Origin of the sequence: Flavobacterium omnivorum, assembly GCF_900099915.1 — a bacterium.
Lineage (GTDB): Bacteria > Bacteroidota > Bacteroidia > Flavobacteriales > Flavobacteriaceae > Flavobacterium > Flavobacterium omnivorum.
On sequence record NZ_FNDB01000003.1, the window covers coordinates 225,897 to 283,567 of the forward strand.

At 35.7% G+C, this 57,671-nt stretch carries 48 protein-coding genes, 1 tRNA gene and 2 pseudogenes (2 of these 51 cut by a window edge); 20 read left to right on the forward strand and 31 right to left on the reverse strand.

The window, feature by feature from the left end; genetic code table 11:
- The 5 genes from BLS90_RS04740 to BLS90_RS04765 form a co-directional block, all read right to left on the reverse strand.
- Positions 1-464 carry the 5' portion of a DUF58 domain-containing protein gene (locus tag BLS90_RS04740; RefSeq protein WP_091255826.1) on the reverse strand. 463 nt of this gene lie to the left of the window's left edge, so the window shows 464 of its 927 coding nt (coding positions 1-464); the start codon lies at positions 462-464; its stop codon lies off the left edge, out of view.
- 159 nt (positions 465-623) lie between these two features.
- The gene (gene trxA / locus BLS90_RS04745) at positions 624-941 is read right to left on the reverse strand and encodes a thioredoxin (protein WP_066083169.1); all 318 of its coding nucleotides are present in this window, start codon (positions 939-941) and stop codon (positions 624-626) included.
- A 377-nt stretch (positions 942-1,318) separates the two neighbouring features.
- A complete protein-coding gene (locus tag BLS90_RS04755; protein WP_091255832.1) occupies positions 1,319-2,182 on the reverse strand; it encodes an outer membrane beta-barrel protein in 864 nt (287 codons plus the stop codon).
- Between the two features lie 253 nt (positions 2,183-2,435).
- Positions 2,436-6,986 carry a DNA polymerase III subunit alpha gene (dnaE, locus tag BLS90_RS04760; RefSeq protein WP_091255835.1) on the reverse strand — a complete coding sequence of 1,517 codons (4,551 nt, stop codon included), beginning with the start codon at positions 6,984-6,986 and terminating at the stop codon, positions 2,436-2,438.
- A 332-nt stretch (positions 6,987-7,318) separates the two neighbouring features.
- A complete protein-coding gene (locus BLS90_RS04765) occupies positions 7,319-8,155 on the reverse strand; it encodes a putative inorganic carbon transporter subunit DabA (RefSeq protein ID WP_317039378.1) in 837 nt (278 codons plus the stop codon).
- Here BLS90_RS04765 and BLS90_RS04770 point away from each other — a divergent pair.
- The 5 genes and pseudogenes from BLS90_RS04770 to leuB form a co-directional block, all read left to right on the forward strand.
- A pseudogene (locus BLS90_RS04770) lies at positions 8,084-8,473 on the forward strand (transposase); the annotation flags it as partial. The gene BLS90_RS04765 and the pseudogene BLS90_RS04770 overlap by 72 nt on opposite strands.
- A 704-nt stretch (positions 8,474-9,177) precedes the next feature.
- Positions 9,178-10,572 (forward strand): 3-isopropylmalate dehydratase large subunit, encoded by a 1,395-nt coding sequence (gene leuC, locus BLS90_RS04775; RefSeq protein WP_091255838.1) that lies wholly within the window; start codon positions 9,178-9,180, stop codon positions 10,570-10,572.
- Between the two features lie 171 nt (positions 10,573-10,743).
- Positions 10,744-11,340, forward strand: a complete 597-nt coding sequence (leuD, locus tag BLS90_RS04780; RefSeq protein WP_091255840.1) for a 3-isopropylmalate dehydratase small subunit — start codon at positions 10,744-10,746, stop codon at positions 11,338-11,340.
- A 130-nt stretch (positions 11,341-11,470) separates the two neighbouring features.
- Complete coding sequence (locus tag BLS90_RS04785) at positions 11,471-13,045, forward strand: alpha-isopropylmalate synthase regulatory domain-containing protein (protein ID WP_091255843.1); 1,575 nt, start codon at positions 11,471-11,473, stop codon at positions 13,043-13,045.
- A 75-nt stretch (positions 13,046-13,120) separates the two neighbouring features.
- Positions 13,121-14,182: a 3-isopropylmalate dehydrogenase gene (gene leuB / locus BLS90_RS04790; protein ID WP_073353596.1), complete on the forward strand. Its 1,062-nt coding sequence runs from the start codon at positions 13,121-13,123 to the stop codon at positions 14,180-14,182.
- Between the two features lie 108 nt (positions 14,183-14,290).
- Here the strand turns inward: leuB and BLS90_RS04795 are convergent, their stop codons facing one another.
- Together BLS90_RS04795 and BLS90_RS04800 are read right to left on the reverse strand one after the other, a co-directional pair.
- A complete protein-coding gene (locus tag BLS90_RS04795) occupies positions 14,291-14,653 on the reverse strand; it encodes an RNA recognition motif domain-containing protein (protein ID WP_091255845.1) in 363 nt (120 codons plus the stop codon).
- Between the two features lie 153 nt (positions 14,654-14,806).
- Positions 14,807-15,286, reverse strand: coding sequence for a DUF6252 family protein (locus tag BLS90_RS04800; RefSeq protein ID WP_091255848.1), 480 nt, complete (start codon positions 15,284-15,286; stop codon positions 14,807-14,809).
- A 200-nt stretch (positions 15,287-15,486) separates the two neighbouring features.
- Here BLS90_RS04800 and BLS90_RS04805 point away from each other — a divergent pair, with 200 nt between their 5' ends.
- The 6 genes from BLS90_RS04805 to BLS90_RS04830 all read left to right on the forward strand — a co-directional run bounded on the left by BLS90_RS04805 (position 15,487) and on the right by BLS90_RS04830 (position 20,714).
- Complete coding sequence (locus BLS90_RS04805; protein ID WP_091255851.1) at positions 15,487-16,044, forward strand: 30S ribosomal protein S16; 558 nt, start codon at positions 15,487-15,489, stop codon at positions 16,042-16,044.
- Between the two features lie 14 nt (positions 16,045-16,058).
- A complete protein-coding gene (gene rimM / locus BLS90_RS04810; protein WP_091255853.1) occupies positions 16,059-16,583 on the forward strand; it encodes a ribosome maturation factor RimM in 525 nt (174 codons plus the stop codon).
- Between the two features lie 147 nt (positions 16,584-16,730).
- The gene (locus BLS90_RS04815; RefSeq protein ID WP_091255856.1) at positions 16,731-17,438 is read left to right on the forward strand and encodes a tRNA1(Val) (adenine(37)-N6)-methyltransferase; all 708 of its coding nucleotides are present in this window, start codon (positions 16,731-16,733) and stop codon (positions 17,436-17,438) included.
- Between the two features lie 178 nt (positions 17,439-17,616).
- Positions 17,617-18,795 carry an acyl-CoA dehydrogenase family protein gene (locus BLS90_RS04820; protein WP_091255858.1) on the forward strand — a complete coding sequence of 393 codons (1,179 nt, stop codon included), beginning with the start codon at positions 17,617-17,619 and terminating at the stop codon, positions 18,793-18,795.
- A 92-nt stretch (positions 18,796-18,887) separates the two neighbouring features.
- Positions 18,888-19,670 (forward strand): DUF3050 domain-containing protein, encoded by a 783-nt coding sequence (locus tag BLS90_RS04825; protein WP_091255861.1) that lies wholly within the window; start codon positions 18,888-18,890, stop codon positions 19,668-19,670.
- Positions 19,671-19,817: 147 nt separating this feature from the next.
- Positions 19,818-20,714, forward strand: a complete 897-nt coding sequence (locus BLS90_RS04830; RefSeq protein WP_091255864.1) for a serine/threonine protein phosphatase — start codon at positions 19,818-19,820, stop codon at positions 20,712-20,714.
- A 28-nt stretch (positions 20,715-20,742) separates the two neighbouring features.
- On the opposite strand, the gene BLS90_RS04835 is transcribed toward BLS90_RS04830, so the two are convergent.
- The 6 genes from BLS90_RS04835 to trmB form a co-directional block, all read right to left on the reverse strand.
- A complete protein-coding gene (locus BLS90_RS04835; protein WP_091255867.1) occupies positions 20,743-21,060 on the reverse strand; it encodes a 2Fe-2S iron-sulfur cluster-binding protein in 318 nt (105 codons plus the stop codon).
- A 211-nt stretch (positions 21,061-21,271) separates the two neighbouring features.
- Positions 21,272-21,511 carry a NifU family protein gene (locus BLS90_RS04840; RefSeq protein WP_073353585.1) on the reverse strand — a complete coding sequence of 80 codons (240 nt, stop codon included), beginning with the start codon at positions 21,509-21,511 and terminating at the stop codon, positions 21,272-21,274.
- Positions 21,512-21,611: 100 nt separating this feature from the next.
- Entirely contained in the window at positions 21,612-22,742 is a 1,131-nt protein-coding gene (locus tag BLS90_RS04845; RefSeq protein ID WP_091255869.1) for an Mrp/NBP35 family ATP-binding protein, read from the reverse strand.
- A gap of 201 nt (positions 22,743-22,943) precedes the next feature.
- Positions 22,944-23,273: an MGMT family protein gene (locus BLS90_RS04850; RefSeq protein WP_091255871.1), complete on the reverse strand. Its 330-nt coding sequence runs from the start codon at positions 23,271-23,273 to the stop codon at positions 22,944-22,946.
- A gap of 45 nt (positions 23,274-23,318) precedes the next feature.
- Positions 23,319-23,954 (reverse strand): LysE family transporter, encoded by a 636-nt coding sequence (locus tag BLS90_RS04855; RefSeq protein WP_091255874.1) that lies wholly within the window; start codon positions 23,952-23,954, stop codon positions 23,319-23,321.
- A gap of 42 nt (positions 23,955-23,996) precedes the next feature.
- Positions 23,997-24,674, reverse strand: a complete 678-nt coding sequence (gene trmB, locus BLS90_RS04860; protein ID WP_091255876.1) for a tRNA (guanosine(46)-N7)-methyltransferase TrmB — start codon at positions 24,672-24,674, stop codon at positions 23,997-23,999.
- A gap of 179 nt (positions 24,675-24,853) precedes the next feature.
- Here trmB and BLS90_RS04865 point away from each other — a divergent pair, with 179 nt between their 5' ends.
- The 3 genes and pseudogenes from BLS90_RS04865 (at position 24,854) to BLS90_RS16985 (ending at position 28,865) form a co-directional block, all read left to right on the forward strand.
- Entirely contained in the window at positions 24,854-26,458 is a 1,605-nt protein-coding gene (locus BLS90_RS04865) for a L,D-transpeptidase family protein (RefSeq protein ID WP_091255878.1), read from the forward strand.
- Between the two features lie 492 nt (positions 26,459-26,950).
- Positions 26,951-28,213: pseudogene (locus BLS90_RS16980) on the forward strand (hypothetical protein).
- Positions 28,179-28,865, forward strand: coding sequence for a M13-type metalloendopeptidase (locus BLS90_RS16985; protein WP_220083868.1), 687 nt, complete (start codon positions 28,179-28,181; stop codon positions 28,863-28,865). Before BLS90_RS16980 ends, BLS90_RS16985 begins: the two are co-directional and overlap by 35 nt.
- A gap of 88 nt (positions 28,866-28,953) precedes the next feature.
- Here BLS90_RS16985 and BLS90_RS04875 read toward each other — a convergent pair whose 3' ends face one another.
- On the reverse strand, positions 28,954-29,463 hold the full coding sequence (locus BLS90_RS04875) for a nuclear transport factor 2 family protein (RefSeq protein ID WP_091255881.1): 510 nt from the start codon (positions 29,461-29,463) through the stop codon (positions 28,954-28,956).
- Between the two features lie 13 nt (positions 29,464-29,476).
- Positions 29,477-31,933, reverse strand: coding sequence for an AsmA family protein (locus BLS90_RS04880; protein ID WP_091255883.1), 2,457 nt, complete (start codon positions 31,931-31,933; stop codon positions 29,477-29,479).
- On the opposite strand from BLS90_RS04880, the gene BLS90_RS16790 reads away from it, so the two are divergent.
- Positions 31,932-32,123: a hypothetical protein gene (locus tag BLS90_RS16790; RefSeq protein WP_091255886.1), complete on the forward strand. Its 192-nt coding sequence runs from the start codon at positions 31,932-31,934 to the stop codon at positions 32,121-32,123. The two genes, BLS90_RS04880 and BLS90_RS16790, sit on opposite strands and share 2 nt — an antisense overlap.
- 312 nt (positions 32,124-32,435) lie before the next feature.
- Positions 32,436-34,013: a L,D-transpeptidase family protein gene (locus BLS90_RS04890; RefSeq protein WP_091255888.1), complete on the forward strand. Its 1,578-nt coding sequence runs from the start codon at positions 32,436-32,438 to the stop codon at positions 34,011-34,013.
- 94 nt (positions 34,014-34,107) lie between these two features.
- Here the strand turns inward: BLS90_RS04890 and BLS90_RS04895 are convergent, their stop codons facing one another.
- Complete coding sequence (locus BLS90_RS04895; RefSeq protein WP_091255890.1) at positions 34,108-34,422, reverse strand: HPF/RaiA family ribosome-associated protein; 315 nt, start codon at positions 34,420-34,422, stop codon at positions 34,108-34,110.
- Positions 34,423-34,543: 121 nt separating this feature from the next.
- A complete protein-coding gene (locus BLS90_RS04900) occupies positions 34,544-34,885 on the reverse strand; it encodes a hypothetical protein (RefSeq protein ID WP_091255893.1) in 342 nt (113 codons plus the stop codon).
- Here BLS90_RS04900 and BLS90_RS04905 point away from each other — a divergent pair.
- A complete protein-coding gene (locus tag BLS90_RS04905) occupies positions 34,884-35,090 on the forward strand; it encodes a helix-turn-helix domain-containing protein (RefSeq protein ID WP_091255895.1) in 207 nt (68 codons plus the stop codon). The genes BLS90_RS04900 and BLS90_RS04905 overlap by 2 nt on opposite strands.
- The gene (locus BLS90_RS04910; protein ID WP_091255897.1) at positions 35,083-37,062 is read left to right on the forward strand and encodes a DUF2075 domain-containing protein; all 1,980 of its coding nucleotides are present in this window, start codon (positions 35,083-35,085) and stop codon (positions 37,060-37,062) included. The genes BLS90_RS04905 and BLS90_RS04910 overlap by 8 nt, the downstream gene beginning before the upstream one ends.
- Positions 37,063-37,311: 249 nt before the next feature.
- On the opposite strand, the gene BLS90_RS04915 is transcribed toward BLS90_RS04910, so the two are convergent.
- The 7 genes from BLS90_RS04915 to BLS90_RS04945 all read right to left on the reverse strand — a co-directional run bounded on the left by BLS90_RS04915 (position 37,312) and on the right by BLS90_RS04945 (position 47,676).
- On the reverse strand, positions 37,312-39,414 hold the full coding sequence (locus BLS90_RS04915; RefSeq protein ID WP_394331023.1) for a prolyl oligopeptidase family serine peptidase: 2,103 nt from the start codon (positions 39,412-39,414) through the stop codon (positions 37,312-37,314).
- Positions 39,415-39,974: 560 nt separating this feature from the next.
- Entirely contained in the window at positions 39,975-40,532 is a 558-nt protein-coding gene (locus BLS90_RS04920) for a type 1 periplasmic binding fold superfamily protein (RefSeq protein WP_091255901.1), read from the reverse strand.
- A 22-nt stretch (positions 40,533-40,554) separates the two neighbouring features.
- Positions 40,555-42,939, reverse strand: coding sequence for a TonB-dependent receptor (locus BLS90_RS04925; RefSeq protein WP_091255903.1), 2,385 nt, complete (start codon positions 42,937-42,939; stop codon positions 40,555-40,557).
- A 75-nt stretch (positions 42,940-43,014) separates the two neighbouring features.
- Positions 43,015-43,359: a hypothetical protein gene (locus BLS90_RS04930; protein WP_091255905.1), complete on the reverse strand. Its 345-nt coding sequence runs from the start codon at positions 43,357-43,359 to the stop codon at positions 43,015-43,017.
- Positions 43,360-43,514: 155 nt separating this feature from the next.
- Complete coding sequence (locus BLS90_RS04935) at positions 43,515-44,510, reverse strand: aspartate-semialdehyde dehydrogenase (protein ID WP_091255907.1); 996 nt, start codon at positions 44,508-44,510, stop codon at positions 43,515-43,517.
- 213 nt (positions 44,511-44,723) lie between these two features.
- Complete coding sequence (mscL, locus tag BLS90_RS04940; protein ID WP_091256081.1) at positions 44,724-45,140, reverse strand: large conductance mechanosensitive channel protein MscL; 417 nt, start codon at positions 45,138-45,140, stop codon at positions 44,724-44,726.
- A gap of 94 nt (positions 45,141-45,234) precedes the next feature.
- The gene (locus tag BLS90_RS04945) at positions 45,235-47,676 is read right to left on the reverse strand and encodes a bifunctional UDP-N-acetylmuramoyl-tripeptide:D-alanyl-D-alanine ligase/alanine racemase (RefSeq protein ID WP_091255909.1); all 2,442 of its coding nucleotides are present in this window, start codon (positions 47,674-47,676) and stop codon (positions 45,235-45,237) included.
- A gap of 224 nt (positions 47,677-47,900) precedes the next feature.
- Between BLS90_RS04945 and BLS90_RS04950 the strand changes: the two genes are divergently transcribed.
- Positions 47,901-48,506 (forward strand): hypothetical protein, encoded by a 606-nt coding sequence (locus tag BLS90_RS04950; protein WP_091255911.1) that lies wholly within the window; start codon positions 47,901-47,903, stop codon positions 48,504-48,506.
- Here BLS90_RS04950 and BLS90_RS04955 read toward each other — a convergent pair.
- The 5 genes from BLS90_RS04955 to BLS90_RS04975 form a co-directional block, all read right to left on the reverse strand.
- On the reverse strand, positions 48,501-49,202 hold the full coding sequence (locus tag BLS90_RS04955; RefSeq protein WP_091255914.1) for a porin family protein: 702 nt from the start codon (positions 49,200-49,202) through the stop codon (positions 48,501-48,503). The genes BLS90_RS04950 and BLS90_RS04955 overlap by 6 nt on opposite strands.
- 348 nt (positions 49,203-49,550) lie before the next feature.
- Positions 49,551-49,637, reverse strand: a tRNA-Ser gene (locus tag BLS90_RS04960).
- 56 nt (positions 49,638-49,693) lie between these two features.
- Positions 49,694-50,722, reverse strand: coding sequence for an asparaginase (locus BLS90_RS04965; RefSeq protein ID WP_091255916.1), 1,029 nt, complete (start codon positions 50,720-50,722; stop codon positions 49,694-49,696).
- Positions 50,712-51,848, reverse strand: a complete 1,137-nt coding sequence (locus tag BLS90_RS04970; protein ID WP_091255918.1) for a 1-acyl-sn-glycerol-3-phosphate acyltransferase — start codon at positions 51,846-51,848, stop codon at positions 50,712-50,714. The genes BLS90_RS04965 and BLS90_RS04970 overlap by 11 nt, the downstream gene beginning before the upstream one ends.
- A gap of 65 nt (positions 51,849-51,913) precedes the next feature.
- Positions 51,914-52,693: a TatD family hydrolase gene (locus BLS90_RS04975; RefSeq protein ID WP_091255921.1), complete on the reverse strand. Its 780-nt coding sequence runs from the start codon at positions 52,691-52,693 to the stop codon at positions 51,914-51,916.
- Between the two features lie 138 nt (positions 52,694-52,831).
- Here BLS90_RS04975 and BLS90_RS04980 point away from each other — a divergent pair, with 138 nt between their 5' ends.
- On the forward strand, positions 52,832-53,275 hold the full coding sequence (locus BLS90_RS04980) for a retropepsin-like aspartic protease (protein ID WP_091255923.1): 444 nt from the start codon (positions 52,832-52,834) through the stop codon (positions 53,273-53,275).
- 57 nt (positions 53,276-53,332) lie between these two features.
- Here the strand turns inward: BLS90_RS04980 and BLS90_RS04985 are convergent, their stop codons facing one another.
- Positions 53,333-56,221, reverse strand: a complete 2,889-nt coding sequence (locus BLS90_RS04985; RefSeq protein ID WP_091255925.1) for a T9SS type A sorting domain-containing protein — start codon at positions 56,219-56,221, stop codon at positions 53,333-53,335.
- A gap of 406 nt (positions 56,222-56,627) precedes the next feature.
- Positions 56,628-57,671, reverse strand: the 3' portion of a protein-coding gene (gene odhB / locus BLS90_RS04990) for a 2-oxoglutarate dehydrogenase complex dihydrolipoyllysine-residue succinyltransferase (RefSeq protein WP_091255928.1). 180 nt of this gene lie beyond the right edge of the window; only the last 1,044 of its 1,224 coding nucleotides appear in the window; its start codon lies beyond the right edge, outside the window; it ends in the stop codon at positions 56,628-56,630.

The following is a 57,671-nucleotide window of genomic DNA, read 5'->3' on the forward strand; positions in this document are numbered from 1 at the left end:
AAAATCATTCGATGATGGCGATCACTGCCTTTTTCAGGCGCGTAGTACTCGTAAGTATCCGAAAACACGCTTATGCCTACAGCGTCACGTTGTTTCTTCAGCAAGTTCATTAAAACCGCCGAAGCCAAGACCGAGAACCCTATCTTATTTTCAAAAAACGGCTGGCTTTTCGTTAATACCGGATAGTGCATCGATGACGAATTATCGATAATAATATGACAACGCAAATTTGTCTCTTCCTCAAACCGTTTGGTATACAAACGATCCGTTTTGGCAAACAACTTCCAATCAATGTGCTTGGTGCTTTCGCCAACATTGTACACTTTATGTTCAGCAAATTCTGCTGAAAAGCCATGAAATGGGCTTTTGTGCATTCCTGAAATAAAACCTTCCACAACCTGATTTGCCAATAGCTCCAGATGCTGGAAACTAGAAATTTTCTCTATTTGCGATTCGATCTTCATCTACCAAATATATTAAAAGATTAAATGATTAAAAAATTACTCAAACAAAACTTAATCAAGAAGCTTAAATCAATTCCGCTTAAACAAAAAAAAGGTTTGACTTTCGCCAAACCTTCTCTCTGAACCCAAAAGGATTCTATATAAATCATAATCTACCGATTACAACAACGCGTCTAAACTATCTGCATACGTTTGCTTTGGAGCTACTCCTACTTGTTTACCTACAACTTCTCCATTATGAAAAACCAATACAGTCGGGATGTTTCTTACTCCATATTTAGCTGCAAATTCTTGATTTGCATCAACATCTACTTTCCCTATAACAACTTTTCCTTCGTATTCATTGCTTAATTCATCTATGATTGGACCTACCATTCTACATGGTCCACACCAAGCTGCCCAAAAATCTACCATTACCGGTTTGTCTGATTTCAAAACTACTTCTTCAAAAGTAGCATCTGTTATTGCTAATGCCATAATATTTAATTTAAAGTTTATCGTTTGATTATTTTAATGTTTCAAACTAGAATACAAATTTAGAAATTAAAAACAAATCAAACACTATTCACAAATTAGTTTTGACTATTAATCTATTGCCAATTTCTATCTATATTATCGGACAAATTATACCATTTGTTTTCTAATGCGATCTATCCTGATGAACAATGGGTTTCTTCTCCCTAAAAATTCAACACGCGCTATTCGCGCTAAAAAGTGCAAAAATTTCCATCTTAGTAGGTAAAGTCCTTTTTGTACTACAAGAAACTCAATTCAATAAGCAAAGTGTTTTTTTACAAAATGAAAAAAGCTACCTCTTCAGGCAGCTTTTCAATCTATACTTCAAAACTATTTTATTACAGACTGTATTTCATTCCAAGGGTTAATCCCAATCCACTAATTCCAACGTAAGAACTCAACTCATCTGTTGGCCTAGTACTATCAATCGTATTAAACTGTGAATTATTCGAATTACTATCCAAACGATCAGAATAATTAGAATGAATCTGTGCCGTGGTACGCGTATTTAATCGATCTGTTCCATTAACAGTAAACTCAGTAGTTTCTTTATCTTTTCCATGAACGGTAAAATTACGGTATTCTAATTCTGCAAAAGCAGAAAGGTTTTTAGCCAGTTTATAAGAAGTCCCCAATGCGGCTTGAAAACCTAAAGTAGGATTGGGTTTGATAACATCTTTGCTATACACATTTACACCGGGCGCAACAACTGCGTTTGTTTTAATGGTTAAATCACCATGCACAGGAACAATCACCCCTACTTTTGAATAAGTCTCAAATCCTTTCACTTCACCTAAAAATAACACAATAGCCGGAGCTAAATCAAAAGCTGTAATCTGACCCACAGATCTCAAGGTTACTAACCCGTCATCTATTCTTTTCACCATGGTCTTGTCATTACTATTGTAATAATTGATCCCCATTTCTACACCCAAACGATCTGTAAAACGATAACCCACTCCAGCTCCAGTTCTAAAACCTTCCCCAAAAGAACCTGTAATACTTTCTTCTGAAATTAAATTTCCACCCACAAAAACCTTGCTTAATGCTGCTTGTCCGCCTACAGTAGGAAATTCAGTTGCAGCAGTCTGCATAAAATAAGATCCGCCCAATTTAAAATACCAACTTTCCTTTTTTTCGGTTTGCCCTATCATCGTCATGGAACAAATCATAAACCCTAGTAAAAATAACTGCTTTTTCATAATTTCGTTTATTATCATTTATACAAAAATAACTCATTTTTACTTAAAATTTAATAACAAAGACAGTCAATTATATGTTAAAAATGATTAAAGTTTAATAGTCAAGCTATTGCAAACGTTTAGATATAAAAATAAAACTACACATCTGAAGCATAAATTGTAATGGAATTACTAGAACAAACACCTTACAAATAATTTTCAAAATCATCAGTTTTTAAGCTCTCAAAATTTTCATCTTATTAAAATTATGATTTTAATTTAATTTAAAGTTAATCTGCATTTTCTCTAACTCAACTAATAATTCATTTGAGATTTTAATTTTCAATTTCCTACTCGGCATAGTCAATTTAGTGACCACCTTTATCTCTTCAACTTCTTCCACTTTTGCTACAGCACTAGAACTCCCTGGAATTTCCAAAACTTCCATTTCAGGATCATCCTCACTAACATCAACAAAACTAACCTCATCATTTTCTAATTCAATGGGAGCGACAGTAACGAGTCTCTTTATTTTTTCCAATTCCATGATTTCAAAAGACACCGTATTATCTCCCTTATTCTCCTGAAAAAGACGACTTAGTCTATGAATAAAATCAGTTTCTAAATCCGATATATTAAGTAGCAAAATTAATTTCTTGGCAAAAGTTTCCAAAACATCTTGCAACTGCTTTACTTCTACAAATTGCAGTCTCGGCTCTCCTTTTTTTCCTGTATCTCGATCTGTCCAACCTTCTTTGACTAATACTTTCATGAATGTGAAATTATTTTGAATAAAAAAGTGACGAAACTTTAAATACTCCTCCCCAAAAATCCGGAATTCATAACTCTCATCGTAACCTTCTAAAGTAAACATCCCCCAACCCTTTCCGTTCTTGGCCACACGATGTTGAACATTATTGATAATTCCCCCAAAAGTTAAATTTTTACTCAGATGTAATTCCATATTTCTCAATGCATCTAATCTGGCATTACAAAAATATTTCATTTCAAATTTATAATCATCTAACGGATGTCCCGAAATATAAATACCAACCACCTCTTTCTCTTTGGCGAGCTTTTCCATTGTACTCCAATCTTCACAAGGTGGCACAATAGGTTCTGCAATTTGTACTTCGCTCGCATCCCCAAATAGGCTTACTTGCGACGAATTTTCGTTTTCCTGATACTTTGAGCCATACCGAATCGCTTTTTCATAAAACGTAATTCCATCCCCATCATCATGAAAATATTGCGCTCTCGTAGTTCCTAAAAACGAATCAAAACCTCCTGCTAAAGCTAAATTTTCAATTGCTTTCTTATTGGCCGCACGCAAATCAATTCGTTTGGCCAAATCAAAAATCGATTTGTATTTTCCGTCTTTTCTATTCTCTACAATCGTTGCCACAGCTCCAGAACCAACTCCTTTAATAGCTCCCATACCAAAACGAACGGCATAATCATCATTTACGGTAAACTTGTAAAAAGACTCATTAACATCTGGACCTAAAACTTGCAACCCCATACGTTTACATTCCTCCATAAAGAAAGAAACTTGTTTAATATCACTCATATTATTAGACAAAACCGCTGCCATATATTCTGCTGGATAATTGGCTTTCAAAAAAGCAGTTTGGTAGGCAATCCAAGCATAACAGGTAGAGTGTGACTTATTAAAAGCATATTCTGCAAAGGCTTCCCAGTCTTTCCAAATTTTTTCCAGTTTATCTTCGGCATGCCCTTTGGCCGCAGCCTGACTGATAAATTTAGGTTTCATTTTGTCCAAAACATCTTTCTGCTTTTTCCCCATCGCTTTACGCAAAACATCGGCATCCCCTTTGGAGAAATCTGCTAGTTTCTGGGATAAAAGCATCACTTGTTCTTGGTAAACGGTTATACCGTAGGTATCTTTTAGTAATTCTTCACAAGCATCCAAGTCATAAATAATCTCCTCTTCCCCATTTTTTCGCTTGACGAAACTAGGAATATAAGCTATTGGACCAGGACGATACAGTGCATTCATGGCAATCAAATCAGGGAAAACTGTCGGCTTCAATTCCTTCATATATTTCTGCATTCCAGCAGATTCATATTGAAAAATACCTACCGTTTCTCCACGCTGAAACAGCTCGTATGTCTTCAAGTCATCAATAGGAAAGGTATCCGGATCCAGATCAATACCCATTCTATATTTTACTAATTTAACCGTATCCTTGATTAAAGTCAGGGTTTTCAAACCCAAGAAGTCCATCTTTAGTAATCCGGCACTTTCTACTACCGAATTGTCAAATTGAGTCACATATAAATCGGAATCTTTGGCAGTTGCCACAGGTACAAAATCAGTAATATCACTTGGCGTAATAATCACTCCACAAGCGTGAATCCCTGTATTTCTTAGGTTTCCTTCTAAAACTTTAGCTTGCTGAATGGTTTCTCCACCCAAATCATCTTCATTAGCAAGACCTATTAATTCCTTAATTTTATCGTATTCTTCTGGACGAACTGCTTTCTTAATTACATCCTCTTTTTCATTTAAAAAACGAGCCAAATTCCACTTAGAAGGCATCATCCCCGGAATTAATTTCGCAATTTTATCGGCTTCAAATAGCGGTAAATCGAGTACACGAGCCGTATCTCGAATCGCTGATTTTGTCGCCATTTTTCCATACGTGATAATCTGCGCCACTTGTTTAGACCCGTATTTCCTAATCACATAATCCATGACACTGCTGCGTCCTTCATCATCAAAATCAATATCAATATCGGGTAATGACACCCGATCCGGATTTAAGAAACGTTCAAAAAGCAGGTTGTACATCAACGGGTCGATATTGGTAATTTTCAAACAATAAGCCACCACAGAGCCCGCTGCCGAACCCCTTCCTGGTCCTACCGATACTCCCATGCTTCTTGCTTCTGCAATAAGATCTTGTACAATTAGGAAATATCCAGGATAACCCGAATTAGAGATAGTCAGTAATTCAAAATCCAGCCGTTCTTGAATTTCCTCCGTAATTTCAGCATATCGCCTTCTGGCTCCTTCAAAAGTAAGATGCCTTAAATAGGCGTTTTCGCCCCGTACTCCGCCATCAACTGCGTCTTCGGGATTATTAAACTCCACCGGAATTTCAAATTTTGGAAGTAAAACTTCACGTGCCAGATCAAAGATTTCAATCTTATCGACAATTTCCGAAATATTCGAAATCGCTTCTGGTAAATTGTTGAAAAGTTGCTTCATTTCGTCTCCCGACTTGAAATAATACTCCTGATTGGGTAATCCGTATCGATAGCCTCGGCCACGACCAATTGGCGTAGTTTGCTTTTCACCATCACGCACACAAAGTAAAATATCGTGTGCATTCGAGTTTTCTTTGTCTATGTAAAAGGTATTATTAGTGGCTATTATCTTGACAGCATGTTTTCTTGCCAATGAAATTAAAGAAGCGTTTACGCGATTTTCATCTTCTTGATTGTGACGCATCACCTCAATATAAAAATCTTCCTGAAACTCATTTTTCCACCACATCAGTGCTTCCTCAGCTTGATTTTCACCTATGTTGAGGATCTTATTTGGAATTTCACCATACAAGTTTCCCGACAAAACAATAATATCTTCTTTGTATTGCTGAATAACATTCCTATCGATTCTGGGTACATAATAAAACCCTTCTGTGTAAGCAATCGAAGACATTTTAGCTAAATTATGATAGCCTTTTTTGGTCTTCGCCAAAAGCACGATTTGGTAACCATTATCCTTAACCGACTTATTTTTATGATCTTCGCAGACAAAAAATTCACAACCCACAATAGGTTTCATCGGAACTTCGGTAGGTTCTTCACCGTTTTCAATTGCCGCTTTATTTTTGGCTTCAGCCGCCTTATTATGGTATAAAATATCCCGAACAAAATGGAAAGCTCCCATTAAATTGGCATGATCCGTCATGGCAACCGCAGGCATTTTTTGTTGCGCTGCTGCTTTCACCAATGCTGCAATACTAATAGTAGATTGCAAAACTGAAAATTGAGTATGGTTGTGTAAATGAACAAAAGGCGTGTCCACAAGTACTTTTTTATTCTCAGAAAGTGCTGCCTTTGAAACCGCTGGATCTTGCTTCTCTCCAAATTGCTGACGAATTTTATCGGAAGCTTCCTTGAGATTGATATGTTTTAACCCTATGAGTTTTATCTCTGTTGGATTCTTACTTTTAAAATCTTGAAAATAGCTAGCAGGTACATCCAGCTCTTCTTTGGTAAAAACATCACGTCGAATTAACTCTAGAAAACAACGTGTAGTCGCCTCGACATCGGCGGTTGCATTATGGGCTTCACCAAAAGGTTTGTTGAAAAGATAAGAATGCAATTCTGTTAATGTAGGCAATTTGAATTTCCCTCCACGACCACCTGGCAATTTTAACAATGATGCGGTAACTTCGGTACAAGTGTCAAGAATAGGCATAGCACTCATTTGGCTCTCAACGCCCATTCTATAAAACTCACAGCCCATAATATTGATATCAAAACCTAGATTCTGACCCACAATAAATTTGGCTTTACCTAAAGCAATATTGAATTTTTCTAAAACTTCACTCAAAGAAATTCCATCGGCTTCCGCCAATTCTGTTGAAATACCGTGAATTCGTTCCGCATCATACGGAATATTGAAACCCTCAGGCTTGACCAAATAATCTTGATGCTCGACGAGTTTCCCCATATCATCGTGCAACTGCCAAGCGATTTGAATACAACGTGGCCAGTTGTCTGTATCAGAAATAGGAGCGCCCCAACGCTTTGGTAATCCTGTAGTTTCAGTATCGAATATTAAGTACATAATCCACTCCCCAGCCCTCCCCGAAGGAGAGGGAGCCAAAATCAAATGATTCCAACTGCGTATTTAACTGGATTTAAACACTTTAAAATTAATAAAAGTCACAAAAATTGAATTTCAAATTTAGTTTTTTTTAGGGTAAATATGGAGGTAAGTTATCAACAACCAAAAGAAATTTAAAACATAGTATAATAATTGAGCAAGCCACCATTAACGGCGTAAAGATAATATCGGAACGAAACCGATTGGTACTTTTCTTGCGAAAGCAAACAATTAAAAACAAAGAAGGCTACTTCAAATTACGAAACAGCTTTCTCTATGTGATAGCGTAGTATCTATAGAGTCATCATCTCCACCTCTTTTTTAGTGGCACTTTCTTGATTAGCGGTAACCCAACTGAACTTTTGTTGATAATGAATTATTGTATTGGCTTCTAATGGATCCATAACCATTAAATAAATCCATTTATTATCTAGAAGATTTTTAAGATGTTCATTTCTTGCAAGAACGGCGCTGACCCTTGATAGTGGCGCTTGTATTAGTACTGATAATCGTAAAGGCTGGTGATACATTTCTAGGTCAGACTCCATTACCGATTGCAGCGGAAGTCCCATTTTTAAATCTCCTCCATTACCTTGCACCACACCAAATTTACCAGTAATATTATGGGTGATTTTTGAACCTCCTCCAAAAACTTTATTATCCACCGTTGAAAAATAGTAGTGGTTGTTTAACCATTGCGTCACTACCATAGGACCTTGCATTATGGCTTTTAACGCTTTGCCATTTTCATCTGTTTCCCAGTCATAGGAATGTAGAAAGCATCGTCCGTCCAGATTATGATTTTTTGTTAATTCTCGCGGGCCAACAATAAATCCCGCATTTTTAGCCAAGCCCCATTCTGGTCTTGTTTCTCCCCAGTTATTCGCTTTTTTATGTGCCAAATCAACACTATTTTTAGTGACAGCAAGTCTTTCTTGAGTGGCCGTTTGTTGCGTCTTCACTAAATTCAATTTCAACTTTTGCAATTGCTCTCTGTGAGAATCAGGAACCTCTGCATCAAACAGTAAAATTTCATCCGTAGTCGTATTGTGTTCTGCTTTGTTTTCCCTGCAGGTAATATGGCTATACGAAAGGCTGTTCAAGGTAAAAAAAATGTTGGAAGAAATCAAGTAGACACCTACTATTTTGATGTGGAAAAATGCAAGAACTCCTCTTCAAAAGAAGGTTGCTTTAAAAAAGGGTCAAGAACAAAAACATACTTTGTATCAATAAAATCTGATTTACATCAAGAACAAATTGCCTTTCAAGAAACTGATTATTATAAAGAAAAAGCAAAACACCGATACAAAATAGAAGCGAAAAGCAGTGAGTTAAAAAATGTACATAGTTATAATAGAGCAATATCGTATGGCATTACCAATATGCAAATGCAAGGTGCTATAGCAATTTTCGCAATCAACTTAAAAAGAATGCTGAAATTAAAGTAGGAGATGTAATCTACATGCGCATTATGCAAAATGAACCAATATAAATCAAAAAATAGACGGTTACAGCCTAAAATAAAAAACAGTTATAAAAATAAAAACGCTTAAAACGGATATTTAAAATCCTGTTATAAGCGTCTTTTTATTGTCTAAAAAACTACGCTAATCAAAATAAGCGATGTTTTTCAGTGCCCTCGGAAATTCCAATGTATTCTTGTGCATTCAAAATCTCTATGTGACTCTTGAAAAGTTCTGAAAGCGAGAGAAAATAGTTTATTGGATGTCGTAGTATTTCATTAAAAAAAAACATTGTTTTTTTTTAATGAAAAATAATTGACGGCAATCCTTAAAAAAACTAATTATAAACATTCACTAAATAATAATCATTTAAATCCTGTTTTAGCGTGAAATGATCAACAATAACGAATAAAAAAGGCCAAAATAAGACAGATCAATAATTTATTAAAACAGCAGCAAAAAACAATACAAGCCGATTTACCATGGAACAAAATAAAAACACAAAAGGAATACAAAAAGATAATTATCGAAACGCAACTCTAGGACTCAATAAAAACAGTTTGGGCATCGTATATAATGAGTAATCCAAATTGACGCCTTTATTACTTTTATTAAATTTGCTTTGACCGTTACAACTACTACTGTTTTATGAGTTGTAAAAGAAGAAATACACTTAAAAAAATATTACAATGAGTACTACATTATTTGACAAAGTATGGGATTCGCACGTGGTGCGTAAAATTGAAGATGGACCAGATGTGTTTTTTATTGACCGACATTTTATTCATGAAGTTACAAGCCCTGTTGCTTTTTTAGGTTTAAAAGAAAGAGGAATCTCGGTTTTATATCCAGAGCGTACTTTTGCTACTGCCGATCATAATACCCCAACCATAAATCAACATTTACCCGTTGAAGACCCATTATCTGCTAACCAACTAAAAGCTTTAGAAGAAAACTCCAAAGAATACGGAATTAGCCACTGGGGATTAGGAAACTCAAAAAATGGAATCGTTCATGTCGTGGGTCCTGAAAACGGAATTACATTACCGGGTGCAACCATTGTCTGTGGCGATTCACATACATCGACTCACGGTGCCTTTGGTGCTATTGCTTTTGGAATCGGTACTTCTGAGGTAGAAATGGTACTTTCTACCCAATGTATCATGCAACCAAAACCTAAAAAAATGCGCGTTAGCGTCGCTGGTGATCTTCAGTTAGGAGTTACGCCAAAAGATGTTGCTCTTTATATTATATCAAAACTATCCACTTCAGGTGCTACCGGTTATTTTGTAGAATACGCAGGAAAAGTTTTTGAAAATATGACTATGGAAGGCCGTATGACCGTTTGCAATTTAAGTATCGAAATGGGAGCTCGTGGAGGAATGATAGCTCCAGATCAAACGACATTTGATTATTTAGAAGGGCGTTTATTTGCTCCAAAAGGTGCCGCATGGGATACAGCAGTTGCCTATTGGAAAACCTTAAAAACAGATGTGGATGCTAAATTTGATGAAGAAATCAACTTTGAAGCTTCTGACATTGAACCAATGATTACGTACGGGACTAATCCTGGTATGGGCTTGGGAATTTCTAAAAGTATTCCAAATGCTAAGGATGTTGTTGAAGGAGCAGAAACCTATGCCAAATCTTTAGGTTATATGGGATTCCAGCAAGGAGAAGCCATGATAGGCAAACAAATTGATTACGTTTTTTTGGGCAGTTGTACTAACGGTCGTATTGAAGACTTTAGAGCTTTTGCATCAATTGTAAAAGGCCGCCAAAAAGCCGCTAACGTTACAGCGTGGCTCGTTCCAGGATCACATGTTGTCGAAGCACAAATAAAAGAAGAAGGAATTCTTGATATATTGACTGAGTCAGGTTTTGTATTGCGTCAACCAGGTTGCTCTGCATGTCTAGCGATGAACGACGATAAAGTGCCAGCTGGAAAATACGCTGTTAGTACTTCCAACAGGAATTTTGAAGGACGTCAAGGACCTGGTTCCAGAACGTTATTAGCCAGTCCCTTTATGGCTGCGGCAGCGGCAGTGACTGGAATATTGACGGATCCACGAGAGTTGTTGTAAAAGATTACTACAGGTAGATTAACGATTTTTGATTTCAGATATCGAAAAACTACTCAACTTTCAACTTCGCTTTTTAATAGATATATAAAATAGTGGCGACCAAGATTTATTTTTTCAACGAAAATCAAAAATCAAAAATCGTTAATCAAAAATCAAAAATCCAAAATTACAATGGCTTACGATAAATTTACGACTCTTACCAGCACTGCAGTTCCCCTTTCTATAGAAAATGTAGATACGGATCAAATTATTCCCGCACGTTTTCTAAAAGCAACAGAACGCGTTGGCTTTGGTGACAACCTTTTCCGCGACTGGAGATATAATAATGATGATTCTCCAAAATTAGATTTCGTTTTAAACAATCCCACTTATAGCGGACAAATCCTTGTTGGCGGGAGAAACTTTGGATCTGGATCATCCAGAGAACATGCGGCTTGGGCAGTTTATGACTATGGCTTCCGTTGTGTAGTTTCTAGTTTTTTTGCTGACATTTTTAGAAACAACTGCTTAAATGTGGGCGTACTTCCTGTTCAAGTAAGCGCTCCATTTGCCGATAAAATTTTCAAAGCGATAGCAGCAGATCCTAAAACAGAAATAGAAGTCAACCTTCCAGAACAGACCATTATACTTAAAGCAACTGGAGAAAAAGAATCTTTTGATATTTCAGGATACAAAAAAGATAATATGATCAATGGATTTGATGATATTGACTATCTACAAAACATAAAAGAGGAAGTAATCGCATTTGCAAATGAACTTCCCTACTAATAACTTAAAAATGCAGGTACTTCAGCGTTAAAAAGATCGCTGCAATTCGAAACTGCTTTTATTATTTTATAAAAAAATTGTACGGTTTTAAATCTATCCGTCAAAAATCGTATTAGCATCAAATTTAGAAATGGAAAAAAGAAAGATTGAAATAATGGATACGACACTACGTGACGGAGAACAAACCTCTGGAGTATCTTTTTCTGCTGCCGAAAAACTAACCATTGCGCAATTGTTGCTGGAAGAATTAAATGTTGATCGAATTGAAATTGCCTCTGCACGAGTTAGCGAAGGCGAATTTCAAGGAGTGAAAGGGATTATGGCATGGGCTTCAGCCAAAGGATACAACGACCGAATCGAAGTTTTGACCTTCGTAGACGGCGGGCTTTCCATCGAATGGATGAAAAAAACGGGAGCTAAAGTTCAAAACTTATTGACTAAAGGATCACTTAATCACCTAACACATCAATTAAAAAAGACACCAGAACAACATTTTTCTGAAATCGCCCAAACGATAGCTTTGGCCGCAGCTCACAATATTGAAACTAACGTGTATCTCGAAGATTGGAGCAATGGCATGCGAAATTCACCCGAATATGTTTTTCAATACCTAGATTTTTTAACAACGCAACCCGTTAAAAGAATCTTATTACCTGATACACTAGGTGTTTTAATTCCTTCTGAAACGTTCACGTTTATTTCGAAAATTATAAACAAATACCCAAATATCCATTTTGACTTTCACGCCCACAATGATTATGATTTGAGTATTGCTAACGTAATGGAAGCGGTAAAAGCAGGGATTCAGGGGCTTCATGTCACCGTAAATGGAATGGGAGAACGTGCTGGAAACGCCCCTCTAGAAAGCACCGTTGCTGTCATCAATGACTTTTTACCAGAAATAGAAATAAGCGTAAAAGAATCTTCCTTATACTCTGTCAGTAAGTTGGTTGAAACTTTTACAGGCTACAGAATTCCTGCTAACAAACCTATAGTTGGCGATAATGTCTTTACACAAACAGCAGGAATTCATGCTGATGGCGATAATAAAAATAACTTATATTTTAATGATTTACTACCAGAACGCTTTGGGAGAAAACGAAAATATGCACTTGGAAAAACATCGGGAAAAGCTAATATTGAGAAAAATCTGCAGGAACTGGGATTACAATTGAATCAAGAAGACCTAAAATTAGTTACCCAAAGAATTATCGAATTAGGCGACAAAAAAGAAACGGTCACGAAAGAAGATTTACCATATATCATATCAGATGTTTTAGACAGCCAGACCTATGAAGAAAAAATCGTAGTGGAATCATATATCTTATCCCATGCAAAAGGAATGCGCCCATCCACCACCCTCTCTTTAAAAATAGATGGAGAAGTTATCGAAGAGCATGCACAAGGTGATGGACAATTTGATGCTTTTATGAATGCATTAGCAAAAATTTACAAAAGCAAAAATTTAGAACTACCTAAATTGATTGATTATGCAGTACGAATCCCACCTGGAAGTAGTTCAGATGCATTATGTGAAACCATAATTACCTGGATCAACAACGGAAAAGAATTTAAAACAAGAGGATTAGATTCCGATCAAACGGTGGCAGCAATTATAGCCACGCAAAAAATGTTGAATGTCATCCCCTCCCCAACCGTACTCGAAGGACAGGGAGACAAAACTGAAAAAGAACTAAAACACTAAAAAAAACATTTCTACTACATCTCAGCTTTCTTTTCTTCGAAAGTGGCTGAGAACAGAAAAATCAAACTTTAAGACATGAAATATACAATCGCACTTTTAGCTGGGGACGGAATTGGACCCGAAGTAATCAATGAGGCCGTAAAAGTTTCCGATGCTATTGCAAAAAAATTCAATCACGAAATTATTTGGACACCAGCACTTACAGGTGCTTGTGCCATTGATGCCGTTGGAGTTCCTTACCCAGACGAAACGCATGAAATTTGTATGAAAGCAGATGCAGTATTGTTCGGAGCTGTTGGACATCCAAAATTCGATAATGACCCAAGTGCTCCTGTTCGTCCCGAACAAGGATTGTTATTAATGAGAAAAAAATTGGGCTTATTTGCTAATGTCCGTCCTACTTTTACATTTCCTTCACTAATTGACAATTCCCCTCTAAAAAGAGAACGTATCGAAGGAACGGACTTGGTTTTCCTAAGAGAATTAACTGGTGGGATATATTTTGGAGAAAAAGGAAGACTAGATGGAGGCGAAACTGCTTATGACACGTGCACATATACAAGAGTTGAGGTACAACGCTTAGCCAAAAAAGGTTTCGAATTAGCAATGACCAGAACTAAAAAACTCTGTTGTGTTGACAAAGCCAATGTTTTAGAAACCTCTCGATTATGGCGAGAAACGGTACAAGCAATGGAAAAAGACTATCCTGAAGTTACAGTAAGTTATGAATTTGTAGATGCTGTTGCTATGCGATTAGTACAATGGCCTAATTCGTATGACGTATTAATTACTGAAAACCTATTTGGAGATATTTTAACGGATGAAGCATCCGTAATTTCTGGATCGATGGGATTAATGCCGTCAGCCTCTGTAGGAGAACATACTTCATTATACGAACCCATTCACGGCTCCTATCCGCAAGCAACTGGATTGAATATTGCGAATCCGTTAGCGACTGTTTTATCTGCAGCGATGATGTTTGAAGATGCGTTTGGATTAAAAGAAGAAGCAGAAGCTATTAGAGCAGTGGTGAATAAATCTTTAGAACAAGGAATTGTAACTGAAGATCTGGCCACCAAAGATGCTAAAACCTATAAAACCAGCGAAGTTGGTGACTGGTTAGTTGCTAATTTGTAAAACAAATTGTTTTTTTGTAGAGACGCACTGCAGTCTCTACAAAAAAATTAAAACAAAAAAGGTGTCAATTTACATTGACACCTTTTTTTATAGTTGTAGAAAAAAATATTAATATCCTCCTCTGTTTCCACCACCACGGTTTTCTCCACCACGGCTGTTTCCACCACCATAACCACCGCGTGAATCTCCACCACGACTGTTATTGTTAAAACTTCTTCTTTCGCCTTCTGGTTTAGGCTCAGATTTGTTTACTACAATTGCACGTCCTTGAACAGTTGCACCGTTCAATTCGTCAATAGCTTTTTGAGCTTCTTCATCATTTGGCATCTCAACAAAACCAAATCCTTTACTTCTTCCAGTAAATTTATCAGTAATAATTTTAACTGAATCAACTGCTCCGTAAGCCTCGAAAGACTCTCTTAAATCTGCTTCCTCAATACTGAATGGAAGGCTTCCAACAAAAATATTCATATGTACTTATTTAAATAATACAACAAATGTACTGCATTTTTTTTCTAATCTACTATATATTAGCTTATTTATGATTTTATTTTAAATTTAAAATGAAAGTAGTGCGGATAAAACAGCAAGTGCATGTGGTTAGTAAACCTTAAAACCTATATTTTAAGGAACAAGGACACTTACCGGAACCTTGTAAAAAACGCCTTGCTGAAAATTCAAAACGGGATCTGCTGGGGAGTTGTCATCAACATTTTCAGCATTAAATTTAAAAGTTCCTGATATTGTATTATTTTCAGAATCATATTCGGTTATTATTATTTCACCATTTCCAATATCAATTCCTGTTGTATATTTGATTTCGCTATTTCCTTGATTTACGACATAAACAGCCGTTTTTGAATTACTTGAGCCCAAAGGATATTTCTGCGTTGTGGTAGAAGTCATTTTCAAAGACATTACTTCGGTTCCAGTGTAGGCTTCGATCAATACAGATCCATCGGACGCTAAGGTCGCTTTTGCCTGCACGGCCCTCCAAAACACATTGTTCTTCATACCTTGAAAAGAAGGATTATTAAACCTAACGTCTTCCTCACAAGAAAGTACTGCAAAAAACACCACAAGAAACATGATATATTTTTTCATAAAACCAATTTTGAAGTAACAAAAATAAGGTATTAAAGTTTAAAAAAATAAACTCCGTATAAAAAAATAGCCATCAAAATCACACGCGACACAATACCATCGATTAAAACACGACTTGGATTAGCGATTATCAATAAAAAATGTATCTTTGCACCCTTAATTAATCGAGGTCGAGTACCTCAAAATTTAATCACAAGATTATGTCAGTAAAAATTAGATTACAAAGACACGGTAAAAAAGGAAAACCTTTTTACTGGGTTGTAGCAGCAGATGCTCGCTCAAAAAGAGATGGTAAATACTTAGAAAAAATAGGTACTTATAATCCAAACACAAACCCAGCAACTATCGACTTAAACCTTGATAGCGCAGTAAAATGGTTGCACAATGGTGCTCAACCAACTGATACTGCAAAAGCAATTCTTTCTTACAAAGGAGCTTTATTGAAACATCACCTTGATGGTGGTATTCGTAAAGGAGCTTTAACTCAAGAACAAGCTGATGCAAAATTAGCGACTTGGTTAGAAGCAAAAACAGGAACAGTTGATGCTAAAAAAGACGGTTTAACTAAAGCACAAGCTGATGTTAAAGCTAAAGCTTTCAAAGCAGAACAAGATGTAAATGCAAAACGTTTAGCTGCAGCTGCACAAGCTGAAGCAGATGCCATTGCTGCTGCTACTCCTGCTGTAGAAGAAGAAGTTGAAGCTGTGGCTGAAGAAACTCCTGCTGCAGAAGAAAATAACGAAACAACTGAAGCATAATTTTAACAGCGAAGATGCGTAAAGAAGATTGTTTCTACTTAGGTAAAATCGCTAAAAAATTTAGTTTCAAAGGGGAAGTTCTTGCCTATTTAGACACGGACGAACCTGAGTTATACGAAAACTTGGAATCAGTGTTTGTTGAATGCAACAAACACTTGGTTCCTTTTTTTATTGAAAGCAGTTCCCTGCACAAAAATGATTTCCTCCGAATTCGTTTTGAAGACATGAATACTGAAGAAGATGCCGATGCCATACTAGGAAATGCCATCTACCTTCCTTTAAAAATGTTACCGAAACTTACTGGTAACAAATTCTACTTTCACGAAGTAATTGGTTTTGAAGTCGAAGACAAACGCTTAGGAGTTGTTGGAAAAATTCAATCCATAAATGACACTACTGCCCAACCTCTTTTCGAAGTGCTTAATGGAGAAGTAGAAATCCTCATTCCTATGATTGACCATTTCCTAGTTAAAATAGACCGTGAAAACAAGAAGGTCATCATGGACTTGCCTGAGGGACTTATCGAAATGTACTTATAAAAAAATGTTCAACTTTGAATGATAGTGTTTAGTCCCACAAATACCCATTCACATATCGTTGATCATCTACAAAAATATTCCGGTTTTAGTATTCAGTTCAAAAAAAATCTGAAATCAGTAAACGCTAATCCTCAATCTTAAATCATTGTGTTCCAATTCAAAAAATTTACTGTCCAACAAGATCGTTGTGCCATGAAGATTGGTACTGATGGTGTTTTATTAGGTGCTTGGACTCCAATAACCAATAATCCTATTAGCATTTTAGACATTGGCACAGGAACAGGTATCATAGCCTTAATGTTGGCACAAAGAACCAATGCGGAGCAAATTGATGCACTGGAAATTGACGAAGAAGCCTATGAACAATCCGTAGATAATTTTGAAAACTCTCCTTGGAGCGATCGCCTCTTTTGTTTTCATGCTGGCTTGGATGAGTTTATAGACGAACCCGAAGACGAATACGATCTCATCATTTCTAATCCACCTTTTTACTCAGAAGACTATAAAACAGAAAGTGCAAAACGTGATTTAGCGCGTTTTCAAGATGCGATGCCTTTTGAAGACCTTATTGAAGCTGCTGATTTGTTACTATCCGAAAACGGAATTTTCTCCGTAATTATTCCCTTTAAAGAGGAAGCTCCTTTTTTAGCTATAACCAAAGAATATGAGTTGTATCCAATACAAATCACCCGAGTGAAAGGAACTCCAACTACCGAAATAAAGAGAAGTTTATTGGCATTTAGCCGCAAAGAAAATGTAGATTTTCCAATTGACGAATTAATTATCGAAACTGCAAGACATATTTACACTCCAGAATATGTAGAATTAACTACCGATTTTTATTTGAAAATGTAAAAAACTTCTTTTAAACAAATCCTAAATTTTCTTGGTTTCCCATTTAATTTAAACTTTCGTTGTACTTTAGAACTTAATTGTGAGAAGAAACAAATCAAATATGGAAAAATATAACAATTGTTAATGCTTTTGTTATATTTCTTTATGTAAATTTGTACTCTATAAAATTCATAAAACCATGAAACCAGACTTATTTCAATCTCCAGATTACTATAACTTAGACGATTTACTAACCGAAGAGCATAAACTAGTTCGTGATTCTGCCCGAGCGTGGGTCAAGAAAGAAGTTTCCCCTATAATAGAAGAATATGCTCAAAAGGCAGAATTCCCAAAACAAATCATAAAAGGTTTGGGAGAAATTGGCGGATTTGGCCCTTATATTCCTGAGGAATATGGCGGCGCAGGTTTAGATCAAATTTCCTATGGACTGATCATGCAAGAAATTGAGCGTGGAGACTCTGGTGTTCGTTCTACATCATCTGTGCAATCTTCTCTAGTGATGTACCCAATTTGGAAATACGGAAATGAAGAACAACGCGTAAAATATCTACCTAAGTTAGCTACCGGAGAATACATGGGCTGTTTTGGATTAACGGAACCAAATTACGGTTCAGATCCAGGAAGTATGATTACCAACTTTAAAGATATGGGTGACCATTATTTATTGAATGGTGCAAAAATGTGGATTTCAAATGCTCCCTTTGCTGATATTGCTATTGTTTGGGCAAAAAATGAAGAAGGAAGAATTCACGGTTTAATTGTAGAACGCGGAATGGAAGGTTTTTCTACTCCTGAGACACATAATAAATGGTCGCTTCGTGCCTCTTCAACAGGGGAATTAATTTTTGATAACGTAAAAGTTCCTAAAGAAAACCTATTACCCAATAAATCTGGATTAGGAGCGCCACTAGGCTGTCTTGATTCTGCGCGTTATGGAATTGCTTGGGGTGCAATTGGCGCTGCCATGGATTGTTACGATACTGCTTTGCGCTATGCAAAAGAGAGAATACAGTTTGACAAACCTATTGCAGGAACGCAATTGCAACAAAAGAAACTAGCCGAAATGATTACTGAAATCACAAAAGCACAATTATTAACTTGGAGATTGGGTGTTTTAAGAAATGAAGGACGCGCAACAACCGCTCAAATTTCGATGGCAAAAAGAAATAACGTAGACATGGCCATTAACATAGCTCGAGAAGCCAGACAGATATTAGGAGGAATGGGAATAACCGGAGAATATTCTATTATGCGACACATGATGAATCTAGAATCTGTAATTACCTACGAAGGAACTCATGACATACACCTACTAATTACTGGTATGGATATTACTGGAATTCCAGCCTTTAAATAGTAATAAACGACTATTAAAGTATTTATAAAATTGATAGTAAAAGCTTCTTGGAAACAAGAAGCTTTTTTATATTTACACAAAAAATACCACCTATGAATATTGCAAAAATCAACAATAGTATTCAGCCACAAAAAGAACTATTGTTACAACATTCTTTATATAAAAAAGTAAAAACCGTAGAAGATCTCCAGTGTTTTCTTGAAAATCATGTTTATGCAGTTTGGGACTTTATGTCATTGTTAAAGGCATTACAATCTAAATTAACCTGCACAACAACACCATGGTTTGCCACACCCAATCCTCAGACTAGGTACCTTATAAACGAAATTGTAGTAGCAGAAGAATCTGACCTGACAATTGATGGGCGACGATCTAGTCATTATGAAATGTACATTGAAGCAATGCAAGTTTGTGGAGCGAGTACCGCTGGAATCGAACAATTTCTTCAGGAAGTAAACTCCCTTAAAAACATATTTGTTGCTATAAAAACAAGTAATTTACACCCTAATATCAAAGCTTTTTTAGATTTTACTTTCCGCGTTATCGAAGAAGGAAAAGCGCATGAAATTGCAGCTGCCTTCACTTTTGGAAGAGAAGATTTAATTCCGAGTATGTTCACTGAAATCCTTAAAAATTTTCAAGCCAATTTCCCCGAAACTGACTTAACTAAATTGATCTATTATTTCGAAAGACACATCGAATTAGATGCTGACGAACACGGACCAATGGCAATGGAAATGATCACAGAACTTTGCGGTACGGATGCACAAAAATGGTCGGATGTAGAAGAGGTTTCTAAATTAGCCTTAGAAAAACGCATTGGTCTTTGGGATGCTATTGAAGAGACTATTATAATGAATGTAGAAATGGCATAGACCCAATTTACCCAAATAAATGTAAGTATCGTTTAGAAATGAATTAGATCTAAAATTAAATTAACAAAAATAACTTCTTAAAATAAGAACCAATGAAAAAATAGCTTTATTAGCTATTTTTTTTATCTTTATTTTTAAATTAAATAAATGTCTTCCCAAGAACGATTAACTAGAGCTTACAAAGAAGCCCACAGAATTCCTTTTGATGATCAATCAAAATTTATTCTCTTTAGTGATTGCCACAGAAGCGACAATAGTTTTGCTGATGATTTTGCAAGCAATAGAAATGTTTATTTTCATGCGATGAATCAATATTACAATGAAGGCTTTACATATTGCGAATTGGGAGATGGTGATGAATTATGGGAGAATATTTTTTTTAAAACCATCTTTGAAGCGCACAAAAATGTTTATCTTTTACTAAAGAAGTTCCATGATTCCAATAGATATCATAAAATTTGGGGCAATCATGAAATGACTTTTCGAAATAAAGATCATGTAGCAAAAACACTTACCACCTATACAAATACCCAAAACGACAGAATAGAACCTTTATTTACTGGGATACAATGCCATGAAGCTCTTGTTTTAGTCCATCTGGAAACGAATCAAGAATTGTTTTTAACGCACGGCCATCAAGCTGATTTCATGAATTACATCGGTTGGAAAATCAATCGGTTTATGGTACGAATATTATGGAAACCATTGCAAATATGGGGCATTTCTGACCCAACGAGTCCAGCTAAAAATTACATTGAACGAATAAAAATTGAACTCCGTATCAAAAAGTGGATTGAAAACAACAATCGAAAAATTACTATTGTGGGACACACCCATCGCCCCAGTTTTTCTTATCCAAGCCCAAATTCAACTCCATATTTCAATGATGGAAGTTGCGTACATCCCAGAAGCATCACCGGAATCGAAATTGCAAATGGAACGATAACATTGATAAAATGGTTTATAGACACTAAGGAAAATGGCATTCTTCAGGTAGTTAGAGAAGTGCTGGAAGGTCCAACCAACTTAAAAGATTATAAATAAAAAGCGAGAATCTCTTCTCGCTTTCTTATTAATTCTCCGGAGCCAACTCCAGTTCTAATCCATCAAGGCTTTCGGTGATTGGTATTTGACAGCCCAAACGGCTGTTTGATTTGACATAAAATGCCTCTGACAACATGGCTTCTTCATCATCACCCATTTCTGGCAAGACCACATCGTTCAAAACATAACATTGACAAGATGCACACATGGCCATCCCGCCACAAGTTCCTTCTACAGGAAGCTCATAAGCTTTACATAATTCCATGATATTCATAGCCATATCCGTAGGAGCTTGCAGTTCATGTACAATTCCTTCTCTGTCTTTAATTTTTATTAATACATCCATTTATTTAAATTTGGAATTGGTTGGTTATCAATTTATAGCATACTGGAAGTCGTGGAAGATTTGAGCGCCTTAGTTAGAAAAACCATTAGAAATTAGCGATTTTAACAGTACAAAAAAACCACGAATAAATCATCAAAAAAATACCCCTTTTAAAAAAATCTAATACCTATTAAAACAGGTATTTTCTTTTAAAGGGATAATTTTAATGTATTTACATGATATTTACAACAGTTTCAATTTGGGGAGCAAACTTTTTGATGGTAGTTTCCACACCAGCTCTCAGTGTCATTTGGTTCACACTGCAACTAGTACAAGCTCCTTCAAGGCGAACTTTTACGTGTTTACCATCCTCGATAGAAATCAGCGTAATGTCCCCACCATCTGAATTCAAAAAGGGTCTAATTTCTTCTAGTGCCTTTTGAACTTCTATTGTTAATTCTTCTGTTGTCATTTTGTTTGTTTATAGATTTAAAGAGTAGAAAATGTAAAGAGTAGAAATCATTTAAAAGATCCTAATTTGTACTTTTTCTACTTCTCTAATTGTCAATTTTCTAATTTTTTTTCACTGCTGAACAACCCGCCATCGTTGTAATCTTAACCGCTTCTGTGGCTGGTAAACTTTCATTTCTGTTGATAACTTCGCGTACTACATTTCTCGTAATTTCTTCAAAAACAGTTTCAATTATTGAACCTGCTTGCATTGCTGCAGGTCGGCCGTAATCTCCTGCTTCTCGAATGGATTGTACTATGGGCACTTCGCCTAAAAACGGTACTTCTAAATCATCTGCTAGATTTCTAGCTCCCTCTTTTCCAAAGATGTAGTATTTATTTTCAGGTAGTTCTTCTGGTGTGAAATAGGCCATGTTCTCTATAATTCCTAAAACTGGAACATTTATCGCTTCAGACATAAACATGGAAACTCCTTTTTTGGCATCAGCCAAAGCAACCGCTTGGGGCGTACTTACAATTACAACACCCGTGATAGGCAATGATTGTACAATCGAAAGATGAATATCTCCAGTCCCCGGTGGCAAATCGACTAACATGAAGTCTAATTCTCCCCAATCAGCATCAAATATCATTTGGTTCAACGCTTTAGAAGCCATGGGTCCTCTCCAGATCACCGCTTGACTTGGCGCTGTAAAAAATCCAATAGAAAGAATTTTAACTTCGTAACTTTCAACAGGTTTCATTTTTGATTTCCCATCAACGGTTACAGAAATTGGTTTCTCGCTTTCAACATCAAACATAATAGGCATCGACGGCCCATAAATATCAGCATCAAGAATCCCAACTGAGAATCCCATTTTTGCTAAAGACACCGCTAGATTAGCAGTAACAGTAGATTTCCCTACTCCTCCTTTACCAGAAGCTACTCCTATGATATTTTTTATTCCAGGGATTTGCTTCCCTTTGATTTCTGGTTTGTCCGGAACCTCTACTTTACTATTGATTTTTATTTTTGCACCAGAAGATACTAATTCAAGAATTGCTTTTTTAATGTCATCTTCTGCCCGTTTTTTAATATGCATGGCTGGTGTGTGCAAAACTAAATCAACTACAACCTCATCACCAAAAGTAATTACATTTGCAATTGCTCCACTCTCCACCATGTTTTTTCCTTCTCCAGCTATAGTAATCGTTTCTAAAGCTTTAAGAATATCTTTTCTATCTAATTTCATTTTTAGTTAACTGTTTTCTATTGGCAATGTATCGCCAGAATATTATCTTTATTTAAACTGATTTCAGATTACAAAGATAGCGGATTAAGTTCTTTAAATAAAGGAATTGGATTGGATTTATTGATGAAGAAATTGGTGGAGATTATCAGGAACCAATCTATTTTTTCGACCATGAATACTTAAGTAGTGCTCCATTATCGATTACTCAATCCTAACTTCCGGCTGCCAAAAATGCTTTTCGAAATCTACAATCTGATTTTCAACCACAACTATCCCTTCATTTTCTAATAATTGCTGCATGAGATTCGTTCCGTCAAAATGCAATTTCCCTGTCAGCAATCCCTTTCTGTTAACTACCCGATGTGCAGGAACATCGTCCAGATTATGCGAAGCATTCATCGCCCAACCCACCATTCGAGCTGAACGAGCAGTTCCTAAAGCTTTAGCAATTGCTCCGTACGAAGTGACTTTCCCAAATGGAATTTGCCTCGCAATTGCATATACTTTTTCGAAAAAATTATCGTTTGCCATACTTCTAAATGGATAAAAAAGGTATCTATTTTTAATTTACAGAAATTACTTTAGATAATACCTTATGATATTGATCAAGGTAACTAATGATATTAATCCTGTGATGCTTCCAATAATAGTATTCATATTGCGCATCAAATAATCTGTTTTATCTTGTATTTTTTGGAAAAAGGTAATATAGAAATAGAATACCAAAAAAGAACCCAATACCACTCCTGAAACAAAAATAAAAACGTGTGCATTATCAAAGTAAAAGAGATTGTACGACGCTAAAGTGACACTTACAAAGACGTAATAAGGAATAGGAAAAAAATTCAGTGCTGAAAGCAGCATTCCGAGAAAAAAACGGGTGGAGGTACTCTTTTTTTTTATTTTACCTTTTTTCTTTTTTGGCTTTTTAGCGATCAACAAAAAATAGATTGTTAATGCTGAAAAAATCCCAAAACCTACTTCCCGCAATAAAACAATTACATCTGGTCGTTCCTTAATAAACTGGGCAAAAAATATGGCTAGTGCAGCTTGAAAGAAAATTACAATTACGGCTCCTAAAACAAACCAAAAAGCACTTCTCTTTCCTTCTTTAAGATTCACTTTGGCAGCTGTCATATTAATCAATCCCGGAGGTGTAATCCCTACGAAGGCAGTAACAAAACCCAAAAACAAAGAAGTAATTAAATTCATAGGCCAAGTGCAAAATCAAAAAAATCTATTTCAAATACAAAACTACTGTTTAATTTTGAATCGAATATACGTAATTGCTTTGTTAACTTGCAAATATTGTTTCTCATAAAAAGTTTGAAAAGCAGTCACTTCCTCTGGACTTCCTTCATTTACATATACATTATGATTGGCATACAGCACTTCATGTCCTTCCCCGTGCAACAACCCTAAAGTATAACCATGCATAAACTCACTATCGGTTTTTAAGTTCACAACACCGTCTTTCTTGAGTACTTTTTTATACAATTGCAAAAATTCAGAGTTGGTCATTCTGTGTTTTGTCCGTTTGTATTTGATTTGTGGATCTGGAAAAGTAATCCATATTTCGTCCACTTCGTTTTCGGCAAAAATATGATTGATTAATTCAATTTGAGTTCGGATAAACGCCACATTATGAAGGCCAGTTTCAACTGCAGTTTTGGCACCGCGCCAAAAACGGGCTCCCTTAATATCAATTCCAACAAAGTTTTTATTAGGATATCTTTCGGCAAGACCTACCGCATACTCTCCTTTTCCGCAACCTAATTCTAGCACTAAGGGATTATCATTTTTGAAAAATTCAGAATTCCATTTTCCTCTAAGGGGAAATAAATCTCCTACTACTTCCTCTCTCGTTGGTTGAAAAACATTTGTGAATGTTTCGTTTTCCTTGAATCTTTTTAATTTATTTTTGCTTCCCACTTTTTTACAATATTTCGGCAAAATTAAGGAATTATATAAGACCGAATGCCATCGCGGTAAAAAAATGAAAAAACGTTTTAAACAAATATCCTATTTACGTCCTTTCACACTATGCCCTTATTGTTAATTCGCTTTCTATCTAGGAATTTTTTGTTTACCTTTAGATAAATAATCAGGCCATGAAAAACCTTATTTTATTTATTACACTACTGTTATTTAGTTTTTTACATTCTAGTGCTTTCGGTTTAAGAAACACGACAAGTAACAAAACTTCTTTCAACCTACCGCTTCCTGAAAAGAAAAACACCATCTCGTATATCAAAGTGGATAGTTTAGTCATTACTAGATTTTTTAAAGTATATGCTAATCTAAAAAAACACAAATTGGATGTACTGGCTTTGTACAAAAAACGAAACTACCATTCCGTATGGTTTGACAAGGAAGGAATTATAGAGTTTGCTCATTTACTCCATTCCAAAGTAGATCAACTCGAGCAAGAAGGCTTAAAGTCAAGCTTTGCTTACAAAGATAAAGTTGCTCTCATTTTTAATAAACAAGTAACGCCAACTCTCACTCCTACTGAAACTGAATTACTGCTATCCACAATGTTTGTTTTTTATGCCAAAAAAGTTTACAAGGGCATTGATCCTGAAAAAATAAGGGGAATTGGCTGGTTTATACCTCCAAAAAACCTTTCTTACACCACCCTGCTACAGTCTCTATTAACCGATCCACAATCATTAGATAAAGATGATAATTTGCTATTTGGACAGTATTACAAACTCCGCGATGTGTTAAAAAAATACCAACAAATGGAACAAAATGGAGACTGGAACGTAATTGTTAAAGACTCCTCAATACGGGAATATAAGCCAGGTGACACTTCCAAAACCATTGCTCAAATCAGGCAACGACTTGCTATCACTGGTGATTTAAAAAAAGACTCTAAAAACAATCGCTACGATGAAGAGCTGCTGACTGGTATTCTAAATTTCAAAAAAAGAAATGGCTACAAATCAGATCCAATCATTACCTCAAGCCACATTCAAAGGCTAAATATTCCTATTGAAAATTATATCAAAACAATTATGGTAAATATGGAACGTTGCCGTTGGATTGCGCCAGAACTTAACAAAGCACCGGAATACATTATTGTGAACATCCCTTCTTTTAAACTATTTTTTAAAAGAGAATGCAAAACCGAATTAGAATCAAATATTTTTGTCGGTAGTACCATGAATGAAACCGTTATTTTTAGCAGTATGATTAGTCATCTGGTATTTAGTCCCTACTGGAATATCCCAACAAGTATTGTTCAAAGCGAAATAAAAACAGCGATGGATGGAGATAAAAACTACTTAATTGAGAATGACATGGAGTGGAATAAGGGTCGAGTGAGACAAAAACCAGGTCCAAAAAATCTATTAGGAAAAGTAAAATTTATCTTTCCCAGTTCAAATGACATATACTTACACGATTCACCATCCACAACCTTGTTTGAGTCGGAGTACCGCGCCTATAGTCATGGGTGTATCAACATAAATAAGGCACAAGAATTGGCTTATTTAATTTTAAATAACGATCCTGATTGGCCCGTGGAACGCATTAAGAAAGCGATGGATGGCGGTAAGGAAACTACTTGCTATCTAAAAAATAAAATTCCGGTTCACTTGGGTTATTTCACTACTTGGGTCAATGATTCTGGCGAAATTAGTTTTTTTAATGATATCTATCAACGTGATGATCGCTTAGCAGAACTCCTTTTTGACACTGACTCGAAATAAATTTTTTTACCCCACTATTATTTCTTTAATAGAAGATCCAATAATATACTTTTTACCCTCTTTGTAGCGGAATTTCAATGAAGATGTTACCGTGTGCATGTCTAAACGGGCGATACCTACAAGCCGGTTTCAAAATACGTAATTTTTATTTTTAAACATTAAAAGTACTAAAAAATGATGAGTAGCTCGGGCGTTTGTTCATTGAGTTCAAATCAGCACAATTTAAAAAAAAAGCTTCAAAAAGCCAGCAGTATCTATCGCCGTCACTCTTCAAATTAAAATTAACAAAACTTCAACTTATTAATAATCAATACGTTATAATTAAACCACTTTTTTTAATTACATTTGATTCTCTAAAAAATCAAAATCATGAAATCCAAACCAAACCCGTTTAAAATTCTGCTTTTAGCACTAGTACCCATTGTTTCGTTAGTTGCTTTTACTACATTGGAAAAAATCGAAAAAGTACTTTCCGGTATTAATACAGGAAACATGGATACATCAGTTCAGCCAGGGGACAATTTTAATGCCTATGTTAATGGTAATTGGATGAAAAACACTAAAATACCGGATGACAAGGCCTCATATGGTGCTGGTTATATGGTTTATGAAAAATCCCAAGAAGACGTAAAAGCTATTATCGAAGCTTCTTCCAAAGGTGTTTTTAGAGCCGGTTCCGATGAACAAAAAATCGGAGACTTTTATGAAGCCTACATGGACACTAAAATGAGAGATCAAAAAGGAATTGCACCCTTACTTCCGGAATACAAAAAAATTGATGCCATTACCAATTACACTGATTTAGCAGCATATTTTGGGTATGCAAACACTTCCGGAAGCAATATTCCTTTTTCCGTTTCGGTAATGGAAGATTTAAAAGATCCAACTCAATACATGCTCATTTCTTGACAAGGTGGCTTAGGATTACCTGATAGAGAATATTACTCGCTTCAAGATGCCAAATCTAAAGAAATACAAAAAAAATATGTAATCCATATCGAGAAAATGCTGCAACTAGGCGGAATAGCCAATGCACCTGATTTATCTAAAAAAATCATGGCATTAGAAACTGTTTTGGCTGCGCAACACATGAAAAAAGAACAAACGCGTGACGTCGTAAAACTGAACAACAAATATGCTATTAAAGATTTGAAGCAACTCATGCCTGATTTTAATTGGGCTAGCATGTTACAGAACGCCAGAATCCAGAACCAACAAAATATAGTCGTTGCACAAGTTGATTACATTAAATCACTAAACACAATTATAAAAACTACCCCTTTAACTACTTGGAAAGCCTACCTGAAATGGAAAGCCATTCATGGAGCGGCAACATCATTGAATACCGCTTTAGACAATGAAAATTTTGACTTCTACAGCAAAACGCTTAGCGGAATACAAGTACAACAACCAATGTGGCGAAGAGGTGTTGACAGAGTAAATAACAGTCTTGGTGAAATCGTTGGAAAGGTCTATGTGAAAAAACACTTCTCTCCTGAAGCGAAAGAACAAGTGACTCTTTTAGTTAAAAACCTTCTTAAAGCGTATGGAGAAAGCATCAAGAATCTGGACTGGATGAGTCCGGAAACTAAGAAGCAAGCTTTGGACAAACTCTCTAAATTCACCCCAAAAATTGGTTATCCAGACCAATGGAGAGATTATTCTACTTTGAAAGTCGTGAAAGGCGACTTGTACGGAAACCAACAAAAAGCCACCGCTTTTGAATACAACAGACAAATTAGGAAAACCGGTTGACAGAACCGAATGGGGAATGACTCCACAAACCGTAAACGCCTATTACAATCCACCACTTAATGAAATCGTATTTCCTGCCGCTATATTACAACCGCCTTTCTTTGATGTAAGAGTAGAAGACGCAGCAAATTATGGCGGAATCGGCGCAGTAATTGGCCATGAAATAGGCCATGGTTTTGATGACCAAGGAAGCACCTTTGATGGTGACGGAGTGCTGAGAAACTGGTGGACACCAAGTGATTTAGCAGCTTTCAAACAAAAAACAGGCGCATTAGTAGCACAATACAATGATTTCAAAGTATTTCCAGATCTCAATGTGAATGGTGAATTTACCCAAGGGGAAAACATTGGTGATTTAGGCGGATTATCCATTGCTATAAAAGCGTATAAAATGAGCTTGGAAGGAAAAGCATCGCCAGTTTTAGATGGTTTCACTGGCGAACAGCGCGTTTTATTAAGCTGGGCGCAATGCTGGTTGGATAAAACTCGTGAGGAAGCTCTACGAAATCAAATCGCTACTGACCCACATTCGCCGGCAAAATTCAGAGTTAATGGTGTAGTGAGAAACATTCCTGAATTTTATACCGCTTTTAACATCCAACCGACAGATTCCTTGTATTTGGCTCCGGAAAAAAGGGTCAAAATTTGGTAATCATAGAATTTACAGCTCATAAAAAACCTCTGCTAAACAGAGGTTTTTTTATGCTAAAAAAGAGTTCTATCAGAAATACTAGATGAATTTATTGTTTAGACTTCAATGTTTTTATCATCGCATCTTCCAAGGCGGATTTGACTTTTATAACTTCATTCGAATTTTCATTAGGTATTGTCATTGACAACACATACTGCTGTATTTTCCATTCTTTACCTATTTTTACCAAAACTCCAGAACCCCGGCAAATCTTCATTTGGGTATTCAACAATTCATCAAACCAAGCTATTTTACCCGTTGCATCAAAATGAAGATGCCGTTCCAAAGTAGTAAAACTCCATGCTTTTCCCTTATCAAAATGCGGCTTTGCATACGTTTGAAAAGCTGCTTTATTCCAGTTTTCGGTTGCATCTGTACCAATGAAAACAGCATCATCAGTCATTAAATTAAAATAGGCATTGTAATCCGCATCTGCTGCGGCTTTGTGCCATGCATCAAGCGCAGCAGTGCTGTTTGCTTTTAAGCTTGCTTGATTCTCAATCGTACTTTTGCAACCTGACAAAGTCATAATAATCAGTAAAATCACTACTTGTTTCATACCTTTTTGCTATTTATTCATGGTTTTTATCCCATCGGATTTTTATTTTCCCCTCTTCATCAACTGCTAGTAAATGCAATACAATTCCCTTATTGCGTTTTTCAGCTCTTTCAATTTTATCGGTGATCAACTCATCCTTTTTAGGATTTCTAAGCGGTATCGTCAAAGCCAAATTTGTCCCTCTGCCAAACGAATAAACACCATTCACATCCAAATTCAAAACGGTAGAGCTTACTTTCAAATCTTTTACCCCAACTAAAGCACCATTTATTTCAAAATTACCAGATAGGTTTCTAAATACAATATTATTGACGTCTCTAAACGGAAAAGCATATTTACCTATCGCAGTGATGGGTTCAAAATCAATCAATGCTCCTTGGTCTACCTTAAATTTAGCGCTGCCTGCCAATGAATTTGTTTTCAATTGTCCTCCAGAAAGAAGCGTTCCTTGCACGGAGGTGGAAGCGGAGAGAAACCCTTTAATGTTTTTAGGTTGAAAAGATTGAATTCCAAAATTATTCAGCGACGTCAGGAATCGGGCAATATCGACACGATTGATTTGTGTGTTCGACTGTAAAAAGAAAAGGTCATCTTTTGGGACCAATTTTCCGTCAAAGGAGATTGTGCCGCCAGAACTTTGCACCCAGCCATCCTTTACGATTAACTGATTATTGACCAATAAAATGGTGGCTTTAGCATTAGTCGCCTCCAGTTTACTGTAAACCATCTGATCTGCTTTCAAATTCAGCACCACTTGGCATTTATCAATTACAGCATACAATTCCGATGAAAAATCATCTTTTGTATTTTTCTTTTTAGATGCTTTTTGACCTGAATTAGTGATACTACCTACAAATTGTTTTATATCCAGAAAAGGAGCATAAATATCCCAATTGACAATCATTTTTTCAGGATTTTCATAATACAACGTCAGAAAATTATCAATCTTTCCCTCCATAAAAATCTTATTCTTACGGTCTTTGAAATTAATTTTTTTTATCAAAAGTGCTTCTTCAGTAAAATCAAGCTCAATATCTGTTTTTACGAAAGTCAAATTTCTTGGTCCGTAATTTACTGTTGCATTTTTAACGTCAACATTTCCAGTAAACAATGGTTGTTGTATTTTTAAATCCAAGATATCAAATTTAAATTCCAGATTAACTTTGGCTTGACCATCAGAAAAATGGATAAAATCTTTAGTCACAATCTCATTCAATCGAGACACATTAAAATCTGATTTAAAACTTCCTGCCGCAGTTGTTTTTTCAAAATTAGAAATAATTCCGATGGGAATTTTAAAAGGAATCGTTTTGTATTTCCCTGAAAAATCGGTCAAGGTAATCGTAGAATTAATATCATTACAACCCGCTCCTTTTTCATATTGGTTGGTGAACGTTGCGTCAAAAGTACAGTCGGTAATAATCCCGTCCGGTATTTTGAGTTCATTATCCCTAATGTTTGTCTTCACAATAATTTCTGGATCTCCCTTAGCACTCATGTCCCCAATAATGGAGCAACTCACATTTATAGGGTTTTTCAAGTCAAATTGGTCGATTTTAGTACTAATATTAGCACTCAATAAAGCAGAAGCTTTGCGCCACAATATCACCGTTTTAATGGCAATATCAAAAGGAGATTTTTTTGCATCCAAACTAAAATGAGCCTTGATATCAAAAAACTCAGGGCCAATTCCAAAATTAGTGGTCGATACACTAATCTGGTTTTTAGCGTTGGAAAAATCAACTTTCAAAACACCTTCTGCCATGCTGTTCTTGATAAAACTTCCTCTTTTGGTATTGAAGGCCATACTTTTGGCTAGTGTTTTCAAATACAGATTCGTCTGCCAATTTTCGTCATTAAATGCAATTTTACTTCGTAAAGCCAGAATATCAAAATCAAACAACTTGTTTCCCATTTGATTTTCAGAAATAAAATGAACTTGATCCATTATGACTTCATCAAAGGTCGAAGTAGTAGCGCTTTTTGTTTTTTTACCTTTTGGCTTAGCCCTAAAGATGTGTGTGTTTACAATTCCATTTTTTCCTTTAAACAAGTGCAAAGTAGCTTGCTGAATTTCGATTTTGTTGATGTTAATCTCGTTTGAAACCAAGTCCCAAGGATCAATTCTAATCTCAATTTGTTGTGCCTTGAGTAGTGTACGTTTGTGAAAGACCCACAAACTGTCCTTTAATTCAACTTGGCTTAACGCCAAAGTCATATTGGGAAAACCTTTTAAGAATTTATATTTAATATCTCCAATGTGGATTGTGCCGGTAATATTTTCGTTGATCTTAGCATTGATTTGGGATACAATTTCTTCTTTATTAGTATTAAAATAAAGTGCCACAACCGCTGAAGATATCAAAATAAGCGCAACTACTCCCGCAAAGAAAAAACCAATTCTTTTGCTTACTTTCTTAAAACTTGCCGTTTTAAAATAAGTTCTTGCGCCCTGCCAAAATTGATTCATGCGTACTCCTTTACTGTTTAAAATACAAGATACTATAAAAACTAATGCTCTTATTAATTTCAAACTACAAATTACAATTGAAATTTTTACGCTAGAATTCGAGCGCAGTACTATTAATGATAAAGAACTTAGAAAAACACCTTATTTATTGGCGAATAACAACTGTTTTAAAAAAGGCAGTACACTCTAAAATAAGGCTTTAACCTGCAGCCATAAAAGATAAAAACAGCCAAAAATTTACAAAAACGAATACTATTTATTTCATAATTTTTGGATTAAAAAAAAAATTTTGATGAAAATAATCTGCTAAACAACAATCTTTAAATCTTAAATATTTTATTATTAGATACTTATACGGTATTTTCTATTATTTACACCTCTTACTAATAAGCACGTGTTCCATCTTCAAGACTACAGCTCCTTTGCAACCGATACTACCGCACTTGATTTGATGTATTTTTGTACTGCCAACCATCCATTCTTCACGAATTAAAAATGAATCATGAAAAAATTATTTTCCCTATTATTCGTTGTTGTTTTTACACTACTGTTTACTGTTGTTTCTTGCAAAAAGAAAAATAAAGAGGTTGCGATGGCACCAACGCGTTTAAACGAAATCGAAAAACCTTTTGACAGTACTCAAATTGGGACCTTCTTTGGTAAATATCCAAAGCTAAAAAACTATCGAGGCGATGTTGAGCAATTGTACCGCAAACATGAATTTCATTATATCTGGTTTGATAAGGACGGCCTAAATGAATTTGCTGGTTTACTTTACAACAAAGTAAATAGCATGAATCTGGAAGGAATTGAAACCGCCATTCCCTACAAAGAAAAATTAGACGATATCTACGATAATCCGGATGACAATCAAAAGGCTAGTATTGAAACGGAGTTACTGAGCTCTGCCCTGTACTTTTTTTATGCTGATAAAGTATATGATGGAATCGACATTCAGAAAACAAAAGATTTAGGTTGGTTTTTACCTCGAAAAAGACAATCTTACGTAAATTACCTAGATTCATTGTTAATCAATCCTACGTTAATTAACAAAGAAGAAAAGGGTGTTTTGAAGCAATATTTCCTTTTAAAAGATGTTTTACAGGAATACCGCAAAATAGAAAAAAAAGGCGGGTGGAAAGCGATTGCACTTGATCCAAATGTTAAATCCTATAAACCTGGCGACAGCGCCACTGCCATTGCGCAAATCAGAACGCGTTTGTTTATCACGAATGATATGTCCCGAGATTCAAAAAGTGCTGTGTATGATGCCGAATTAGCGACAGGAATTTTGAAATTTAAAAAGAGAAGTGGCAATCTGCTGAACAAAACGATTCTGCCGGAACACATCAATTATATGAATGTTTCAGTTGCGGATCGCATCAAAACTGTTATGGTCAATATGGAACGTTGTCGATGGATTTCGAATGACATTACCAAATCCAAGGAATTAATTGTTGTCAATATTCCAGCATATGAACTGACTTTTTTCAGAGACGGAAAACCGGAATTACGCTCGAAAGTTGTGGTGGGAAAAGCGATGCACAAAACCGTTATTTTTAGTGCGCCAATGAAATATATCGTATTCAGACCGTATTGGAATGTGCCAACCAGTATTTTGAAGAAAGAAATTCTTCCTGCCATCGAAAAGAATCCAAATTATTTAGAAGAACATGACATGGAATGGAAAGACAATAATGTAAGACAAAGACCCGGACCGGAAAACTCCTTGGGATTAGTGAAGTTTTTATTCCCAAATTCGAATGCGATCTATTTGCATGACACGCCATCCAAAAGTCTATTTGGCAAGGAAGATCGCGCTTTTAGCCACGGTTGCATTCGTGTCGCCAAGCCAAAGGAACTTGCTGCCATGATTATGAAAGATGACAAGAAATGGAATCCTGCTAAAATAGAAACTGCAATGAATGGTGGAGAGGAATATTGGTACACGTTAAAAAATAAAATTCCGGTATACATTGGTTATTTTACCGCTTGGGTAGATGCGGACGGCGTGGTTCATTTCTATGAAGATGTCTATAAAAGAGACGAAGCATTGGCAACATTATTGTTTGATAAATAAAAACACATGCTCTTTTTCCAGAGAATAACAACAAAAAAAATGACACTGTCTTATTTAGACAGTGTCATTTTTTTGTTTGCCAAAAGGCAACTATTTAATATGTTTTCTTTTTTTCGAAAGTTGTTTCCAACACTTTTTTGATTTTGTCTAAGGCACCGTGAAAGGCTTTTTCAGTAGTATCCGCATGATTGGTCACCGCTACAGGTTGCATATTATTTGGTCTTGCTTCGATCAGGCATCGTTTGTCGTTTACGCCACCTTTATCGCTGTTTTCGTCACCAAGGTGTACTTCTAAACGGGTTATTTTATCTTCAAAACGTGCTAAAGTCGTTGCTATTTCATCCGCTATATACGCTTTCAAACGTGCGTGTCCTTCTACATTGTTGTCTGTGTTGATTTGTACTGTCATGTTTTTATTTATTTAATGTTCTATTCTCAAATTTAACGATTGCAGTATGAAAAACCGAACCAATTAATAAAACATTGGGAAAATAAAAGAGAGAATTTATGCTGTTAATGAAAGGAATGGATTAACCATTTTCTAAATAATTATAAATGAAGTCATTCTCAGTTTCAAACTCTGAATCAAATTTCAGTACAAAGCGAGAAGTCAATTTATCAACCCAAATTTCAATTTCTTGTTTTGAATTTAGATTATCCAAAAAAAGCAACTGTGAATTTTCTTCAGAAAAATTATCATCAAAGAACATTGTAATGTCTGCTTTGAAAGTGTCAGCATAATTCTCTTCTGTTTGATGGAGAAATTGTTCTAAATATTTGATTTTTTCGAGTCGTGTCATTATTTCAAAGGTATAAAAACCGGACTGTACTCCGTTGTAATATAGACCACATTTTGTAATATTTGTTAACATGAATATTAAGCAGAAACTCGGTCTAAAGATAAAAGAGCTAAGAAAAGCAAAAGGTCTTTCACAAGAGAGACTTGCAAATCTTGCTGAAATTGACAGAACCTATTTACCAACTATTGAAAAAGGCGAAAGAAACGTTTCTATTGAAGTTGTTGAAAAGTTAGCAAAAGCTCTTGATGTAAGAATTAATGATTTGTTTGATGAATAGAGCTTACTATTCCAATCTCATTGATGCCTTTATTGATGAAGATTCCCAAACTATTTACGGCAAGATTTCTGGAAGCTACGATTTAGACAAATTATCTATTCAACAAAAAAATGCTTGGATAGCTCAAATAGAAATTCTAAAAAAAACTGTTTCTGTTTTTAGCGGGAAAATATATTTTGAATTTACTATTCCTAGAATGGGAAAACGAGTTGACAATATATTAATCATTGACAACTGCATTTTTGTTTTGGAGTTTAAAATTGGGTCAAATACCTATGACAAGTATGCAACCAACCAAGCTTTTGATTATGGTTTAGATTTGAATAATTTTCACGAAGGAAGTCATAACAAAATAATCATTCCAATTTTAGTTGCGGATAGAGCAGCTTCTTCAGAAAATATTTACCGTCCTAGTTTTGATAATTTACATGAAACAATTTACGCGAATTCTAGTAATTTGTCCGAGGTCATTAATGCAACATTATTACATTTTGAAGATACAGAAACAATTGACATCGAATATTGGGAAAATTCAATTTACAAGCCGACTCCGACTATAATTGAAGCAGCAACGGCTTTATATAAAAAACATAATGTCAATGAAATTTCAAGAAGTGATTCGGGAGCAGAGAACTTATCAGTAACATCGGAATGTATTTCTCAAATCATTGATTTTTCAAAAGACAATAATAGAAAATCAATTTGTTTTATTACTGGAGTTCCTGGCGCTGGAAAAACTTTAGCAGGATTGAATATCGCAAATCTTCGTTCCAATTATAAAGAAGAAGAACACGCTGTATTTCTATCTGGAAACGGACCTTTGGTAGATGTTTTACGTGAAGCTTTAGCCAGAGACAAAGTAAAAACTGCAAAAGAAGAAAATGAAACAATGACAAAATCTTTGGCATCATCTCAAGTAAAATCATTTATACAAAATATCCATCATTTTAGAGACGCTTCTATAAAAGATGAAAAAGCACCAATTGAAAAAGTAACTATTTTTGACGAAGCGCAGAGAGCTTGGACAAAAGAACAAGCTTCTAATTTTATGAAACGAAATAAAGGAATTGCTGATTTTGATAAATCAGAACCTGAATTCCTTATTGAAGTTATGGACAGACATAAAGATTGGTGCACAATAGTTTGTTTAATTGGTGGTGGACAAGAAATTAATACTGGCGAAGCTGGACTGGAGGAATGGATTAGACCATTTTCGGATAAGTTTAATGATTGGGATATTTATTATTCCTCAAAAATAATTGAAGATGAAAATTATATTAAAGATCAAAATGCTTTAACAATTCTAAAAAATAGAAAAGCCACAAAAAAAGACGAATTACATCTCTCCATTTCATTAAGATCTTTTAGAAGTGCTCAACTATCAAATTTCATTCAAGAAATTATTAACAATGATATTGATAAAGCTAAAAGTATTTATTATGATTTTATCAAAAAAGATTATCCAATTAAAATAACCAGAGATTTAGACAAAGCCAGAGATTGGTTAAAAAAATCCGCTAAAGGTTCCGAAAGAACTGGAGTTGTAGCATCATCAGGTGGAATTCGCTTGAGACCTTTTGGATTAAATGTGAAAGCTAAAATTGATGCCCCAATTTGGTTTTTGAATGATAAAGATGATATTCGTTCTTCTTACTTTTTAGAAGAAGTTGCAACAGAATTTGACATTCAAGGCTTAGAATTAGATTGGACTTGCGTCGCTTGGGATGGTGATTTATTCTACGATAATAATCAATGGAACTATAGAAAATTCAAAGGTACAAAGTGGCAAAATATAAATAGTAATGACATTACTAACTATTTAATTAACTCCTACAGAGTTTTACTTACAAGAGCAAGACAAGGAATGGTAATCTATATTCCATTCGGTAATAATGAAGATATTACAAGACCAACTTTCATGTATGATGGTACTTTTGATTTTTTCAAATCATTAGGAATCGAAGAAATTTAGCGAGAGCTCTATTCCACAAAAAAACGCTACTCTTTCGAATAGCGTTTTTTTTAAAAATTTATCAATTTATGATGTGATTGCTTCGTTTCTCGCAATGACAATCGTCTAAGAAATCGAATGCCCTAGCCCTGATAGCAGTGAAAATCCTTTATTTCCGCCTTTTCGGCGGATATAAAGATTGCAACGGATAGCAGGAAATAGCTCCTCCCTTCGACTGCGCTCAGGGTAAAATCGGTATCACAATTGTTGTTATTCCAACTCTGGCAATAACACCACTCCCATGTTGAATAAGGTAAAGGCCTGAAGATCGACATTTTCCTGAATGGTTGCCGCTACGGATTTTCCGGCGCCGTGTCCTGCATTGATGTCAATACGGATTAGGGTTGGGTTGGTTCCGGTTTGTTTTTCCTGTAATTCGGCAGCAAACTTGAAACTGTGTGCTGGTACTACTCTATCATCGTGATCGCCCGTAGTGACCATAGTTGCCGGGTATTGAATCCCTTTTTGTATGTTGTGTACAGGAGAATAGCCTTTGATATAGGTAAACATTTCCTTGCTGTCTTGTGCTGTTCCATAATCATATGCCCAACCCGCTCCAGCTGTAAAAGTGTGGTAGCGCAACATGTCCATCACGCCCACTGCCGGTAAAGCAACTTTCATTAACTCTGGTCGCTGTGTCATGGTTGCACCTACAAGCAGTCCTCCGTTTGATCCACCACGAATAGCAAGATACTGCGGAGAGGTATAATTTTGAGCAATTAAATATTCAGCTGCCGCAATGAAATCATCAAATACATTTTGTTTTTGCATCTTGGTTCCTGCATCGTGCCATTTTTTCCCGTATTCGCCACCACCGCGTAAATTTGGAACGGCGTAAACGCCTCCATTTTCCATCCAAACTGCATTGGCTATGCTAAAACTTGGTGTCAAACTCACGTTAAATCCTCCATAACCGTACAGCATCGTTGGATTTGTCCCGTCGAGTTTCAATCCTTTTTTATGGGTGATAATCATCGGGATTTTGGTTCCGTCTTTAGACGTATAAAACACTTGTTTAGACTCGTATAAATCGCTATTAAAATCTACTTTTCGTTTTTGATATACTGCAGAAATTCCCGTTGCTGGCTCAAATGAAAAGGTAGAACCTGGAGTGATGTAATTCGTGAAAGAATAATACACGGTTTTCTCTTTTTTCTTTCCGGCAAAACCACCGGCAGTTCCCACGCCTGGCAATTGGATTTCGCGAACTAGTTTCCCCGAATAATCGTATTGTTTCACTATTGAAACGGCATCTTTCATATAATTCGCAAAGAAATATCCACCACCTGTTGAAGGAGATAAAACGTTCTCAGTTTCTGCAATAAAATCTTTCCAGTTTTCTGGTTTTGGATTATTCACATCAACAGTAACGATACGTTTGTTGGGCGCATTTAAGTCGGTTTCTATGAATAATTTACCGCCTTCGTTTTCGATAATGTTGTTGTCGCTCTTGAAATTATCCACAATAGTCACCATAGGACTGTTGGGTTTAGTCAAATCTTTGATGTACAATTCGTTTCCATAAGTAGAATTAGACGCTGTGATTACTAGAAAACGATCGTCTTCTGTAACTCCGCCCCCAACATAACGTCGTTTTTGATCGGCACCAAAAATAATTTGATCTACTTTTTGTGCGGTTCCTAACTTGTGAAAATACAATTTGTGTTGATCTGTTTTTGCTGACAACTCGCTTCCTTTCGGTTTGTCATAACTGGAATAATAGAATCCTTCATTTCCTTTCCAAGACACGCCACTGAATTTTACATCGACAATAGTGTCTTCAATAATTTTTTGGGTAATGGCATCCATGATGATAACTTTTCTCCAGTCGCTACCGCCTTCTGAAATAGAGTAGGCCACTTTAGAACCATCTCTAGAGAAATTTAATCCCCCAAGCGATGTGGTTCCGTCTTTAGAAAATGTATTGGGATCTAAGAATACGGTTTCGGTACCTTTAACATCTTTTCGGTACAAAACGGATTGGTTTTGCAAACCGTTATTTTTATAGTAATACGTAAAATCTCCTTCTTTGAAAGGCGCTCCTATTTTTTCGTAATTCCACAGTTTTTCCATTCTTGCTTTTAGCAAATCCCGAAATGGAATCTGAGCCAAATAACCATAGGTCACTTCATTTTGTGCTTTTACCCAAGCACCGGTTTCAGCAGATTTGTCGTCTTCGAGCCAACGGTACGGATCTGGAAGCTTGGTGTCGAAATACACATCAACTGTCTCTCCTTTATTAGTTATGGGATAGGTTAACGTTTTCGCTTTTTGGTTTTGCCCAAAAGATGCCATTGCAGAAGATACAGCCATTATTAAAAAAGTTTTTTTCATTAGATTCTGTTTTAGGTTATTACAAAAATAAGGAATTAGTTAGTGTTGTAAAGGTGGTAAAGTCTTAAATAAAACTAAAAATACTAGTCTTTCGATTAGGATTTACTTTCAACAAGAAAACCACTGCTACTTATCTGTTGATAAAATTAAACATATAAGTCATGTAAGTTAAAAAAGCTTGATTAATAAATAATTGATTTTAACGATAATTCAACAACTAGGTATATGACTTATATGTTAAATAATTAAATACTTAGGTCATGTAAGTTAAAATCGCTACTCTTTCTAATAACATCAGCTTTCAACATGAAAATGACAATTGCTTATATGCGTTATATGTTGATAAAATTAAACATATAAGTCATGTAAGTTAAAAAGCTTGATTAATAAATAATTGATTTTAAAGACAATACAACAACTACCCATATGACTTATATGTTGAGAAAATTAAACACTTAAGTTATGTAAGTTAAAAACTAAAAAAAACGCTACTCTTTCGAATAGCGTTTTCTAGAATGGTTGACATCAGAACGAAGCACTTATTTGACCTGAACCGAATATGTAATTTGTGCGTCCGTTGCTCCACCGGCATTTGTAATATCTCCCGTTGCAACACCCGCTGCACTTTTAGCTGGTTCGTGTCTCAACACAACCACTATATTTCCAGTTGCTGCTACTGTTCCTGTTTTCAAAGTAAAAGCCAATCCAATGGGCTTCCCGTTAACATCGGCATCAGTATATGTAAATGCTCCAATTGCTGCTGGTGCCTGAAAAAACAACTGGTGCTCATCGCCTTCTTCTTTTATTTCCAATGTAATATCATCAACTGGTGACACGGACTCGTTTAAGAAACGTACTGTTCCTGTATACGTTGTGTTCACTATTAAATCTCCCGAAACAGTAATTACCGGAGCATTTGGTCCGTCTCCATCAAGATCTCTAGAAATCAAAGTTACCGTTTGGCTTCCAGCGGTAAGAGTCGTAGTCACTGTTGTGATTACTTCTTCCTCATTTACTGCAATTGGATCGTCGTTAGTACAAGATGAAAAGGTGAATACTGATACTAATGCGATTGCTATAATTTTTGAATTTTTCATTTTATTGTTTTTTGTTTACTTTTTAATAATTGAATTTTAATTGAATTTGAAAGTTTCTACCCATTTCATCAGCAAAAAAACGTTGCCTGTTGAGGTAGTCCCTGTAAGTAGTGTTTAAAATATTTTGAACAGAAAACGCGATTGTTGCATTGGTTTTACCGAAAGTTTTAAATCTCATTTCCGAATAAAAATGCAACAGCTGATACCCTGGTGGAGGTGTACTGATATCCACCAGAACGGGCACCAACTCATTATTCTTAATAATGTTTGCGATGAAATTATTGTCAGGAAACTGATTCTGGCGCAAGACGATTTCGCTTTTTAATTCAAGTTTCAAATCGTGCCATTCTCTATTTAAAAACTGAATTTTGTTGCTCAGGTTCAAAGGTGGAATATCGATTAACGATTCCTTGTTCGAGATATCTTTCCCATTGACATAAGCCAAAGTAAAATCATGCTGCCATTGTTTGCTTATTTTCCAATGGGTTTGCACATCAACTCCCGCCAATCTTGCATTAGTTTGTTGGTATTCCCAAACAGGGAAAGCACCACGAGTTGTGGTTTCAAAATCAATAGGGCGCAAGAACATAAAATTACGGATGCTATTGATAAAAGGATTCACCTCAACCGAGAAAGCATTCCATTTTTTCTGCAATGTTGTCGATAATTTGATTGCCTGTTCTTTGTCTAACACTAAATCGCCTAACTCGATAATCCCAGTGGAATGATGCAAACCATCACTAAAAAACTCGGAGGGATTTGGGTTTCTTGTAGCAAGACTGATATTAGAATACCAATTCAGATCTGCCTCAAATTCCTTGTGAAACCCTGCACTGGCTGAAATATTGTGAAATGTAAAACTAGGCTTTGTCAACCATTGATTGCCTTGTTCTCCCACTATGAAATCAGCAAATTCAGTTGCATAGCCTCTTTCCTCCCATCTGGATTTCAAATAAAACTTCGTAGCATCCACTCGCGAAAAGTCATAACGTAATCCTGCATCGACAGAAAAGCTGTCGGACAAATCATAACTGGCTATGGCATACGTACCAAATTCGATTCGGTCAAAATTAGGAATCAAAGGTTTTATTCCCGTAGCCGGATTTGCAAAATTATTCTGGAAGGAAGTACTGAATCCTGTTTTTAAAGTCCAGTCATGCACCGTTTTTTTGAAATCTACATTAACGGCATTGGTAGTTAACTCCAAGTCTAAAGCTGCTATGTCATTAAAACCTCCTCTGCGTACATCAAACTCCAATCTTTTATTAAACTGAAAAGAGTATTGCACGGCTAAAGAAGCCGTTTCATCGAAATAATAGTTGTAGTTCAACTTAGCCAAATGATGCTGTACCTTCTGCTTTGGATTTTTTATCGTGTACGTAAAATCATTGACAACCGAAGGTATTTTATTGGTAATGGAATTGTACAAATCGTTTACATTTCCGGTATGCGAGGCACTCAAAATACCAATCGTAGTATTGTACAAACTGTAATAACCGGAAATATCATATTTTTTTCCAGTGAATTTTACATCTCCAGAAAAATTAGCTTCCCGATTTCCTGAATTGGACAATACATAACCCGGTGCTTCTTTGTCGCCTGAATACTTGAAAGTTCCTAAAGCGTTCCAACTCCATCCTTTGTCGTTTCCTTTATGCAAACTTGTACTAACGGAACCGCCTCTGCCATTAGACGCCAAATTCAGAATGGTTTTACCAAACAGCGTGTCCCTTTTTACCGAAATCGGTTCTATAATCACTAAACCTCCTACAGCATCTCCGCCATACTGCAGCCCGGAAGCACCTTTGATAACCGTGATTTTACCAGCTGCGTTTATATCAAAATTGGGTGCGTGTTCCGTTCCCCATTCTTGATCTTCTAATCGCACATTGTTATTGATAACTGGAACTCTACTTCCAAACAAACCATTAATAACCGGCTTCACCACGGAACTTCCTGTTTTCAAACTGGAAACACCTGCAACTTCTTTGAGAATATCTCCAAGTGTCTGATTGCTGAATTTTTCAATTGTTTCCGTTTTGATCTTTTGTTCCAATAGGGATTTATTCAGCGTATTGGCTTTTTGCCTTATGACTACTTCCTGAAGTTGGTCCGCATTTTCTTTTAAAGTAAAGTTCAAAACTTGATCACCCGATAAATTGACTAATGTATCAACAGATTTATAACCAACATAAGAAACGAATACTTTGATATTTCCAACAGGCAGTTTTTTGATGACATAATTCCCCGCAGCATCTGAGGAAACTGTCTTTTTTCCAATGTGTATGTGACTCCCGGAAAGAGGTATTCCTCCCAGAGTAGTGATTTTTCCGCTAACGGTGTTTTGCGCAAAACTTAAGGTGCAAAACAAACAGAAGCAGAAAACAATATAGATTTTTGTTTGCATTTTCCTTGTTCAAAATATATAAACATGTGAATCATTTCCAAGACTTGAAAATAATATAATACTATGAAATATGTTTTAAACCAAAGGAGGAGCTCGAAGCGCAAAAAGGCTTCCTTTAAAGAATTGTGTGATTTCACAAGATACGAAATCAACATTTTTTGAATATAAGGTTAATCCGTTTAATTCAAAAGCTGGGAAAACTAAAAAAGTAAAACTACTTACTTTATAGGCACAAACACCACAAAAATCATAATTATGATGTTGATGGGTTATTTCAGTGCTAGAATTTTTCTCGTGAACACATTGAATTTCAGAAAGTTGTTTTGCTATATGTTCGTATTTATGCACCGATTGAAACAGCATCGAAAGCAATACTGTAATCGTTAGCATTAAACTAAATATAGAAAATTTCTTTTTCATCTTTGGCAAATATAGCGATACTGAAATAGAAATCCATTTGTTTTTACAAAATATACATTTCGTAAAAACAAATGGATTTCAAAATTCAAACCAAAAATTAAATTCCAACACTCTTTTTGAGCCTTATAATTTTTTTTTATTTGGTATGTAAAAAATTACACCAATTTAGCTGCAATCAAATATTCAGCAATTTGGATTGTGTTTGTCGCTGCTCCTTTTCTCAAGTTATCTGCAACAATCCACATATTCAATGTGTTTTCTTGGCTTTCGTCACGACGAATTCTACCTACGAAAACGTCATCTTTTCCTTGTGCGTACATTGGCATTGGGTACGTATAAGTATCATTGTTGTCCTGAACCACTACACCATCGGTATGATGCAAAATATTTCGTACTTCATTAACGTCAAAATCATTGGAGAATTCCACGTTTACCGCTTCACTGTGTCCGCCTACAATAGGCACACGAACCGCAGTGGCTGTAACGGCAATTGTATTATCACTTAAGATTTTTTTAGTTTCACGAACCAGTTTCATCTCTTCTTTAGTGTATCCATTTTCTTCAAAAGAATCGCATTGTGGAATCGCATTTCTGTGAATTGGGTACTTATAAGCCATTTCACCTTGAACACCTGCGTATTCATTTTCCAATTGCTGCACTGCTTTTACACCTGTTCCAGTGATGGATTGGTACGTAGAGACAATGACACGTTTGATGTTGTATTTTTTGTGCAAAGGAGCCAAAACCAATACCATTTGAATCGTAGAACAGTTTGGGTTTGCAATGATTTTATCCTCTTTTGTTAATTCGCTAGCATTGATTTCCGGCACAATTAATTTTTTAGTCGGATCCATTCTCCAAGCTGATGAATTATCGATAACAGTTGTTCCTGCTGCCGCAAACTTTGGAGCCCACTCCAATGAAGTTTCCCCACCTGCAGAGAACAAAGCAATATCTGCTTTCATATCTACTGCTGTTTGTAAACCCACAACCGTAAGCATATCTCCGTTATAATCTATTTGCTTGCCAACAGATCTTTCCGATGCAACAAGAATCAGTTCATCAGTTTTACCAATGAAATTTCTTTCTGCTAAAACTTTCAACATTACTTCGCCGACCATTCCGGTAGCACCAACAACTGCTATTTTCATAGTATATTTTTAGTATTGAATATTAAATTTAAAGTACAAAAGTAACTAATATTGAAATCAAAACAATCAGCTTCACAAAAAATAACAAAATGTTACAAATGCAACATATCATTATTTTTAATTTTTAAACAAAAAGAAAAACCGCCTCAATTAAGAAGCGGTTTAGTCCTGAAACGCATTCAGGATAAATTAGAATATATAATGTAGCGGAAATTACTTTTTTAACAAATCTCTAATCTGAATCAATAATTCTTCTTGTGTTGGTCCAACCGGAGCAGCTGCAACAACTACTTCTTTTTTCTTCGCTTTTTCAGCCGCTCTTAAAATCACAAAAACAAAAAAGGCGATTATAACAAAGTTAATAATTGCTTGTACCAGATTTCCATAAGTGATCACTGCCGCACCTGCTGCTTTTGCTGCAGGTAAATCAGCATAACTATTACCATCTAAAGTGATGAATTTCTGGGTGAAATCGATTCCACCAGTTATTAACCCTACTATTGGCATAATGATATCATCCACAGCAGATCCAACAATTTTACCAAATGCACCCGCTATAACAACTGCTGTTGCCAAACTTAAAACATCTCCTTTCATTAAAGAAGCTTTAAAATCACTGAAAAATCCCATAATTTTCATTTTTTGATTATCCCTATTTTCGATACTTAATAGCTAAAATAAACAAAAAATGAACATTTGTAGCTTTTACAGAGAAAAAAGAATGTTAACGAAAGAACACCCGTTTCACACGCTGCGATATACTAGTAAGAATTTCATACGATATGGTATTTAATTTTTGAGCCATATATCCCACAGTTGGACTTTGTCCAAAAACAATTACCGCATCGCCCTCTTTACATTCTATACCAGTTACATCTACCATTAGCATATCCATACAAATACTCCCTAATATACTCGCTTTCTCCTTTTTGATGGTTACAAATCCTACTCCATTTCCCCAGCCTCTGGAAATTCCATCGGCATATCCAATAGGAATAGTAGCAATTTTTGTTGGTTTTTCAGCCATAAACTTCCTTCCATAACCCACACTTTCTCCCGCAGCAATGGTTCTTATTTGTGAAATCACCGATTTCAATGTGCCAACATCCTCCAGTTGTTTCTGTTCTTCGGGATCGTTTGAAATTCCGTAAAGACCAATTCCCAACCGAACCATGTCGTACTGTGATTCCTGAAAATTACTGATACCCGACGTATTCAAAATATGTCGCAAAGGTTTGATGTGTAATTCAGACATCAACCTAGAAGATAATTTTTCAAATAAAGCAATTTGTGAATGTGCAAAATCCATATGTTCGAGATCATCACTGGTCGCCAAATGAGATAAAATACTTTTAATTTGAACTGTATTATTCCCTTTGAGGGTTGTTATAAGTTCTTCTAACGTATTTTCTTCAAACCCCAAGCGATGCATTCCAGTATCAAATTTAATATGAATTGGAAACTGTTCTAAGTTTTTTTGTTTCGCAATTTTCAAAAAAGCATGCAATCCTTTCAAGCAGTAAATCTCCGGCTCTAACTGATGTTGAATAATGGCTGCAAAACTGGTATTCTCTGGATTGAGAACCATGATAGGCACTTGTACACCTCCGTTTTTAAGCGAAATTCCTTCGTCGGCGAAAGCCACTCCTAAATAATCTACTTTGTGATGCTCCAGTAATTTGGCAATCTCCAATCCACCGTTTCCATATCCAAAAGCCTTCACCATTACCATAATTTTGACCTTTGGCTTGAGCTTAGATTTAAAAAAGTTTAAATTATAACTGATCGCATTGAGGTTAATCTCCAGAACTGTTTCATGGGTTTTCTCTTCAAGTAAATAAACGATTTCTTCAAACTGGAAAGATCGCGCTCCTTTTATCAAAATAGTTTCATTACTGAAGTCTAAATTTTCAAAATCATCGATAAATGCAGCTGTGTTTTTAAAAGTAATACAATTTGTAAATTTATCTTTAAACTCCGAAATTGTTTCTCCTATACCAATAACGCGATCCATTTTATTCGAGACAATTAACTGAGAAACTTTAGTATACAATTCGTCCTTAGACAAGCCACTTTGAAAAATATCAGATAAAATAATTGTTTTCTTTTCATACTGCTTTTGACTTTCAAGAAAATCCAATGCAATCTTTAGCGATTGAAAATCGGAGCTATAACTGTCGTCGATAATACTACAATTATTGATTCCGTTTTTGACTTTTAGACGCATTTCGACTGGAAACAATAGTTGCATTCGATTTTGAATGGTACTAATATCGTATTTAAAATACAATAAAACCATCAGACACGAGCTTGCATTTTCTATGGATGCCTCGTCTTGAAAGGGTATTTTTAGATCAAAATTTTCAGCACCGTATTGCACATTCAAAATAGTATTGTCAGAACCCCTTTTTTTAACAATAAAAACATCTGCCTCTTTGCTGACAAAACTCCAGGTAAATGCCCTAGTTTTTGGAAAAACAAAAGGATCTACCCTTTTATCGATTTGGTAAATCATGACCTTCGAATTTTCAAAAAGCGACATTTTCTCCCTTATTTTCTCTTCGACATTTAAAAAACCTTGATCGTGTGCGGAACCTATATTGGTAAGAACTCCAACGGTAGGTTTAATAATTTCCTCTAATTTGGCCATTTCTGAACTAGTTGAAATACCTGCTTCGAAAATTCCTAGATTGTGTTTGTCATTGATTGCAATAACAGATAAGGGAACACCAATTTGAGAATTATAACTTTTTGGACTCCGAATAACATTAAAATCAGGACTTAGTAAAAAATTTAACCATTCCTTTACTATTGTTTTTCCGTTACTTCCTGTGAGTCCAATGATAGGAAATTCGAAAAAATCGCGGTAGTTTGCTGCAAATTGCTGCAAGGCTACTAAGGTATCCTCGACAACATAAAAATTAGCTTCGGTCTCACAATTGCTTGGAATGTGCGTCACAACAAAATTACGAACACCAGTCGCAATTAGATCCTTGATATAAAGGTGTGCATCAGTATTTGCTCCTACTAAGGCAAAAAATAAGGTTTGAGGACCATTTTGCAAAGACCGACTGTCAATCGAAACAGCGTCTAAGGCTGCGTTTTCTTGGTTTCCTAGGAATGTTGCAGGAATTTTTTGAATACTATTTAAGATTTTCTGGCTCATGAAATTAGAAGAGATTGAGGTAAATTTCTTTTCTGGAAAGCATGCGATTTACCGTTTATGCGTTTATAAAACTTCCTCAAAAATACCACTTCTTTTCAAAACGAAGGGTTAGAAATACTTTAAATATAAGCCATCTCGTTTATTTTTGAAAAAGAAACAGTCGCAATAGCTCTACTAATTTTAGCAGATTACTTATATTTGTTTTCAGCTAAAAATGAGTCCTCTTGAAAAAAATTCTTCCATCTTTTTCATATATTTTCCATCCGATGTTTATACCGGCCATGGCAACGCTGTTTTATCTTTTTTATAACGATGCTGATTTTGTTACTCATGAAAAAATATTTGTTTTTTTTCAAGTTGTCATCGTCACAGTATTCATTCCCATCCTAGCATTTTTACTATTGCGAGCAACAGGAAACATAGATTCTGTAATGATTTCAAAAATATCACAACGCAAAATCCCATTGATCATTCACTGTTTTTTGATTATTTTACTGGTGCGCAAGAGCATCACCATTGATCGATATACCGAATTGCATTTTTTTTTATTGGGAGGACTTTTAAGTACTTTGTTAGCCTTGATTCTATTATTTGCTAATATTAAGGCGAGTCTTCACCTGATTGCTATTAGTTCTTTGACCGTTTTTGTTATTGGCTTAAGCCTGCATCTTCGTGTTCAGAGTATATTCACGATTACAATTTTAATTCTCCTCAACGGTTTCATAGCCTCTTCCCGGTTAGAAATGAAAGCGCACACCTATAAAGAACTGGTTATAGGTTTTTGTATAGGCGCTATTCCACAACTGCTTTTATTGGTTTTGTGGTTATAAAATGTAGAAAATAATTCCGAAATTTAAGGACTTCATGTTAATGGATTCGCCATTTACCTTAGCCGATTGAAACAATGGATTCAATCCATAGTACAAATAAAGATTTATCGTGTTGTATCCTGATGAAACATACGCTCCATATTGAAATTTAGTAAAATCTTTATTTCCAGTAACTTCAACTTTACCCGCATTGCTATCAAAAATAGACTTGTCATACAGTAAATAACTGAACTTTATTCCGGTATAAATTCTCCAAAATTTATGACTTTCATAAGTCGAAGTTCGCCACCTGAACTCAATAGGAACATCAATAGAAAGCAAGGAAAACTTGTTTTTCTTATACTTTGTTTCCTGATCAATAAAGGCATAAAATGGGGTTTCAGCTGTTGAAGAAATGGCCAAGTTCTGATTGTGATTCGTGTAGGTAAAACCTATACCGGAAGCAACAGCAATGGTTCTTTTCTTATTGATTGGCATGTCTCTTAAAAATCCTCCTGAAAATCCTGAAGAAAATTTACTTTGCGACAACCCTTCTGGCTTATCAGTAAGTGTATTGTATGTAATGGCAAAATAAAACTGATCTTCTCGGTACAAGGAATCGACTTTCAAAACAAGTGTATCTTGAGTTATTGTGTTTTCTTGAGAGAAAACAGGAGCAACTAAAAGCAGCAGAAAACAACTAAGAAAAATTCGCATATTTTGATTGATTTAATTTGCTATATGATTGTTTCAAACAAGGTCCGATTCTAATTCTCATTATAACACTACAAATATAGGATTTTGACCGTTTTCTAAAGTATATTACAGACAAATAAACTTTTACTTTTCTACTTTAAAAAAAATCTGATATAAAATGATTGAGACAACCTCTGTAGCCATTATCAACGGGTTCCTGCGGCAACCCTTGAAACGACATCTCACAAACAAAATACATTTGGCTTTTCAATCCTAACCTTTTACTTTTATACGCTTAGCCAAACTAAAAAGTTTGGTACGCTATAAAACAAAAAATGCTCCCCTTGCAGGAAGCACTATTTTATTTTGCAGAGAGGATGGGATTCGAACCCACGATGCAGTTACCCACATACTAGCTTTCCAGGCTAGCTCCTTCAGCCACTCGGACACCTCTCTATTTTGGTTTGCAAATAACACGAAAAAATCTGACTTAGAAAAGTAAAATCTGAATATTATATCATTTCACCACGCAAAGAAGTCTCATACACCGTTTTGAAATCCTTTGCAGGAATATTTTGCCCCAATAAATACATCAATTTTGTAATTCCAGCCTCTGTAGTGATATCTTTTCCAGAGATCACTCCTATTTCTTTCATGCCAGTACTGGTCTCGTATTGTCCCATATTAACACTTCCGCCAGAACATTGTGTCACATTCACGATGTGTAAACCGCTAGTGATGGCTTTTTTTAATAAATTAAGAAACCATTCTTCGGTTGGGGCATTGCCTGCGCCGTAGGTTTCTAATACAATCCCTTTCAGATTTGGAATATTCAAAATTGCCTCAAGCACAGCTTCACTAATCCCAGGAAACATTTTTACAATAGCTACATTCGTATCTAAATTTTTGTGAACTATAATTTCGTTATTGTTGCTTTTAGGCAAAAAAAGATCAGCACTCCATTTTAAATGCACGCCTGACTCTACTAATTGTGGATAATTAGGCGAAGTAAATGCTTTAAAATGTTCGGCATTGATCTTTGTCGTTCTGTTCCCGCGGTATAATTTGTATTCAAAATATAGCCCCACTTCACTAATCACAGGTCCGTTTTCATTTCGCAATGATGCGATTTGAATAGCCGTGATTAAATTTTCTTTAGCATCGGTGCGTAGATCGCCAATTGGTAATTGAGAACCCGTAAAAATAACTGGTTTCGCTAAATTTTCGAGCATAAAACTCAATGCTGATGCCGAATAAGACATGGTGTCCGACCCGTGCAACACAACAAATCCATCAAATTCTATATAATTATCGGCAATAATAGTGGCTATTTTAGACCATTCTTCCGGGTTCATATTGGAGGAGTCGATGGGATTTTCGAACGAAATAGTTTCTATCTCGCAGTCCAATTGTTTCAATTCTGGAATTCGCTGTAATAATTTACTAAAATTAAATGCTTTTAGCGCTCCTGTCTCAAAATCTTTCCTCATCCCAATGGTTCCACCGGTATAGATCAACAGTATTTTAGCCTTATACAACATCGTGGTATTTTAACTTATTCACAACTGGATTGGCATACATGGCGAGAAAACCATCCAAAGCTACTGGATTATCATGATCAATGCGCATTTCTAGTCGGCGTTCGAATAATGATTTTTCATTTTCAGTGTATAAATGTGCGTAGCGGTTGGTTTTATATACAATATCATAAGCAATAAAATTGGTAGGCCACAACTCATAATTACCTAGTATAGCATCATCAATAACTTGTGCTACGGCAACTATCTGCTTGTTTGTGCTGTCCTTTTCGGCTTTAATTTCGTCGATTTCAGTATCCAGCACTTTCCCTACATGAATATGAATCCGTTTCTTTTGTCCTAAGGCACCACTAAGAATCGTCATGAAATCTTCATTTTTTTCTTTGATGTACACTTCATTATTGGCTTCAGCCATCAACTGTGGCATTTTCAAAGCATCAGTAGGATCGTATTCGTACGAAATAGAAACGGGTACAATTTTTATTTTTCTGAAATAATCCATCAAATTCTTTTCATCTGAGCCCATTCCTAACATTTTTAAAATACCAGGATTGGTTTCATCATTGCCATCTTTCGTTCTTCCTTCGCGTTGAGCGATCCAAACCGACCGATTTTCGTGAAGCAACAGCTCACCAATATATTCTGAAAGTAGCTTTGAACTTTGCAACATTTCTCTTGGCGTTAAGCCACGCTGCACAAGAAAGTTCCGATTTAGTTTTGCTAATGTATTTAAAAATGATTTCTTAACTAAATTATCTCCTATTGCTGAAGCAGTCATCACTAAACCGTGCTCAAACAATGCCGTATTCAGTAATGTAGTATCCAATAGAATATCGCGATGATTCGAAATGAATAAATAAGAGGTGTTTGGTCGTAAGTTTTCAAAACCAGAAGTCGTTAACCCGTCAGAGCTTTTTTCCAATACTCTTTGCACGGATTGGTAAATGAAATTACATTGAAAATCCCGAATAGAATGTGTTTTTCGAAGTTGCTCTTTCCAAACTTCGTCTGCTACGCCGGGAAAAGTAAAATTCATCAATGCTTTCATCATTGGATGATTAACAACATTCTGAAGTGCTTCGTTTATTTCGGAATTATAAAATGGCCGAATAGCGTCAAATTTCTGCATTGGGGTTCTCAATTTTTGTGTTGGCAAATGAACAAAAAAAATATCAAAATAATGTGAATTCTATTTTAAATCCCAAAAATAGCTTTAGAATTCTCTGTGGTTAAGGTAGCAATTTCATTTTCTGACAGACCGTAAATCTGAGCAATCTTAGCCGCTACATTCACAATATAACTACTTTCATTTCTTTTGCCTCTAAAAGGAATCGGTGATAAATAAGGAGAATCGGTTTCCAGAACGATGTGTTTTAAATCAATTTGGTTCAGGAACTGATCGATTTTTCCATTTTTAAAAGTCACAACACCACCTATTCCCAACTTCATGTTATAAGAAATCGCCTGTAAAGCCTGCTCATAAGTTCCTGAAAAACAATGAAAAATACCAAATAATTCCGGTGATTTTTCTTCTTCTAAAATTTCAAATACTTCATCAAATGCATCCCGACAATGAATAACAATGGGTAATTTATACTGTTTCGCTAGTTGTATTTGCTTTTTGAAAGCAATTTGCTGCTCCTTCAAATGGGTTTTATCCCAATATAAATCGATTCCAATTTCGCCTACCGCATAAAATTTTCTTTTGGCCAATTCGTTTTCCACATGTTGTACTTCTTCAAGATAGTTATCTTTAACGTAGGTAGGATGCAAACCCATCATCAAGAATACCGTATCAGGATGCTTTTTTTCCAAATCATACATCACTTCAGTATAGGTAGAATCGATGGCAGGAATAAAAAAACGCGAAACACCAGCATCAAGCGCACGCTGTATCATTTCGTCTCGGTCTTGATCAAATTCTTCGCTGTAAAGATGTGTGTGGGTATCGGTAAGTATTGCTTTTGTTTCCAAGGGTATCGTTTAAGGGTACAAAATTACAAGAATAAAAGTTGGCGAAAAAATGGTTTTAAAAAGATTCGTTGGATTCCTTCGGAAACTCCATGTATCTTTGTGAAACATAAAAAAGTTACTGAAATAAATTCAGCTTAAATGAAAAACCTCCACTATATCCTTAAAAAGGAAAATTATAAAAAAGTAAAATTTAAAATCACTAAAACACAGCATCTTTTGATAAGAGCAAAAATTAATGGTGTGTTAGGAAATTTTATTTTAGACACCGGAGCGTCAAGCAGTTGTGTGGGATTTGAAAGTATTGATTTATTTCTCTTGGAAGCAAAAAAATCTAAGACTAAAGCTTCGGGAGCAGGAGCAACTGGGATGATTACGCAACTCGCTTTAAAAAATCAATTACAGCTTGGCTCATGGAAAGATACTAACTTTGAACTTGTAATTTTTGATTTGTCTCACGTCAATGAAGCGTTAGTGCAACATAAGTCAAAACCAGTTCATGGAATTATAGGAGCCGACATTTTGATGAAAGGCAAAGCGATTGTAGACTATTACAACCACTATTTGTATTTATTAAAATTCTAAAAAAAAGAGCGCATCGAAATTCGATACGCTCTTTTTATACTACAAAATGCAATACTGCTACTCTTTAATCATTTTAGTGGTAATTACCTTTCCGTCAACCAATGTTCTAACGATATAAACTCCTTTTGAAAGTTCGCTGGTTTGAATGGTTGTGGAATTACTTTTTGGATTTTTCACTAGCACTTCTTGGCCTAATATAGTGTAAAAACTCACCTTTTCGATTGCACTATCTGCTTCAATTGTTAAATAATTGGTAACTGGATTAGGATACATCATCACTCTTGAAGCTTCAAAATTAGTAACGTTTAAAATGGTGGCTACTTTGCTAAAATAAACATTGTCGATATAAACCGTTCCTGCTGGAGTTCCTGACATTACTAACTGAGCAATATGTCCTCTGGTTGATAATCCAGTAAAGTCAGAGAATGGAATATCGTAGCTGTTCCATCCTGATAAAGTTGGCGTACGAGTCACTTCAAACTCTACATCATCACCTCCTTGATACACTCCATTTGCTCCAAAATCTACTAATTTAACTCTGAAAGCGGTCAAATCCGTTGTCCACACATCAATATGGAAGTACAACATTTGTGATGCATCTATCGTACCGGTAACGTCAACACCAAAATAATTCAAATTTGTGTATTTCTTTGTGTCATTCCCAGCAATTTGCAGATCAGTCAAACTACTTCCAACTGACCAGTCCGTTCTCCAAGTAGTAACGGGAACATTTGCATACGCATTACTGAACATTGAAATGACATTTGCTGGGGCTGTTGCAGGCGTTGGTGCCGCAACAGTAGGTTCTGTTGGAGCAACAACTACTGTAGATTTGTAAAAATAAAAATTATCCAAATAAACCGAGGTTCCCGAGGGAGTAGAAGACAAACTCATTTGAAATACGTTACTAAAGTTTATCCCAGGAAAATTAGCAGCGTTCAACGTCATATCGAAACTATTCCACCCTGGCGCAATTGTTAAAGTTACTCCAGATTCTACCGGACCCGGATTTATTAGATTAATTTTAACTGAAGTTGCAATGGAAGACCATAAATCTACATGCATGGTCGTCATATCAGAAAGATCAAAAACCTCTGCGCCAGGCAAGGTAATTCCCTGATAATTGAAATTACTTAATTTTCTTGTATTATTAGTCGCAATAAGTTCTTCAGTAACATCCGTAGACTGGCCCCAACACTTGCACCAATCTCCTGCTTTGTAAACCGCATAAGCATCGCTGTACAAAGATTTCACATCTGCCACTGCTCTTGCTGGAGGAGTGGGCGCAGCTACAGTAGGAGCCGTTGCGGCAACCGGAGCAGCTATTTTTGCAGAAAATGTAATATTATCAACATAGCATACATGATCAGCGCTTCTTGTTGTTCCTTCAGGAATAAAATCAGGAAATATAATCATTTGATCGATTCCGGCAGAAACTCCTTCTCCTATTTTAGAGGCAAAATTAAAAGTTAGTTCCTCCCATTCGTTTATTTTAGTGTTGGTAACCGTGATTTCTCCCGTTGATCCACCATCAGGACGAGCAAACTTTATACCTACTTTACTAATTACATCCTTATATACCATTATTTTAACCGTACTATTAGTTTCATTTAATGTAAATGTTCCAATTCCATTTGTACCAGAAGCATGAGCGGTTTCAAAACCTGTATACCAAGCACCTGCAACCAAAGCGGTAAATTTAGCAGCAGTATTGGAGGCGTTAATTCCCGTTTTATTAGGATTTGAAGCCAATAAAGATGCTGTAGATCCTCCCGAAGGATTATCAAAAGAGGTCAAAACCCACGTAGACCCATATTCGCCCGTTTCAAAAGTAACCGGAGCATACGGTGCAGCAGCAGGTGGCGCTACTATTGCCACTTTATTAAAATAAACATTATCTATAAAGATTGTTCCTGCTGAACCTGAGAAAACAAACTGTGCGATATGCGCTTTTGTTGTAAGTCCTGTAAATTCTGAAAGCGGAATTTCCAAGCTGTTCCAACCGCTTAATGTTAAAGTACGAGTAATTTCGAACTCTTTATCATCTCCGCCTTGATAAGCACCGTCAGCACCAAAATCGACTATTTTAATTTTAAATGTGGTCACATCAGGTGTCCAAACATCAATATGGAAATTAAGCATTGAAGAGGCATCAATTTTATTAGCTTCAGTTATCACTCCAAAATAAGTTAAGTCTGTATATTTTTTAGTGTTATTTCCAGCCACTTGAATGTCAGATAGTACATTTCCTGATTGTCCCCAATCTGCTCTCCAATTGTCAACTGTAACATTGGTGTAAGCATCGCTAAATAATGAAATCACGTTAGCAGCTGCTGGGATAGGCGTTGGTGCAGCAATCGTAGGTGCAGTCGCTGCTGGCTTTGCTGAAAAGGAAACGTTATCAAAATAACTAGTAGTTTCAACTGTTCTGGCATTGAAATCTAAAAAGAAAATAATTTGATCAATATTGATAGTTTCAAATAACCCTATTTTTCCCGAAAAATCAAAAGTTAATTCTTCCCACTCGTTAATTTTAGTATTCGCCACTTTGATTTCTGGTTGCGCACCACCATTTCCTATTGCAAATTTTATAGCTACATCGCTAATAACAGTCTTATAGACCATTATTTTAATGATACTGTTAGAAGCGCTCAAGGTAAAAGTACCTATTCCATTTGCACCCGAAGCATGAGCGGATTCAAATCCCGCATACGGCGCTGCATTTGAGGCACTAGTACCAGCTACAAATTTTCCAACCGTGGCTGAATTATTGATTCCGCTGGGAAATGGATTTGCAACCTTAGAGTAACCCGCTCCTGATCCATTTTCAAAAGTAGCAAAGGACCATGTTGAACCAAACGCTCCAGTCTCGAAGGTAATTGGCGCATTTTGTGAGAATCCTATTGAAAAAACCAACAGGAAAAGGAATAAAGTAATGTTCTTCATAATTTTGAGTTATTAGTTATTCTCAAATTTATGAATGTATTGTCCTAAGATTGAATATGCCACCCATCTAAAAACTATACACTGTAATAAAGAAATTACTTAACAGTAATTAGCCCCAAATATCGACATTGCTAGGACTTAACATTATTTTAGAAGTATTTTAAATAAAAATATGATGCTAATTAATTCACGATGTTGTGGTAATGTTAAGGTAAATTATCTGTTTTCATGATTTAAATTTATACTAAATGCAATTTATTTACTAATAAAAAACAATAAACATAAAAAATTATACGAATAAATGTTTATTTACTAAATTAAATTTAGATGCATAAAAAATCCCGTTTTGTTATTGAACAAAACGGGATTAAGATGAGTACTTTAAAAGTGTAAAAAGTACTTATGACTACAATTCGAATGCTTTTTTAGGATTGTTCTCTAACAGTAATTCCATTGGATTTTCTAACGCTTCTTTTACAGCTACTAAGAAACCTACAGACTCACGACCGTCAATAATTCGGTGATCATAAGACAGCGCTACATACATCATTGGGTGAATTTCCACTTTTCCGTTTACGGCAATTGGACGCTCAATAATGTTATGCATTCCCAAAATTCCTGATTGTGGTGGATTGATAATTGGAGTAGACAACATACTTCCAAAAACACCCCCATTGGTAATTGTAAAGGTTCCACCTGTCATATCATCAACTGTGATTTGACCATCACGCGCTTTGATAGCCAATCTTTTAATATCAGCTTCAACACCTCGAAAAGTCAAGTTCTCCGCATTACGAACTACAGGAACCATTAAACCTTTAGGTCCGGAAACCGCAATGGAAATGTCGCAAAAATCGAATGCAATTTTGTGATCACCATCCATCATAGAGTTTACATCTGGAAATAATTTTAAGGCTCTGGTTACTGCTTTCGTAAAGAAAGACATGTATCCTAAACCTATTCCACCATGTTTTGCCTTGAACGTATCTTTGTATTCATTACGAATTAAATTTATTGGCGTCATGTTTACTTCATTAAAAGTAGTCAACATCGCTGTTTCGTTTTTAGCGGCAACCAATCTCTCCGCTACTTTACGACGCAACATAGATAATTTAGTACGCTCCGTCCCACGAGAACCACCTGTAGGCGTTCCCATTGAAGGCACTGCATTTACTGCATCATCTTTAGTTATTCGTCCGTCTCTTCCAGTTCCTGAAAGGGAAGCTGGTGCTATATTTTTTTCTTCTAATATTTTCCTTGCTGCTGGAGAAGGTGTTCCCGCAGCATAAGTCGCTGCTGGAGCTGCCACTACCGGAACCGCTTTTGGAGCTTCTGCTTTTGGTGCTTCCGCTTTAGGAGCTTCCTCAACGGGTGCGTCACCTGTGGGTTTGGCTCCGTCCGTATCAATATGGCAAACAACTGCTCCTACTGCTACAGCATCGCCTTCTTC

What these genes read in the sequence shown, in the direction of transcription:
- trxA (WP_066083169.1), bottom strand. Translation starts at nt 941, where the DNA reads ATGGCATTAGCAATAACAGATGCTACTTTTGAAGAAGTAGTTTTGAAA.
- BLS90_RS04755 (WP_091255832.1), bottom strand. Translation starts at nt 2,182, where the DNA reads ATGAAAAAGCAGTTATTTTTACTAGGGTTTATGATTTGTTCCATGACG.
- dnaE (WP_091255835.1), bottom strand. Translation starts at nt 6,986, where the DNA reads ATGTACTTAATATTCGATACTGAAACTACAGGATTACCAAAGCGTTGG.
- leuC (WP_091255838.1), top strand. Translation starts at nt 9,178, where the DNA reads ATGAGTACTACATTATTTGACAAAGTATGGGATTCGCACGTGGTGCGT.
- leuD (WP_091255840.1), top strand. Translation starts at nt 10,744, where the DNA reads ATGGCTTACGATAAATTTACGACTCTTACCAGCACTGCAGTTCCCCTT.
- BLS90_RS04785 (WP_091255843.1), top strand. Translation starts at nt 11,471, where the DNA reads ATGGAAAAAAGAAAGATTGAAATAATGGATACGACACTACGTGACGGA.
- leuB (WP_073353596.1), top strand. Translation starts at nt 13,121, where the DNA reads ATGAAATATACAATCGCACTTTTAGCTGGGGACGGAATTGGACCCGAA.
- BLS90_RS04795 (WP_091255845.1), bottom strand. Translation starts at nt 14,653, where the DNA reads ATGAATATTTTTGTTGGAAGCCTTCCATTCAGTATTGAGGAAGCAGAT.
- BLS90_RS04800 (WP_091255848.1), bottom strand. Translation starts at nt 15,286, where the DNA reads ATGAAAAAATATATCATGTTTCTTGTGGTGTTTTTTGCAGTACTTTCT.
- BLS90_RS04805 (WP_091255851.1), top strand. Translation starts at nt 15,487, where the DNA reads ATGTCAGTAAAAATTAGATTACAAAGACACGGTAAAAAAGGAAAACCT.
- rimM (WP_091255853.1), top strand. Translation starts at nt 16,059, where the DNA reads ATGCGTAAAGAAGATTGTTTCTACTTAGGTAAAATCGCTAAAAAATTT.
- BLS90_RS04820 (WP_091255858.1), top strand. Translation starts at nt 17,617, where the DNA reads ATGAAACCAGACTTATTTCAATCTCCAGATTACTATAACTTAGACGAT.
- BLS90_RS04825 (WP_091255861.1), top strand. Translation starts at nt 18,888, where the DNA reads ATGAATATTGCAAAAATCAACAATAGTATTCAGCCACAAAAAGAACTA.
- BLS90_RS04830 (WP_091255864.1), top strand. Translation starts at nt 19,818, where the DNA reads ATGTCTTCCCAAGAACGATTAACTAGAGCTTACAAAGAAGCCCACAGA.
- BLS90_RS04835 (WP_091255867.1), bottom strand. Translation starts at nt 21,060, where the DNA reads ATGGATGTATTAATAAAAATTAAAGACAGAGAAGGAATTGTACATGAA.
- BLS90_RS04840 (WP_073353585.1), bottom strand. Translation starts at nt 21,511, where the DNA reads ATGACAACAGAAGAATTAACAATAGAAGTTCAAAAGGCACTAGAAGAA.
- BLS90_RS04845 (WP_091255869.1), bottom strand. Translation starts at nt 22,742, where the DNA reads ATGAAATTAGATAGAAAAGATATTCTTAAAGCTTTAGAAACGATTACT.
- BLS90_RS04850 (WP_091255871.1), bottom strand. Translation starts at nt 23,273, where the DNA reads ATGGCAAACGATAATTTTTTCGAAAAAGTATATGCAATTGCGAGGCAA.
- BLS90_RS04855 (WP_091255874.1), bottom strand. Translation starts at nt 23,954, where the DNA reads ATGAATTTAATTACTTCTTTGTTTTTGGGTTTTGTTACTGCCTTCGTA.
- BLS90_RS04865 (WP_091255878.1), top strand. Translation starts at nt 24,854, where the DNA reads ATGAAAAACCTTATTTTATTTATTACACTACTGTTATTTAGTTTTTTA.
- BLS90_RS04875 (WP_091255881.1), bottom strand. Translation starts at nt 29,463, where the DNA reads ATGAAACAAGTAGTGATTTTACTGATTATTATGACTTTGTCAGGTTGC.
- BLS90_RS16790 (WP_091255886.1), top strand. Translation starts at nt 31,932, where the DNA reads ATGCGTACTCCTTTACTGTTTAAAATACAAGATACTATAAAAACTAAT.
- BLS90_RS04880 (WP_091255883.1), bottom strand. Translation starts at nt 31,933, where the DNA reads ATGAATCAATTTTGGCAGGGCGCAAGAACTTATTTTAAAACGGCAAGT.
- BLS90_RS04890 (WP_091255888.1), top strand. Translation starts at nt 32,436, where the DNA reads ATGAAAAAATTATTTTCCCTATTATTCGTTGTTGTTTTTACACTACTG.
- BLS90_RS04895 (WP_091255890.1), bottom strand. Translation starts at nt 34,422, where the DNA reads ATGACAGTACAAATCAACACAGACAACAATGTAGAAGGACACGCACGT.
- BLS90_RS04905 (WP_091255895.1), top strand. Translation starts at nt 34,884, where the DNA reads ATGAATATTAAGCAGAAACTCGGTCTAAAGATAAAAGAGCTAAGAAAA.
- BLS90_RS04900 (WP_091255893.1), bottom strand. Translation starts at nt 34,885, where the DNA reads ATGTTAACAAATATTACAAAATGTGGTCTATATTACAACGGAGTACAG.
- BLS90_RS04910 (WP_091255897.1), top strand. Translation starts at nt 35,083, where the DNA reads ATGAATAGAGCTTACTATTCCAATCTCATTGATGCCTTTATTGATGAA.
- BLS90_RS04915 (WP_394331023.1), bottom strand. Translation starts at nt 39,414, where the DNA reads ATGGCTGTATCTTCTGCAATGGCATCTTTTGGGCAAAACCAAAAAGCG.
- BLS90_RS04920 (WP_091255901.1), bottom strand. Translation starts at nt 40,532, where the DNA reads ATGAAAAATTCAAAAATTATAGCAATCGCATTAGTATCAGTATTCACC.
- BLS90_RS04925 (WP_091255903.1), bottom strand. Translation starts at nt 42,939, where the DNA reads ATGCAAACAAAAATCTATATTGTTTTCTGCTTCTGTTTGTTTTGCACC.
- BLS90_RS04930 (WP_091255905.1), bottom strand. Translation starts at nt 43,359, where the DNA reads ATGAAAAAGAAATTTTCTATATTTAGTTTAATGCTAACGATTACAGTA.
- BLS90_RS04935 (WP_091255907.1), bottom strand. Translation starts at nt 44,510, where the DNA reads ATGAAAATAGCAGTTGTTGGTGCTACCGGAATGGTCGGCGAAGTAATG.
- mscL (WP_091256081.1), bottom strand. Translation starts at nt 45,140, where the DNA reads ATGGGATTTTTCAGTGATTTTAAAGCTTCTTTAATGAAAGGAGATGTT.
- BLS90_RS04945 (WP_091255909.1), bottom strand. Translation starts at nt 47,676, where the DNA reads ATGAGCCAGAAAATCTTAAATAGTATTCAAAAAATTCCTGCAACATTC.
- BLS90_RS04955 (WP_091255914.1), bottom strand. Translation starts at nt 49,202, where the DNA reads ATGCGAATTTTTCTTAGTTGTTTTCTGCTGCTTTTAGTTGCTCCTGTT.
- BLS90_RS04965 (WP_091255916.1), bottom strand. Translation starts at nt 50,722, where the DNA reads ATGTTGTATAAGGCTAAAATACTGTTGATCTATACCGGTGGAACCATT.
- BLS90_RS04970 (WP_091255918.1), bottom strand. Translation starts at nt 51,848, where the DNA reads ATGCAGAAATTTGACGCTATTCGGCCATTTTATAATTCCGAAATAAAC.
- BLS90_RS04980 (WP_091255923.1), top strand. Translation starts at nt 52,832, where the DNA reads ATGAAAAACCTCCACTATATCCTTAAAAAGGAAAATTATAAAAAAGTA.
- BLS90_RS04985 (WP_091255925.1), bottom strand. Translation starts at nt 56,221, where the DNA reads ATGAAGAACATTACTTTATTCCTTTTCCTGTTGGTTTTTTCAATAGGA.